Raw genomic sequence first — 55959 nt, 5'->3', positions numbered from 1 at the left:
CGCCGCACCCGGGCGCTCGATAAAGAAATCATTAAAGCCGATTCGCTGCCAAGCCGCAACCGCACGTCATTTGCGCCCGTTCAACCAAGGCGCCGAGCGCGCACAAAGCTTGAGTTTTACCGGTCGATTGCGCATAGTTCGGCCTTTTTTCGGGAAGCCTGCCGCGATGTCCACTGCCGTCGAACTCCGCATCGTCCAGAAAATCGCCGAGGAAATCGGCTGCCGCGCCCCGCAGGCCGCCGCCGCGGTCGCTCTGCTCGACGAAGGCGCCACCGTGCCCTTCGTCGCCCGCTACCGCAAGGAAGTCACGGGCGGCCTCGACGACACGCAGCTGCGCACACTCGAAGAACGCCTCGGCTACCTGCGCGAGCTCGAAGACCGCCGCGCGGCGATCCTGGCCTCGATTGACGAGCAGGGCAAACTCACCCCCGAACTCGCCGGCCAGATCGCCGGCGCCGAAACCAAGCAGACGCTCGAAGACCTCTATCTCCCGTACAAGCCCAAGCGCCGCACCAAGGCCCAGATCGCCCGCGAAGCCGGCCTCGCGCCGCTCGCCGAAGCCCTGCTCGCCGACCCGACGCTGACGCCGGAAAATGAAGCCGAGCAGTACCTCAACGCCGAGGCGGGTTTTGCCGACGTCAAAGCCGTGCTCGACGGCGCGCGCCAGATCCTGATGGAGCAGTTCTCCGAAGACGCCGCACTGCTCGGCGCGCTGCGCGAATACCTGAACGACCACGGCGTCGTCAAATCGACCGTCGTTGAGGGCAAGGAAACCGAGGGCGCCAAGTTCCGCGACTACTTCGACTACAGCGAACCGCTCGCCGACATCCCCTCGCACCGGGCGCTGGCCCTCTTCCGCGGGCGCAACGAAGGCATGCTGCAGGTCGCGCTGGTGCTCGACTCCGAACTCGACCCGAACAACAAGCCCGTCGGCCCCAACCCTTGCGAAGGGCGCATCGCCAAGCACGCCGGCATCACCGACCAGGGCCGCCCGGCCGACAGGTGGCTGGCCGACACGGTGCGCTGGACCTGGCGCGTCAAGGTGTTCATGCACCTTGAGCTCGACCTGATGAACGCCCTGCGCGAACGCGCCGAGGAAGAAGCGATCCGCGTCTTCGCCAGCAACCTGCACGACCTCCTGCTCGCCGCGCCGGCCGGCCCACGCGCCACGATGGGCCTCGATCCCGGCCTGCGCACCGGGGTCAAGGTCGCCGTCGTCGATGCCACCGGCAAGCTGCTCGACACGGCCACCATCTACCCACACGAACCGCGCCGCGACTGGGACGGCGCGCTACACACCCTGGCCGTGCTGGCCAAGAAACATGCGGTCGATCTCGTCAGCATCGGCAACGGCACCGCCTCGCGCGAGACCGACAAGCTCGCCGGCGACCTGATCAAGCAGCTTCCCGAACTGCGCCTGACCAAGATCGTCGTCTCCGAAGCCGGTGCTTCGGTGTACTCGGCCTCCGAATACGCGGCGCGCGAATTCCCCGAACTCGACGTGAGCCTGCGCGGCGCGGTGTCGATCGCTCGCCGCCTGCAGGACCCGCTCGCCGAGCTGGTCAAAATCGACCCCAAGAGCATCGGCGTCGGCCAGTACCAGCACGACGTCAGCCAGAGCAAACTCGCGCGTGCGCTCGACGCCGTCGTCGAGGACTGCGTGAACGCCGTCGGCGTCGACGTGAATACCGCCTCGGCACCATTGCTGACACGTATTTCCGGCCTCAACAGCACCCTCGCCGCCAACATCGTCGCGCACCGCGACAAGCACGGCGCCTTCAAGAGCCGCAAGGCGCTGCTCGACGTGCCGCGCCTCGGCGAGAAGACCTTCGAGCAGGCCGCCGGCTTCCTGCGCATCAACGCCGGCGATGACCCGCTCGACGCCTCGGCCGTGCACCCGGAAGCCTACCCGCTCGTCGAGCGCATCCTGGCCGACATCAAGAAGGGCATCAAGGACGTGATCGGCGACGCGCGCCTCGTGAAATCGCTGCAGCCGGGCAAATACACCGACGACCAATTCGGCCTGCCGACCGTGCAGGACATCCTCAAGGAACTGGAAAAGCCCGGCCGCGATCCGCGCCCCGAATTCAAGACCGCCGCCTTCAAGGACGGCGTCGAGAACGTCAAGGACCTGCAACCGGGCATGCTGCTCGAAGGCGTGGTCACCAACGTCGCCAACTTCGGCGCCTTCGTCGACATTGGCGTCCATCAGGACGGCCTGGTGCACATCTCGGCGCTCTCCAACAAGTTCGTCAAGGACCCGCGCGAAGTCGTCAAGGCCGGCGACGTGGTCAAGGTCAAAGTGCTCGAAGTCGACCTCGCGCGTAGCCGCATCGCCCTCACCATGCGCCTCACCGACGAGCCTCAGGCCGCATCCAGAGGTGCGTCCAGCCATGCCCCGATGAGCGCCAAGGCGCGTCAGCACCTCGGCCAGCAGCAAGCCCGCCAAGCCGAACCCGCCGGCGCGATGGCCGCGGCGTTTGCCAAGCTCAAACGCTGAGGCGCCTGTCGGCCCGTCCATGATCGTCTTCAACTGCTCCCAAGCCTTCGCCGAGTTCATCGAACCGAGGAAAGCCGGGCCGGCGCCGTTCGTGGGCACACCGGCTTCGAAGCATCCCGGCGAGGACGCGCCGCAGCTCATCGACGCCGACGGCCAGCCGCCGCGCCACGTCGAGCAGTGGCTGGTGCATGGCCTGCGGATCCGGCGCAAGACCTGCGTGCTGGTCATGGACATCGACACGCGCTACGCGATGCTCTTTTCCGACCTGCGCCGCGGCGACCCGGAAGGCTTCCTCAACGCCTTCGCCACCCGCCTGATGAACGAGATGGCGCTCGCCGCTTCGGAGATCGGCATGCTCGCCGACTTCGAGGCCATGCTCACCGCCTTCCTTGGGCGGCACGAGCGCTTCCAGTTCGTCAAACGTTCGGAGCGCAGCACGCTGGCGCACCTCACGCAGGCGGCATGGGTCGTCGAGGACTACGCGGCCGACGTCGGTCACCTGCCCGAAACGCACGAAGAATGCGCCGCGATCGATGCACGCATCAACGAAACCCCGCGCCGGGCCAAGGATCGGCCGGGCTGGTTTTACGCGCAACAGGAAATGCTCTGCGCCTGGCTGCGCGCCTACGGCGGCCTCACCGCCGCGGGCGAGGCCAGCGTGCGTGCGCGGATGCAGGCGCAGCGGCGCGCGCACCGACACCCGCCGCAACCCGCCGCGACGGATTGAGCCCCCCGGGGCCGTACCCTCCTCCCCGCCCCCGTTTATACTGCGCAACCGCGCCCGTCACCGGCGCTGCCCGTTTTTTCTCCTCCGGCCATGCCCCGCAAGCCCTCCAAACCTATCGGTCGCGCCCAGGCTGTATCTTCGCCTGCCATCCCGCCTTCGGCCACTCGCCCCGTTAGGCAGCGCGCGGCGCCCGCGCCGACCGAAATCCGCCCAGAGCCGCCGCGCCCCGCCGCGCCGGTCAAGCCGGGCCTGCACCCGCGCAACCGCCACCAGGGCCGCTACGATTTTTCCGCGCTGATCGCCGTCCACCCCGAGCTGGCGCGCTTCGTCGCGCCCAATGCCTACGGCGACACGTCGATCGACTTTGCCGATCCGGCCGCCGTACGCGCGCTCAATGCCGCCCTGCTCGCCTGGCAGTACGGCATCCGCGGCTGGCGGTTGCCAGCGCCCTACCTGTGCCCGCCAATCCCCGGCCGCGCCGATTACTTGCACCACCTCGCCGATTTACTGGCAGAGAGCCTCGGCGACGTCCCGCGTGGGGCGGCGGTTCGCGTGCTCGACGTCGGTGTCGGCGCCAATTGCATCTACCCCTTGATCGGCCACAGCGAATACGGCTGGTCCTTCGTCGGCAGCGACGTCGAACGCGGCGCGCTGGCCAACGCGCAACAAATCCTCGACGCCAACCCGGGCCACCGCGCGGCGGTCGAGCTGCGCCTGCAATCCCGGCGCGATGCGCTCTTCGCGGGCCTCGTTCGCCCCGGCGAACGTTTCGCCCTCACCCTCTGCAACCCGCCTTTCCACGCCTCTGCGGCCGAGGCGAGCGCCGGCAGCGCGCGCAAGTGGGCCCAGCTCGGCAAGGCTGAAGCCAGCCCGCGCGGCCACGCCGTCCCTCGCCTCAACTTCGGCGGCCAGGACGCCGAACTCTTCTGCGCCGGAGGGGAGGCGGGCTTTCTCACCCGAATGATCGCCGAGAGCGCGGCCCGGCCTGAAGCGGCGCTGTGGTTCACCGCCCTCGTTTCCAAGGCCGCCAACCTGCCGGCGCTCGAACGCGCGCTACAAACTGCGGGCGTTCGCCAGCGACGTACCGTGGCCATGGCGCAGGGCCAGAAGCAAAGCCGTTTCATCGCCTGGAGCTTCCTCGCTCCGGCACAATTACGCGACGCACTTCGCGCCACCTGCCTCCGCAGCACGCCCTGAAAGCGGCCACGCGCGCTCGAAAACGCGCCCAACGCTCGCCTCGCATTCGCCTCGCCGACGAAGCCAAATAACAAACCGTCACAGACGGCGCCTGGGCTTCGCTTTACCATGCACGGCTTTGTTTCATGAGAGGATCGGCGCCTTTACCGCCCCCCTCGACCACCTTACGTCATGCCGTCCAAACCGCCGCCCCTTCGCTCGCTGCCCGATCGCATCCGCCAGGTCGCCCTCTTCGAGGTCGGCGGGCTGCTGCTGATCACGCCGCCCTTCGTCTGGCTGAGCGGCGTTCCGGCCACCGACTCGCTGGGCCTGCTGGCGCTCATCGCGCTCATCGCCGCACTCTGGAACACCAGCTACAACACCGCCTTCGACTGGATCGAAGGCCGCCTCACCGGCCGCACCGCCGACCGCCGCCCGATGCTCGGGCGCTGCCTGCACGCCCTCGGTTTCGAAAGCGGGCTGCTGCTCGTCAGCCTGCCGATCATCATGTGGTGGACCGGCATGAACTGGCTCGAAGCGCTGATCGCCGACATCGGCCTGGCGCTGGCCTACGTCGCCTATGCCTTCGTCTTCAACCTGATCTACGACCGCGCGTTCCCGATCGAATCCGCCGAAAGCGTGTCCAACCCGTCGTCCGGCGAAAACGTTTAACCAGCCGCACAGTCTTCGGGCCCGACCGTCTGGTCGTCCCGCCCACTCCCCGCGCAACGCAACTTCCCAGAATAAAAGAGCAACCCTGCCCATGCACGCGCCACGCCTGAACACCGTTCCAGCCCCCGCCGCCAAACCCGGCACCGAGCCCCGCCCCTTGATCCTGGCGCTGCGCGCCCTGGCCGCCCTGGTCATCCTCTGGCACCACTTCGCCTCCTACCCGCCGCTCAGCGCCTGGGCCGCACCGCTGCTCGGGCCGGTGCTCGAGTGGCTGGCCGCGCATGCCCGCGCCACCCAGGTTTTCTTTGTCGTCGGCGGCTACGTCATGGCCCTGAGCATGGCGCACCGCGACTGGCGCCTGCCAACCGCCCTTGGCCGCTACACGCTGCAACGCTATCTTCGCCTGGGGCTGCCTTACCTCGCGGCCATGGCCCTCGTCTGCCTCGCCTACCTGTACGGCGAAGACTGGCTGCCCGAGGAAGTCGCCGGCACCCCGGTCAATCTGCCGCAACTGCTGGCGCACCTCTTTTTCCTGCAGGCCATCCTCGGCTACGAGCAGCTCTCTGCCGGCTTCTGGTTCGTGTGCATCAACTTCCAGCTGTCGCTGGTCTACGCGCTCACCCTCTGGCTGCGCGACGGCCCGGCGCGCAGCCGCTGGAACGTCCCCTTGATCCTCGGCACGCTGCTCTCCGCCCTGGCCCTCTTCCACACCAACCTGGAAGCGAGCTGGGACAGCTGGTGGCTGTATTTCTTCCCCTACTTCTTCATGGGCGTCGTCATTCACCACGCCGTGCATCACGCGCGCTCGCCCTGGGCTTTCGTCCTCTACGCCCTGCTGTTCGTTGCGGCGATGGCCTTCGAATGGCGCTGGCGCCTCTTGAGCGCGCTGCTCGTCGGCGTCCTGCTCTGGCACGCCGAATGGCGCGGCTGGGGCGCGCGCTGGCCGCGCCAGCCACTCCTGCTCGGACTGGGCAAGATCGCCTACAGCCTGTTCCTGGTGCATTTCCCGGTGCTGGTCTTCGTCGCCGCCTTGTGGACGCGCATGGGCTTCAATTCGCCCGAGATGGCCGCCGCCGGGCTGGCCTTCGCCTTCGCCGGCAGCCTCGCGCTCGCCCACTTCTTCCACCGCTGGATCGAACAGCCTGCGGCCACGCTGGCCCGTCGCCTCCACCGCCCGGCCGCCGCGCACGGTGCAGCGGGCTACGAGACGCCACTCTGGCAGGGCCGTTAAGCAGATTCAAGCCGGCCGGGAAGCCGCCTCTGGATGCGCCTTCCCGCCTATCGCGTCTTGCGTCAAAATTCGTCTTGCTGCCGGCCCGTGACCCGGCCTTCACGTAATCCAACCGTTCCAATCGCTCCGCCCGCCCATGCCTTTCGCCCGCATCGACCCCGCCGACTACGCCGCGCAGCTCACGGCCAAGCTCGAACGCTTCAAAGCCGACTTCGCGCCCTACGCGCTGCCCGAACCCGCCGTGCACCCGTCCGCGCCGCAACACTACCGGCTGCGCGCCGAATTCCGCATCTGGCATCAGGACGGCCGCCTCGATTACGCGATGTTCGACCCGGAGGCGCCGAAGCGCCCGGTCATCCTCGACGATTTTCCCGTCGCTGCGGCGCCGATTCGCGCCGCGATGCCGCGCCTGCGCGCCCTGCTCATGGCCAGCGAAGCCCTCAAACGCAAGCTGTTTCGCGTCGACTTCCTGTCGACGCTGAGTGGCGAGCTGCTGATCACCCTGGTTTACCACCGCCCGCTCGACGACGCCTGGGAAGTCGCCGCGCAGGCCCTGGCCGCCGAGTTGCAGGCGCAGGTGATCGGGCGCAGCCGCGGGCAGAAGGTCGTCCTCGAACGCGACTGGGTGCTGGAAGAATTTGAACTCGACGTTGAACCCGCGCCCCGTCGCCTGCGCTATCAGCAGTTCGAAGGCGCCTTCACCCAGCCCAACGGCGGGGTCAACCGGCAGATGCTCGGCTGGGCCTGCCGACAAGCGGCCGGCCTGGGCGGCGACCTGCTCGAACTGTACTGCGGCAACGGCAACTTCACGATCGCGCTGGCGCCCGCGTTCGAGCGCGTGCTGGCCACCGAGATCAGCAAAACCTCGGTCCAGGCCGCGAACTACAACCTCGTCGCCAACGGCATCGACAACGTCACCCTGGCGCGCATGTCGAGCGAAGAATTCAGCGCCGCGCGGGCCGGCGAGCGCGAGTTCCGGCGCCTGCAGGGCATCGACCTTGACGCCTACCGCTTCTCGACCCTCTTCGTCGATCCGCCGCGCAGCGGTCTCGACGCACAGACCCTTGAACTCGCGCGCGGCTTCGAGCACATCCTGTACATCTCGTGCAACCCGCAGACCCTGCTGGAGAACGTCGCCGCACTGCACGACACGCACGCCATCGCCGCCGCCGCCGTCTTCGACCAGTTCCCCTACACCCACCACCTCGAATGCGGGCTGCTGCTCAGCCGACGCTAGCTCGCCCCCGCTAAACGCCACTCACCGCCCGCGCTCCGGGCGGCCTGCAGGGCGCATCCAGCGGTCGTTTCAGGCCGGCAGTCCTGGACGCGAGCAGCCATGCGCCCTGGAGGCCGGCATTTCGCGCGTCGTTACCGGCCCGTCTGATCACGCCTTCGAGGCCGTCCGCAGGAGCGCCGCTTCATCGACCGCGTCGATCTGCTCCGGGCTGAGGAAGCGTTCGGCATAGCGCCGGTAGACGCCCGCCTCGACGAACAGCGCGAAGAGTTCGGGGTCGATGTGCCCTTCGTCGCGCATCAAAACCATGATGCGCAAGGCTTCCGCGAGGGTCTTTCCTTTCTTGTAGGGGCGATCTTCAGCGGTCAGGGCTTCGAAAACATCGGCAATCGCCATCATCCGGGCTTGCGGGCTCATCTCCTGCTGCTTCAGGCCGCGCGGATAGCCCGCGCCGTCCGCCCGTTCGTGGTGCCCGCCGGCCAGCTCGGGCACGCTGCGCAGGTGCCGCGGAAACGGCAGGGCCGTCAGCATGACGATGGTCTGGACGATGTGATCGTTGATGATGTAGCGGTCTTCGTCGCTCAGGGTACCGCGCGCCACCCGCAGGTTGTGCAGTTCGCCCCGGTTGAACTTCCATTGCGGCACGCGCAGCTTGAAGCCCCAGGGGTTGTCAGGCGGCAGCAGGTCGCGCGCGTCGCGCTCCACCAGGTGCTCGGGCTTGTCGGCCAGGAGCGTTTCACTGACCGGCAGGGTCGGCGCCGGACAGCGTTGCTGGCGACGGGCTTCATCGCGGGACACACCAAGACGGTCGTCGAGCGTGCGCAACCAGGTGCGCGCGCCGATCTCCTGCAGGCGCGCCACTTTCTCGGCCGCCATGAATTCGCCGCCCTGATTGCACGCGGCGACAAAAGCGAACTCCTCGTCGAGCACCCGCCACTGGGCCTCGAGCGCGGCGCGCAATTTCGCCGAATCGCCGCCGGCCGCCACGGCCCGCCAGAATTCGACTTCGGCATCGCGCTTGAGTACCTCGAAGCGCATCCGCACTTCGTGGATACGGTCGTAGAGGGTTTCCAGCTTGGTCGCCTTGTCGACGACATACTCGGGCGTCGTCACCTTGCCGCAATCGTGCAGCCACCCGGCGATGTGCAGGGCCTCCCATTCGTCTTCGCTCAGTTGGAAATCGGCATACGGGCCCGACGTGCTCTCGCAGGCCGCGCGGGCCAGCATCTTGGTCAGTTCGGGCACACGCTGGCAATGGCCGCCGGTATAAGGGCTCTTGGCATCGATGGCGCCGGCCACCAGCTGAATCAAGCTCTCCAGCAAGGCTTTCTGGGACTGGATCAGCCGCTGGTTATCGATCGCCACCGCCGATGCGCCGGACAAGGCCTCGATGAACGAAATCCGTTCGATGGGCGGCGCCCCGGCGTCGCCGGGCAGGAACAGCACGAGCAGTCCAACCATGTCCTGATTGCGATTCTTCAGCGGCATGGCGACCTGCAGCACGGGCTTTCCAGCCAGCGGGCTGTCGACGGCGTCGAGATACGCCATGCCCGCCGGACGGTCCACCGGGATTTCCTGGGCCAGGGCTTTGCCGTGCCGTATCGAGCGCAACACCGGGTGCTCGCTGGTTTCGACAGCCGCCAGCGGCAGCGGCGGCAGGTCGAGGATGGCCGCGGGCTCGCCCCCGCCATCCCCTTCGGCAACTTGCCAACGCAAGGCGGCCGGCAACAGGCGCTGACCGTCGTCGGCGACGAGATAGACGACACCGCCGCTGGCTTCGGCGCTGGACAGCGTTTCCAGCAGCACCCGGTCGAGCAGGCGCTCGAAATTGCGCTCGGCGCTGAGCGTGGCGGTGATGTCGAGGAACTTGCGGATCGTCCCCTTCATCTGGTGCATGGACTGGGCCAATTGGTCGATTTCCCAGATCGGCGAGCCTTTGGCTTGCGGGCCGTCGAAACGGAAACGGCGGATCTCGCGCGATTCGCCCAGGAGGTCGTTCAGTTCGCTGGCCACGCGGCGCGCCAGCCACCACGTTCCGGGAATCGCCAGACCGATCATGAGCAGGGTGATCCACAAGGTCATGCTGCGGATATGCACCGCCTGGGCCAGCAGCTCGTCCTCCGGCGCGGCCATCAGCAGACGGTTGTTATCGCCCAGCGACAACGCCCGCCCGTGCCAGGTCCGCCGGTGCGCATCGACAATCGGGATCGGCCGGTCGGAGTGGTCCCAGGCCAGGCGGTCGAGCGCCGGCACGGCAAAGTCGGCCAGAGCGGGCAAGCGCCCGTCTCCCGCGGCGGTCAGTTGCGCCAGCCGCACACGGTCGCGCGAGGCCAGAACACCGCCCCGTTCATCCACCAGCACGAGCTGGCTCCCCGCGGTGACCTTGGCCTCCGCCAGCGACGAGGAGATGTCGGCCAAGGTCAGGTCGGCCGCAACCACGGCCCCGGTCGCCGAGGCACGGGCGAAGGTCTTACCGATCTCGCGGGTCGTGAAAAAGACATAAGGCTCAGTCCGGATCAGATCGGGGGCCGCAGTCGCCTCGACGAACCAGGGGCGGACGCGCGGATCGAAATCGTAATTTTCCGGGTGCAGCCTCAGCGTTTCGTAGAGCCACTTGTCGTAATAAACGTAGGTCGGGCGGCGCTGACCGCCCGGGCCGCGCTCCATGCTCTGGAGCAGATACCGGCTCTCTTTGGGCACCTCCGGGAACTCGGCGCTGGGCATCGCCGGCAAACGGCGAAACAGGAAAAAATCGCCATTGTCGTAGCCGACGTAGACCGCCGAAAGCTGCCGGTTCTTCTCCAGGAACTCCAGCAGCATGGGCAGGTATTGCGCACGTCGATCGAGGCTGGTGGCGCCGACGATGGGGTGATACACCAGCAACTCGACCAGGGTTTCGAGAGGACGGTAAAGCCGCTCCAGATCGTCGGAGACTTTCACCGCCACGCTCTCGAAAACGTCGCTGGCGGCCGAAAGGATGATGCGGCGCGACTGGTAGTAGTTGAACCAGCTGATCACCGAACAGGCCACGAAGATCAGCAAGGTAAACAGGTAGGCGATGTGGATGTGCAGGGGATAGTGACGCCCCCGCTGCCGATAGGGAAAAGCCAATCTGGACACACCGGATGCGGCCATTTCAACCCCCAAAAATGCCTTTGGTCTACAACGTAAAGAACCTCTCGGTCGGTGCGAAAAAGCTTAAAACGGATCAGGTGCTGCTTTATCCATCCAGGGGCAACGCGATGCGAAACTCAAGCGCTTGCCGCCGCCCGCGTGCCCCCTTTACTCCCGCTTCGCCGGGGCCGCGTACCAGTTTTCCGGCGGAACGACCTTTTCCACCGCCGGATCGGCCATGTAATGCGGCGACATGATCTGCACGCCGTGTTCGTTGAACACGTCCTGGATGTTCTGGTGCAGATGCGAGAGCACCTCGGCGCGCGGCCGAGGCCGCTCGGGGATCGCCTGGGCGACGAGGCGGTATTCCGGGTAATAGTCTGAGAGCGCGGTCTGGAAGACCTGCGGCGCAGGCGCCATCAGGATGCCCGGCGTACGGCGCGCGGCCTCGACGAGCATCGCCTCCACCTGCCGCCAGGGCGTGTCATAGCCGATGGTCACCGTGGTATCGACGATGTAGCCGCGCCCCTGCACGCTGCGCGAGTAGTTCTTGGTCACCGCGCCGGTGATCATCGAGTTGGGCAGCGTCAGCTCCTCGCCCAGACCGGTGCGGATGCGGGTGGTGAACATCCCCATCTCGGTGACCGTCCCTTCATGCTCGCCGATGCGCACGTACTCGCCCGGACGGATGGTGCGCGTGTAGGTGAGGATCAGCCCGGCGGCCCCCTGCCCGACGACGCTCGACGCCCCGAGCGAAACCATCAGGCCGAGCAACACCGAGAGTCCCTTGAAGGCCTCGGTCTGCGCCCCCGGCAGGTAGGGGTAGGCCATCGCCAGGGCGAACAGCCAGATGGCGATCGAGACCAGGCGCCGCGTGGTCGGCAGGGTTTCTTGGGTCAGCCAGCCGCCGTCCATGCGCCCACCGGCCAAGCGCGCCAGCAGGCGACCGGCGAAGTTGGCAAAGAAGCGAGCGATCAGGAAGATCGTCGCCGCCAGGATCAAGCCCGGCAGGGCATCGACCATCGCCTCGGCGACGGTGGCGAAGAGGTCATACAGGTAGGCGTTGAGCTGTTCGCTCCACGGCCGGGTATAGGGGAAGCAGGAGAGGACAAAACTCACCCATTCGTAGGTGAGCAAGGCCACGATAAACCAGCGCAGGAGGTCGATCACCTGCTGCAGGCGCGGCAACAGGGCGTGCGTCTCGAGCACGCTCTGCCCGGCGATGGTCAGCGCCTGTGCTTTGCGCTCGGCGATGGCGACGAGGCGCCGCTCGACCCAGCGGCGCAGGCGACCGACGCCCAGCAGCAACAACACGTAGATCACGCTGGCGACGCCGGCGATCGCCAGCGCGCGCAACAGCTTGCCCATGTCGCGCGACTCCTGGGTTTCGCCGATGACCTGCTCGAGCCGGCGGACGGCCTGCTGCGTCGCCATTTCAAGGTTTTCGCCGGTGAGCACATCCACGTCGTCGGAGGTGATGATGAAAACGAGGTTGGGGCCCAGCATCACCATCTTCCCGACCGGGTTTTCCTTCACGCTCACCTTATGCTCGCCGCCCTGGCGCAGGTAGTCGGTCAGCGCACTTTTGCTGCGAGCGGCGCGCACGGCCGGGGTCTGGCCAAGGAAGGCACCGCGGAAGGTGATGATGTCGCGATTAAAGACCCGCAGGGTCGCGCTCTCGACGCTGCGCGCCGCGTCGGGCTTTTCTGCGTCCGCCCAGGCCGGAACGGCCATGCAAACCATCATCAGGACGCCCAGCACGCCCCGGAAAAACCACCGCCCCACGTCGAACATTCCCATCTCCCGCTTTTTTCGCTTTTCGTCGCCGACGCGCACCGAATCGTCCGGCGCACCGCCAAATTTCCCATCGGCATTTTAGCCGCGAAGCCGCTTCCGCGCTGCATGGCAATCGACGTAAACTAGCGGCTTTTCGCCTTCAACCCTCGCCCCTGACGCCCATGACTGCACCGAAACTCGTCTGCTACGGCATCAAAAACTGCGACACCATGAAAAAAGCGAGGCTGTGGCTGGAGAGCCACAAAATCGCCTACGAATTCGTCGACTACAAGCAGCCCGGCCTCGTCGAGGCTCACCTTGCCGACTGGAACCGCCGCGCCGGCTGGCAGGCGCTGCTCAACACCCGCGGTCTGATGTGGAAGAAGCTCAGCCCGGAGGAGCGCGCCGACGTCGACGAAAACAAGGCGCTCGCCCTGCTCGCCCGCTATCCTGCAATGATCAAGCGTCCCGTACTCGACACCGGAACCACGCTGCTCGTCGGCTTCGACGCCGACCGCTACACCAAGGAACTCCTGAAATGACCGACAACCTCGTCCAACGCTTCCTGCTTGACGACCTCGACATCCGCGGCGCCGTTGTCCGCATCGGGCCCGTCTGGCAGAACCTGCTCGCCGGACGCGACTACCCGCCCGCAGTGACCCAACTGCTGGGCGAGATGAGCATCACCACCCTGCTCCTCTCCGACAACCTCAAGCAGCCTGGACGGCTGACCATCCAACTGCGCGGTCAGGGCCCGGTGTCGCTGCTGGTCATCGACTGCGACGAGGCGCTCAACCTACGCTGCATGGCGCAGCACGCGCAGAGCGTCGCCCCCGACCGCCCGGCGGCGCTGCTCGGGCGCGGGCAACTGCTGATGTCGCTCGACGCCCCGACGATGAAGGAACCTTACCAAAGCATCGTGCCGCTCGTCGGCGACAGCATCGCGGCGATCTTCGAACATTACCTCGCGCAGTCGGAACAGCTCGCCTCGCGTTTTTTCCTCGCTGCCAACGCCCAAGGCGCCGCCGGCCTGTTTCTGCAAAAGCTGCCCAGCGCCGACAGCCGCGACCCCGACGGCTGGGCGCGCATCGAAACCCTGGCCTCGACCGTCAAACCCGAGGAATTGCTGGGTCTGGCGCCGGAAGCGCTGCTCGGCCGTCTGTTCGTCGAAGAAACGGTGCGCGTCTTTGCCCCGCGCGCGGTGACGGCCGAGAGCCCTGAGGATTGGGAAAAGGTCGGCAACATGCTGCGCGCGCTGGGCCGCGAAGAAGTCTATGCGGCGCTCTCCGAACGCGGCGAGATTGTCATTCGCGACGACCTCGCCAACCACGAGTACCGTTTCGACAAGGCGGCGATCGACACCTTATTCAGCAGCACCCCAGCCACGCCGCCGAGCGTGCACTGAGGCGTCGGCGCTTGCGGAGGGGCTTCCCCTCCGCAAGCATGGCAATATTCACAACAAAAATGCCACCGTGGCGCCATAAAACACCCAAAACCCCACAAAAAATAATTTTTTGTTTTTCTTGACAGACCCAAAAACGTGGTCTAGCAAGAAAGGGCCGCCTCGCCGCCCCCCCCAACCCCGGGGCTCCTGGCACGAGGCCGGGCCGAACGCACACCGTCGCGCGGCCAGAACAGCTACGAATCTCCCCCTTTCAGCGCCCCCTTTTGCCGGCGTGCCTCTCCCCAGCATTGCCGACACACGCACCGCGTGCGCCGGTTGGGCGCGTTTCGCCGTCGCCGTCCAGGCCACGGCGCTCCGACGCCGAACAATAAACGTCGATCGTCACGGCGATCGCCATAACGCAGTTCGGAGGTTATCGTGGAGGATACCGTCATCGCTGAACGGGTGTCGTCGCGCCCGGCCAACTACCTGATCGTCGGCCAACGTAACTTGCAAAACACCCTGTTGGCCTCGCTGCTGGCCAAACGTCTGGAGGCGCGCTGCACCGTTGCCTCGACATCCGAAACCTTGCGTCAGCGCCAGTCCGGGCGCACCCTGGCGCTGATCGACTGCGACTCGCTCGCCACCGAGGACCTGGAGAACACCCTGTCCGCGTTGTGCGAATGCGCCGAAGTCGTCGCGCTCTTCAACGCCTGCGACACGACGCCCTATGAGTGGCTGCTCGGTCTGCCCAGACTCAAAGGCCTGTTCTACCGCGACACCTCGGAAAACCAGTTCCTGCATGGGCTGAAAGCCTTGGCCAACAACGAACACTGGTTGCCGCGCAAGTTGCTCGCCGCACACCTCGAACGCACCCGCCAACTCGGCCCGCGCGTCCCGGCCGAGCCGATCCGGCTGACCGGCAAGGAACAAGCCATCCTGCGCTGTCTTGCCTCGGGCGCCAGCAATGCCGAGATTGCGCGCCTCCTGCACAACAGCCCGCACACCGTCAAAACCCACATCCATCATCTCTTCCGCAAACTCAAGGTAAGCAATCGGGTCCAGGCGGTGTCCTGGGCGCACGGCAACGTCGCACTCCTGGCCAGGAGCGGCGCGTGAACGCCCGGACGTGGCGCCCTGTGCACTCCGCCCTGGCCCTCGCATTCGCGCTCCTGTGCCCGGCGGCCGCAGCCCAGGCACTCGACGACGAAACCGCCTTCGACCAACCTCAGCCGCTCGAAGCGGCCTTCGGCAGCCTCGAACGCGATGCCGGCTTTCTCGTCGACCGCACGATGACCAACTTCGGTGCCGCCTTCGTCCGCGAGTTCGCCCACGCCTGGCGCGCGCGCACGCTCGTTGAACCGGTCGACCTGACCATTACCGAGAAGCCTTCGGCGCGCTGGGGCAGCCTGATCGTCGTCGAGCACCGCAACCGTCCCGTCGCCCGGCTGTTTCTGCTCGCCGGACGCAGCGCCACGATCGCGCCGCTGGCGGCGGAAACGGCCAATTACCTCTCCCGCCGCCTGGCCGACAACGCCTTGCTCGACAAGCTGTTCAAAAACCCAGACCTCGCCCCGGAAGAATTGCCCTGATCGCCGTTTCATCCTTTTCCAGGAGTACGTCATGCCCAGGACATCCCACAGTTTCATGCTCGCTCTACTGACGCTCATCGCCTGCACAACGGTCGGTGCCACCGAAATCGTCTACACGCCGATCAACCCCTCGTTTGGCGGCAACCCGCTCTATGGCCCGGTGCTGCTCAACAGCGCCAATGCGCAGAACCGGCATACCGCCTCGTCCGACAGCGGCTCGTATGCCGGCTACAAAGCGCCCTCGGCGCTCGACTCCTTCAATCAGCGCCTGCAGTCGATGATTCTTGACCGCATGGCCTCCAAGATCACCGGCAGCATTTTCGATGCCAACGGCAACCTGCAACCCGGCATCGTCGAAACCTCGACCTTCAAGATCGCCATCGTCGACCTCGGCAACGGCCTGCTCCAGATCACCACCACCGACAAGACGACCGGCGCCTCGACGACCTTCCAGATCAGCAACCAGCCTTAGGAGAGCTGGCATGGCACACCCACGCACCCATCCCGCCCGCGCAGGCTTCGCGACGCTGACGCTGCCCATCCTGACACTGCTGGCGCTGCTGGGCGGCTGCACGGTCTTTGACCAGGAACGCGACAAGGCCCTGGCCACCGCCTCTCAGCCGGCCACTTTGACCAGCGTCTCGGCGCTGCATGCCGACCTCGTCAACCTGCCGCCGCCGCGCGGCAAGATCGTCGCCGCGGTCTACGGTTTCCGCGACCAGACCGGTCAATACAAGCCGTCACCCGACAGTTCGTTCTCCACCGCCGTCACCCAGGGGGCCGGCGCGATGCTGATCAAGTCGATGACCGACTCCAAGTGGTTCATTCCGGTCGAGCGCGAAGGCCTGCAGAACATCCTCACCGAACGGCGCATCGTGCGCGCCCTCGACAACACCCCGAACGGCAGCAACCTCGCCGGCCTGCTCCCGGCCAGCATCCTGCTCGAAGGCGGAATCATCAGCTTCGAGAGCAACGTCCGCACCGGCGGGGCCGGCGCGCGCTACCTCGGCGTCGGCGCCTCCGAGCAGTACCGCACCGACCAGGTGACGATCAACCTGCGCGCGGTGGACATCCGCAGCGGGCGCATCCTGGTCAGCACCTCGACGACCAAGGGCATCTACTCGTACAAGCTCGGCGCCGACATCTTCCGCTTCGTCTCCTACCAGCGCCTGCTCGAAGTCGAAGTCGGCTACACACGCAACGAACCGGCACAGCTCTGCGTCCAGGAGGCCATCGACGCTGCGCTCGTGCATCTGATCGCCCAAGGGATCAAGGACAACCACTGGGCGCTCCAGAACCCGCAGGACATCGACTCCCCTCGCCTGCAGACCTACCTTCAGCTTCAGGCGCAACGCCACCGCCTGAGCCCCGAAGAAGCCCTCTCGGCCAAGGCCGCGAACAGCACCGACCCCGCCATGTAATCCCCCTGCCAACGGCGGCAGACAGCCCCGGCCGTCTGCCGCCGTTGGCTTGCCCGTCCACACCTCGCGACCGGATTTCCCCCTACACCGTTTTTCTGATCCGCCCCCCCAAAAATACACCGAACGGGGGAGTCTCCGGAGGCAAAAAAAGAGCCTTTCCGCCGATTGAGGCCGGCCCGTGCAAGGCCTAGCCTCAAGTCACTGAAAAAGACACGGGGGAAAGTTCATGCACCAGCGCTCGTCCCGGTGCGCGCAAGCCCTGCTGGCCGGCGTGCTCAACCTCTTCGCGTTGAGCGCCGCGACTGACGCCTTCGCCGAGGATTTCCGTGCCGACCTCGCGCCGGACACCGAACTCTTGTCCTTCGCCGAAAGGCAGGCGCTGGCCGTTCTGCCCGTTGGCGCGATCCGCAGCCAGAACCAGGCGCGACTCACCCAGAACGGCGAGAACAACCGCATCGTCGCCGTCCAGGCCGGCCAACGCAACGTCATCGAAGCGCAGCAGCAGGGACAGCACAACGTCGCCGCGCTCGTCCAGGGCGGTTACGACAATTTCATCGCCGTGCAGCAGATGGGTCTCGGCAACCTCGCCAGCATCGTCCAAGGCGGCGCCGGCAACCGCGCGCAGGTCGCGCAAAACGGGAATTACAACCGGGTCGAAGTGCTCCAGCTCGGCCAGGGGATGTGGACGAGCATCGTCCAGAACGGCAACCACAACACGACGCGCGTCATCCAGCAATAGCTTGCGCACGTCTCACCGATGGCCTGCACGCTGCGGCGCGCGGGTTCAGGAACGGCTCATCGCCGCCCGCGGCAGGGCCACTTTAGCAGTTGCACGACATAGGAGGTCATCATGAAGAAGCGCATCATCGCCCTCGCCATCCTTTCGGCCTTCTCCGTCTCGGCCTACGCCGCGTCGGAGGCCCTCGTCGTCCAGGACGGCAGCCTGAATAACGCCCAGGTCACCCAGACCGACAACATCACCCCGACCTACGCTTCGGTTCACCAGACCGGAACGAGCAACCAGGCCGACGTTAGCCAGGAGCAGGGCAACGACACCACGGCTTTGGTCAACAGCATCGGCAACGGCAACCAGGCGAGCGTCGTCCAGGACAACGCTTGGTGGGTCGACGCAACCATCCAGCAGAACGGCAACCAGAACAACGCCCGCATCGTGCAGGACGAGATGCCGCCGCTGTACGCGGACCGCAGCGCCGCCGTCATCGAGCAAGGGGGTAACCTCAACACGGCAACGATCAACCAGATCGGGACACTCCCCTTCCCGAGCACCCCGGGTACCGGCGTTCAGGCCAGCGTACTGCAACAGGGCAGCTCGAACACCGCGCTGATCAACCAGACCGGCAACTCGCCCAACGCCACCGCGCGCATCGAGCAGGTCAACGGTGAACTCGGCAGTTCGGCCGAAATCGGCCAGACCGGCCCGGACAACCACGCCTACATCCTGCAAGAAGGCGGCTGGGGCAACCAAGCCAAAGCCTTCCAACAAGGCACCGGAAATAGCGCCAGCATCCGCCAGACCGGCTGGACCTGGTTCGCCAACGCACTGATCAACCAGAACGGCACCACCAACACCGCCAGCGTTGTGCAGTCGGACATCGCCGATTCTTCGCACGCCACCGTCAACCAGAACGGAACGTCCAACAGCGCCGAAGTCACCCAGACCCTCCTCAACTTCGGTGGCGTGGTTCAGGTCGACCAGAACGGGCTGGGCAACACCGCCGGTGTCATGCAGACCTCGTCGAGCGGGGCCTTCGCGGGCGTCAATCAGGTCGGTGAGCTCAACTCCGCGACCATCGGTCAGACGAACTCGCCGTACAGCTGGGCGCTGATCGAGCAATTCGCCAACGACAACACCGCGACCATCAGTCAGAACGGGGCGGTCTCCGCACAAGCCCGGGTGACGCAGCTGAGCGACAACAACACCGCGCTCATCCAGCAAGGCGCGTCGCTCATGGTCAAGGCCTTGATCCGCCAGGAGGGCGGCACGGGGAACAACGGCACCGTGACGCAGACGGGTGAATACAACGACGCCAGCATCCTGCAGAACGGGACCAACAACGTCGCGACGATCACCCAGAGCGGCGTCGGCACGGCCGCCCTGCCGAACGTGGCGATCGCCGATCAAGGCGGCACCGGCCACCTCGCCAACATCGTCCAGAGCGGCGGCGCCGGCAATTACGCCAAGGTGCTCCAGCGCTAGGCTCGCGCCCCCACGCGGAGGGCATGACGGCGGCAACAGCCACCAGGTGCCCTCCACGCGTTCTGTTTAAGCGGATTTGATGGTGAACACCCCACCCCCCTCAGCGCCGGCGCGCTCCAGACGCGTCGGCCTGCGCACCCTTTTCGCGCTGTGTTGCTGCGCCGTCGTCCCGGGGGTCGGAGTCGGCGTTGAATTCGGAGCCGGAGGCTCGCCCGTGAATGCCAGCGAAACCCGAGAACGCGCGCCCCGCCTGTGGGCCGAACTGCATCAGGACGCCGAACTGTGGACCGTCAAACCGCAGTTTGTCGCCCCGGCCGACGGCGCGACGACTCACTTCGATTACCTCCTCACGGCGCACAAGAACGGCCGGAGCGGCCGATCCGAAACCCGTCAGAGCGGCCGCATCCACCTCGACCTCGGGCAGCAGGCCACGCTCGGCAGCCTGCGCATCGCCTTGCACGACGGCGACCGCTGCCAGGTGCGGATCAGCGTCTCTCAGGCGCTCCAGCCCGTTAGCGAATTGACCCTGGAATTGCCACCAGCGAGTCAATAAAACCGGGAGTGCTTGAGTCACTCCGGACCGCGCCGACCTTTATTAGCTGCCCATGCCGTGGAAGCCGGTCCCCGGCTTGCCGCGCATCAGGTGAATCTTGGCCAGGCCGCCGACCGCCGTTTCGCGGTAGTCAGAATGCATGTCGCGCCCGGTTTCGTACATGGTGCGCACCACCTCGTCGAAGGAAATGATGTGCTGACCGTCGGAGAGCAGCGCGTAGGCGGCGCAATCGACGGCGCGCACCGCGGCGATGGCGTTGCGTTCGATGCACGGAATCTGCACGTAACCGCCGATCGGATCGCAGGTCAGCCCGAGGTGGTGCTCGAGGCCCATCTCGGCGGCGTATTCGATCTGCCGGATCGAGCCGCCGAGCAATTGCGCCGCGGCGCCGGCAGCCATCGCGCAGGCGGTGCCAACCTCGCCCTGGCAGCCGACCTCGGCACCCGAGATCGAGGCATTGCGCTTGACGAGGTTGCCGATCAAGCCGGCGGTCGCCAGCGCGCGCACGATCTTGTCGTCGGAGAGGTTGGCCTGCTGCTGCAGGAAGAACAGCACCGCCGGCAGCACGCCGCAGGCGCCGCAGGTCGGCGCGGTGACGATCTCACCGCCGCCGGCGTTCTCTTCCGAAACGGCCAGTGCATAGGAAAAGAGCCGCGCGGTCTGGCCGAAATGGCCGCTCAGCGCCTGGCCGCGGATGTTGTACGACGAGGCCTTGCGCGCCACGTTGAGTGTTCCCGGCAGCCGCCCTTCGGCTTCGAGGCCGCGCTCGATGGCACGGCGCATGGCCTGCCAGATGCCGGAGAGAAAGGTCCACACCGTCGCGCCCTCGTGCTGGCCGACGACCTCCCAGAACTGCAGGTTGCCCGCCTCACAATGCGTCAGCACCTCCTGCATCGAGACATAGGGATAGACGTCGGAAACGCCAACGCTCTCGCCGTTTTCGTCGAGCAGCGCACCGCCGCCCACCGAGTAGACGACGCGTTCGGCGAGCACCGTATGGTCTTCGGCCAACGCCTCAAGGCGCAGCCCGTTGGGGTGACGCGGCAGGTTTTCCTGCGGACGCCAGAGGATTTCGACGGGCAGCGGCGCGAACGGCTCGCCGACCGCGACGTCGGTCAGGTGACCGCGCCCGGTGGCCGCCAGGCTGCCGTAAAGGGTGATCCGCACCCGGCTGGCGCCGGCGGTGAGGGGTTTGAACGCCAGAGCGGCGAAACGCGGCCCCATGGTGTGGCTGCTCGACGGCCCGAGGCCGATCCGGTACAGCTCGCGCAGCGATTTCATTTCCTTCCTCCCCGCAGTGACGCACCGCGAAGCGCCGCGCTGTCGTACTGGCCTAGCATCGTTAAGGTAAACCCCGTAGACGCCGCGGAAAACGACGTCCGGAACAAGCGCGGAATTGTGGACGAATGCAGGCCCAAGGTCCAGCGCCATCCTGCATTTAAGCACTCAAAAAAACATCCGCCAGCCCCGCGATGCTCTGGACTCCAGGAATAACGCGGCGGCCAGCGCCGCTCCGCGCGCCTACTCGGCGTCGGCACGCAGCCTCAGCGCCTCGGCAAGCGCCGCTTCGCGCCGCGCCTCGGACAACATCGGCAAGGCCGACGCCAGCCATTCAAGGCTGGCATTCGGAACCAGCTCCGCCGCTTCGACGAGGTCACAGGCCAGGGCCTGGGTGGCCGTCTCCGAATCGTCGAGGAGATGGCGTGCGGTGTTCGAGCAGGTCCGGGTCAGGCGCGCGCGCAAGGTGTCGGCGCCGCGCAGCAGCTGGATCAGCAGCGCCGGCAGGTGCCAGCGCTCGGCGCAAAGCAGGGTCAGCTCCTTGAAGGTGAAACCGCACGCTTGCTGCTGCGCCTGCGCGCTGCGCCGGGCACGCCCGGAGTGCAATTCGGCCTCGGCGCGCGCCGGGATTTCGGGCGCGTAGGCCCAGAGGAGGAGGTCGCCAGTGCCGCCGAGCAGTGCCGCGACGGCGACCTCGTCGGGGTTGATGTCCATGCGCCCGGTCGACCAGGCGCGGGCAATGCGCGACGCCAGGCTGGCGCGCATCTCGACCTTGATCAGCCCAGCATTGCCCTCGTCGATCTCCGGGCTGGAGAGCAGCAGCCGGCTGAACTGGCGCACCCCCAGCTGCAGGATCGCCGCCAGCGCCGTCGTCGTCTCGCGCCCGAGTCGGCTGCTCTTGCGGCGCTCGGCCTCGCGCAGTAACAAGAGGCAGAGCATCGGGTCCTGCAGCACGATGTCCGACAGGTCCTTGGGAGAAAGCAGCTCGCCCGCCGAAGCTTCAAGCTCGGCCAGCAATTGTTTTGAACGCGGCAGGACGGGCAGGGCCTGGTGCTCGAAATAGGCCGCCCATTGCGCGGCGCCCCAACGCGATTTCCAGGCGTCCATGGCTAACGCCCCGGGGCCGGCCCCGGCCTTGGCGCGAGCCGCCAGAGCGAGGTCAGCTCGGCCGCACGGGCCGCATGCAGCGGGTCGTCCGGGTCGCTGGCGCGCGGATGCAGCGGCCGCGCGGTGAGCCGACCGACGACCTGCAGCCCAGCCGCCTCGATCAGCCGCGCCAGTTCGTCGGGCGCGCGCAGTTTGAGGTGTTCGGCCAGATCGGACAGGATCAGCCAGCCCTCGCCGCCCGGCAAGAGGTGCGCGGAGAGCCCGGCGAGAAAGCCCTTGAGCATGCGGCTGTCCGGGTCATAGACGGCGTACTCGAGGCCCGAGCTGGGCTTGCCCGGCAGCCAGGGCGGGTTGCACACCACCAGCGCCGCGCGTCCGGGCGGATACAGGTCGACGGCCGAAAGCTCGACCTGCCCGCCGATCCCGAGACGGTCGACGTTATCGCGGGCGCAAGCCAGCGCCCGCGCCTCCTGATCGGTGGCGATGATGCGGGCGACGCCGCGCCGGGCGAGCACCGCGGCGAGTACCCCGGTGCCGCAACCGATGTCGAAAGCCAGGTTGGTCTCGGCCAGCGCCGCAGGCAGCGGCGCCTGGGCGACGAGATCGACGTATTCGCCGCGCACCGGCGAGAACACGCCGTAGTGCGGATGGATGCGGGCGCCGAGGGCCGCGATCTCGACCCCGTTCTTGCGCCACTCGTGCGCACCGATGACGCCCTGCAGCTCGCGCAGCGACAGTACGTAGGCCGCATTGGCCGGACCATAGGCTTCCGTCGCAGCCTGGACGATGTCGGGCGCCCGGCGCAACGGGATGCGATGCCCGGCTTCGCAGGGAATGAGCAGTTGCCCGAGTACGCGCGCCCGCTGCGCCTGGCGCATGCGGTGCAGGTTGAACGCCTCGGGAAAAACCGGCGCGGCGCGTACCGCCTTGCCGCGCGCTTTGTCGCCCGCTTTACCCCCCATTTCGTCGCAGCGGCGGGCGATGGCCTGAAGCAACTGGCGCGCGTTGTGAAAGTCGCCGCGCCAGAGCATTGCCGTGCCCGAGCAGGCCAGGCGGTAAGCGACATCGGCCTTGAGCGTGGCATCGACCACCTCGACCCGGCGCGGCGGCGGCAGGCCAGCCTCCGAGCGCCAACGGGCGACGTGCTCGACGCCGCCTTCCTGCCAGCGCAGCAGCGGTTCGTCGGCCGAAGTCGGCAGGCTCGGTTCGGCCTGCGGACTCGTTGGGCGCGGCGCGGGGTTCATCAACGGCATTCTCCTTGCGTCGAGGCCGCGCGCCGCCAAGCGCCACGGCCGGTTTCCGCGCACGCCACACCCCCACCGCGGGGACGTCGGCGCACGGCCCGGATTGCAGCCTGAATCCTACCCGCTTTTCGGCCCGAAAAGCGCACCGGACGGGCATTTCAGCGCCGTCAATGCGGACGGAAAAAAGCGCGCGCCAGGGCGATCTGCTCCGGCGCGATGAAGGTCGGCGCATGCCCGACGCCGGCGATCTCGACGCACTTCGGGCGTGGCCCGCAGGCGGCCATGCGGCGCACCGTGGCGCGGCTCAGGAGGTCGGATTCGGCGCCGCGCACGAGCAAGGTCGGGCAGACGATCTGCTCGTAGCAAGGCCACAGGTCAATCTCGCCCGTGCTCGCTGCGCGACGGAAAGACTCGGCAATCGCTGGATCGAAGTTGAGTTCGTAGCCACCGTCGAGCGTCCGGCGCAGGACGACCCGGGTGAGGTGCTGCCAGTCGGCATCGGCGAGTGCGCCGAACGGGGCACTGACGCGACGTACGTAGCGCTCCGCCTCGGCCTCGTCGGCAAAACTCGGCGCACGCCCGAGGTAGTCGCCGATGCGGCGTAACGCGGCGGCTTCGAGGCGCGGCCCGATGTCGTTGAGCAACAGCCGTTCGATCGGTGTCTCGGGCAAGCCGGCGAGCAGCATCCCGACCAGCCCGCCGAGCGACGTCCCGAGCCAGCAAACGCGCTCGACGTCGAGCCGGGCGATCAGCGTCACCATGTCGGCAACGTACTGCCCGAGGCCGTAACTGTCGGCGTCCGCGAGCCAGTCGCTGCGTCCGCGCCCCGGCAGGTCCGGGCAGACCACGCGAAACTCGTCGCCGAGCGCGGCCCCGAGGGCGTCAAAATCGCGCCCGTTGCGCGTCAAGCCGTGCAGGCAGACGAGCACCGGTTTATCGCGCGCCCCCTCGCCGCCACCCCACTCGCGATAGGCCACACGGTGCAGGCCGCCCGGCGAGGCGCAGAGGACGCTACGGTCGACGTGCGGAGTGTCCATGATGCCCTTTCGAGTCTCCTGCCCTGAGTGTAGGCGAGGCCCGGCGGCGCGACCATGCATGCCGCCCCGACAGCGACCGCTCAACGTCCATGCCAGTAGCGGGCACGCGTCTGCCGCCAGGCGCTGACCGAGGCCGCATCGGCGAGGCGCAGCCGCAAGGCGCCGTCGCGGTCGGTACGCCAGACCTGGCTCGCCGCATAACGCGCGAGCGCTTCGCGATGCGGATGACCAAAGGGATTGCGGTAACCGGCCGAAACGAGGGTGTGCGCCGGCGCGACGGCAGCGACGAAGGCCGCGCCCGAAGCGCCGCGACCGCCATGATGCGGCGCCAGCACGGCGTCGGCGCGCAAGGCCTCGGGACGGTCGGCATAACGCCGCAGCAAGGCGAGTTCGCCCGCCCCTTCGAGGTCGCCGGTCAACAGCAGCGACGCCCCGCCTCGGCTTTCGACGCGCAGCACGCAGCTCAAGGCATTGCTCGAACGACGCGGCGCGCCGTAATCGTCGGCTGCCGGATGCAGGATCGAGAAGCGCACGCCGTCGAACGTCCATTCCGCCCCGGCGACGCAGGCCGTCTGCGCAGGCATTCCGAACGAGGCCAAGGTTTCAACGACCGGAAATTCGGCGCGCACACTGTCGGCACCGCCGGTGTGATCCTGATCGCGGTGCGAAAGCAGCAGCCGGTCGATCCGGCGCACGCCAAGGGCCTGCAGGTGCGGCACCACCACCCGCTGCCCGGCGTCGGCCTGCGGTCCGTAGCGCGGCCCGGCGTCGTAAAGCACGGCATGCCGCGCCGTCCGCAGCACCACCGCCAAGCCTTGCCCCACGTCCAGCACCTCGACCCAGGCCTCGCCGTCGCTGGGCTGATGTGGTGCCAGGCTCAGGGCCGGAAGCATCAACACGACGCCGACGGGGCGCCCGGGAAAGCCCCGCGGCAGCAGACACCAGAGCACGCCCAGAACGGCCAGCGCAACAGCCCAGGCAGGCGGCGCCGGCTGTTGCCAGACCGGCCATTCGGCAAGGCGGGTGAGCACGGCCATCAACAGGGCGAACAGCCCGTGATCGGCCTGCAGCAAAGGCGGCCAGGGAACGGCCGCAAAAAGGAGGGCGAGCGGCGTGACGACGAAGCTGACGACGGGGATCGCCAGCGCGTTGGCGAGCGGCGAGACGAGCGAGAACTGGTGGAAGAAGAAAAGCAGCAGAGGCACGCTGCCCAGGGTCACCGCCCACTGCGCCGCACCCCAGCCGGAGAGCTGCGCGCGCAGCCGGACCCAGCCACCCGCCTCGGCCGACCGGACGTTCGCCCCACGCTCGCCACCAACGTAAAACAGCACCGCAACGGCACCGAAGGAAAGCCAGAAGCCCGTCGACAAAACGGCCCAGGGATCGATTACGAGGACGACGAACAGGGCACACAGGAGGGTGCGCGAGACGCCGTAGTGACGGCCCGAGCAGAGGCTCCAGACGACCACGCCGAGCATGTACAGGGTCCGCTGCGCCGGCACCTCGAAGCCGGCCAGCAGGCTGTAGGCCAGGGCCGCCATGAGGCCGGCAAGCACGCCGGCACGCTGCGCCGGAACGGCCAGAGTCAGGCGTTCGCTGCTGCGCCATAGCCAGCCGACGAGCGCCGCGACCAGCGCGGCGAGCATCGTCACGTGCAAGCCCGAGATCGAGACGAGGTGCGTCACCCCGGTACGGTTGAAGATTTGCCATTGTTCGGGCGGAATCGCGCGCTGATCGCCGATCGCCAGCGCGATCAGAACTCCGGCGTAAGGCGCGCCGGGCACGGCGGAAAGAAAGCGCTCGCGCACGCCGTCGCGCAGGCGCTCGACCACCGTTTCCGGCCGCCAGACGAAAGCGTCCAGGCGCGCTGCCTCGGCCCGCGTGCGGATCGTTCCCGTGGCACGCAGACCGCGTTCGAGCAGCCAGGCTTCGTGATCGTGGCCGTAGGGGTTGGCGTTTCCGTGCGGGCGCTTGAGGCGGACCGTGAAGCGCCAGCGTTCGCCGGGGCGCAAGGCGCGGGCATAGCGCCCCACATCGGAATCGACGCCCTCCGCTTCATCATCCGTCGCGCCAAGTTCGGCTTCGGGTTCGTTCCAGCCGTGGTACCAGGAGAGCAGCAGGCGCGAAGGCACCGTCGCCCCCGGAGTACGCACCGTTTCAACCAGAAATTCGAAGCGTTCGCCGCGCTCGAAACGCTGCGGTAGTGCCGCGACGACGCCGACCAGTTCGATGTCGCGCCCTTCCCAGGCGTCCGGCAAAGCTTCGGCCAGGCGCCACTGGGCCAGAAGCCCCGCCCAGGCGAAGCCGATCGCCAGTCCGGCCAACGTCAGCCCGGTACGCTCCAATCCACGCCGTTCGCCCGCAAAGCGGTTCGCGCCGGCAAAGAACAGGCCGCCGACGACAGCCAAAGCCGCCAGCACGCCCCAATCGGGCAGTTCGCCGCGCGTCTGAAGCAACAAGACGCCGAGCGAGAAGGCGAGGATGAACACGCGCATGCGTCGCAAGCCGCGAAAAGGTCGAAGAACTAAAAGTCGAAGGACGAAATCCCGAACCCGACGGCAGCCCGCCGGTCGGCGCCATCCTACGCGAGCGCGTGCGCCGCCTCAACGGCTGGAAGCCCAACGAAAACTGCGGGAACACGCGCCCCAAGCGGGGCAAAGCGGGCGGAACAAACAGGTCGAGTCCGTAGTTTCCGCTGAATCCTCGAGACCACGCGGCAGAGAATACGGATGCCCACATGCCGGCTTGGCGGGCATCATGGAAGCACTCGCCGGGCCAGCCCCACCTCGCTGCGTCCGGACTTCCAGTCCCGCAGGCGTTCCCCATTAGAAAGTGAAAGGAGTCTTCCCATGCCCGGCCGACGCATCCCGACCTACGCAGAAATCGCGTCCTTCAGGGAGTCGCTGATCAAAACCAGGAAGCAGCTGGAACTGGACGAGCTGGAGAAGTTGCACGGCACGCTGGTGCGGATGGAGTTCGACTGCCTGCGCGCAATCCCGTCGCTCAACCACCGCTCCGACCAGGACCTCATGGAACGGGCGCGCGAGCGCGCCCGCCTCGAACACCGCCAGTTCGACCCCGACAAACTCTTCCGGCGCGGGCTCGAAATGGCTTGAAGTGGCCGGAAGTGAGGCGAGCGCCGGCTTGAAACGGCCTCCCGGTCCCTCGGCCGCTCGCCCCCTTCCCTCGCACCGCCGCCCCATCCGATCCACGATAAAACAACGCCCGAAGTCGCCGGCAAATTGCCGGCCGCTTCGGGCGTTGTGCTTGGTGCGGCGCAGCCGCGCCGAACGGTCTTCGAATCCGCGCGTCAGGCTTCGAGTTCGGCGAGACGCTTGGCGAGCAGGGTTTCGAGCGTTTCCAGCGCTTTGGTGAAGCCGTTGATGCCTTCCTCCAGCTTTTCGGAAGCCATGCGGTCGGCGGCGTGCAGGCGCGCAAAAATCTCTTGGTCCATGGCCATGCGTTCGACCGACTGCTCTGCACAGGCGGTGGCGTCGAGCTTGCGCGGCAAGTCGCCGGTGGCAGCCTGCAGTTCGGCGAGCAGCGAGGGGGCGATGGTCAGCAGGTCGCAACCAGCCAGCTCAGTGATCTCACCGACGTTGCGGAAGCTGGCGCCCATCACCTCGGTGCGGTAGCCGAACTTCTTGTAGTAGGTGTAGATCTGGGTCACCGAGACAACGCCGGGATCTTCGGCCGGCGCGTACTCGGCGCGGCCCGTTTCCTTCTTGAACCAGTCGAGGATGCGGCCGACGAAGGGCGAGATCAGGGTCACGCCGGCTTCGGCGCAGGCCACGGCCTGGTGCATGCCGAAGAGCAGCGTCAGGTTGCAGTGGATGCCTTCCTTTTCCAGCTCCGCGGCGGCCTGAATGCCTTCCCAGGTCGAAGCGATCTTGATCAGGATGCGTTCGCGCGAGACGCCGTTGGCCTCGTACTGGGCGATCAGCTCGCGCCCCTTGGCGACCGTAGCGGCCGTGTCATAGGAGAGACGCGCGTCGACTTCGGTCGACACCCGGCCGGGGATGATCTGCAGAATCTTCAGGCCGAAGGAAACCGCCAGACGGTCAAAGGCGAGGCCGACGACCTTGGCCGCGGGCGCGTCGGCGCCGGCATCCTGGCGGGCGCCGCGCAGTGTCGCATCGACAATGTCCTGATACTGCGGCATCTGCGCCGCGGCGGTGATCAGCGAGGGGTTGGTCGTCGCATCGCGCGGGGTAAAGGTTTCGATCGCCTGAATGTCGCCGGTATCGGCAACTACGACGGTCATTTCGCGCAACTGGTCGAGCAGGGGACGGCTCATGGCGGGCATCGCTCCGAAGGTTGAAATTGAATTCTGAATGCAGTGTGCAGAAAGCCGAATTCTAACAAAGCTAACCAAGCTTGAGGGCCGCGCGCGAACCGATCCTCGCGCAAAAGCCAGGCACCGCGCCCCGCGATGCTGCGGCCCTGGGCCTTGGATGCGATGAAAGCCGGGCAAGCACGCTCAAGCGTATCCCGGTCGAATGCAGGGTTTATGCCGGTGAATTGCCTGCACCCTCCCCCGGGTGTATCCTCATGCGAATGGATTTGTCGCCAACCGGCCAGTGGCAAGTCCCCATTCACAAAACAAAAAACACGCCGGAGGAGGATTCATTCATGCGTCTCAAGACTCGCGTCCTGATCATCGTTCTCGCTTCGCTGCTCGGTCTCGTCGTGATGGGCATCTTCGGCCTGCTCACGACCAAGAAGACGATGATGGTGGAACGGCAGGCCCAGATCACGCTGCTGCTCGACTTTGCCGATGCCCAGCTGCGCTACTACCACAGCCAGGAAGTCGCCGGCCGCTACAGCCGCGAGGAAGCCCAGGCGCGCGCCAAGGAAGCGCTCAGCGCCCAGCGCAAGGGCAGCGACTACTTCATCGTGCGCTCGATCGCCGACAACGTACTGCTGGTCCACGCCACCGCCTCGCGCGTCGGCAAGGTCGACCCGGGCGGCAAGGCGCTCGACGGGCGCCCGGTCATGGAAGCCTACATGGAGGCCATCGCCAAGAGCGGTACCGGCCAAGGCTTCGTCGAACTCGCCGCGGTCCGCCCCAACTCCGGCGACAAGAACCTCTACAAGAAGCTCTCCGGCGCCGACAAGTTCGACCCGTGGAACTGGATCGTCGTCATCGGCTTCTTCGTCGACGACATCGAAGACCGCTTCTGGGAACAGGCCACCCTCTACCTGGGGGTCGGCGGCGTGTTGCTGGCGTTGCTCTCGACCCTGATCTTCCGCATGCGCAGCGTCATTCTCGGCCAGCTCGGCGGCGAGCCGCAGGACGCGCAGGAGAGCATGAAGAAAATCGCCAACGGCGACCTCGGGATCGAGATCGAGCTGGCCAAGAACGACGACACCAGCCTGATGGCCTCGCTCAAGCTGATGCAGATGAAGCTCAAGAACATGACCGGCTCGATCCAGGAGAACGCCACCACCCTGGCCGAACAGGTGAAGAGCTTCGATGACAGCGCCCGGGTGTATGCGGAAACCAAGTCGGAGGAAGAATTCGCCGCGCTGATGCGCACGGTGAAGAAGCTCGGCAAGACCGCCGACATCCTTGGCAAGTCGGTCAGCCGTTTCAGGTTGTGATCGCCTCCCATCCTGCGCACTCATGGAAAGGAGGTGAAGCGTGGATTCGAACACCAGCCTGGCCCTAACCGCCAAAGGCGTCGAAGAGGTCAAGCACCGCACCTGCAAGCTGAGCATCCGTAAACGCAGCGTCCTCTTGCTGCTCGAGACGCCGCACCGCGTCGATCACCTGCTGCAGAAAACCGTGCTGCAGCCGGAGGAGTTCGCGGTCGAAATCGAGGGCATGATCCAGGACGGTTTCATCCAGGTCGTCGGCGGCGCCCCGGCGCCGACGCCTGCACCGGCCGTAGCCCCCGTCCCCAGCGCAGCGCCCAAGCCCGAGCAACCGCAGTACAGTTCCGACCCCTTCGCCGCCCTCGCCCCGCCGCTCCCCAAGGCTGCGTCCACCGCGGCAGCCCCGGCGGCGAACGTCGACCAGTCGGCGTTCAGCCTGCTTGAGGACATCATCCTCTCCGAAGCCAAGTACTTGCTGGTCGACTTCTGCGTCGACAGCTTCGGCACGCGCTCGCAGGCCTTCGCCGACGAGATCGGCGGCTGCCGCTCGGCCGACAGCTTTGCCGTTTGCCTGAACAAAGTGGTCACCGAGACGCGCAACCACTGCCCGGACCGCCTCGCCGCCCTCACCGGCGTCGTCAAGGCGATCAACGAAACGGCGTAAACCGAGCCAGAAAGCCCCCTGCCCGACCTCCCGCCGGCCTCTGCGGCCGGCGGAGACGCCCCGGAGACGCCTCACCAGGCGGCGCGGTCCGCGGCACCATGCCACGAACGGAAAACGCGCAACGGGGCGCACCAAGGCTCGAAAAACGCCGGGAATCCCGGACGAAGCAAAACCGTCCCGCGCCGGGCACTCGGCGCGGGCTTTGCGTGCTTCGCGGGTTAAGGCTTTTCAGGTGCTGCCCGCGCCGTCACCTTCAATCCGGCAGGAACGCGCCGTCGCGCAGGGTCAGCGTGCGTTCGGCGCGCGCCGCGAGGCCGGGATCGTGGGTGACGATGACGAAGCTCGTGCGTCGGGCGCGGTTAAGCTCAAGCATCAATTCGAAAACCCCTTCGGCGGTCTGCCGGTCGAGGTTGCCGGTCGGCTCGTCGGCCAGCACGCAAGCCGGTTCGGTGACCAGCGCCCGGGCGATCGCCGCGCGCTGGCGCTCGCCGCCCGAAAGCTCCGACGGCGTATGGTCGAGACGATGTCCGAGACCGACTTCGACCAGCATCGCCCGCGCCCGCGCCTCGGCCTCGTCGCGTGCCATGCGCCGGATGAAGAGTGGCATGGCGACGTTCTCGAGCGCGGTAAACTCGGGCAGGAGGTGGTGGAACTGGTAGACAAAACCCAGATGCCGGTTGCGCAACACGCCGCGCTCGGCGTCGCCGATCGTCGACAGGTCGCGCCCCATCAGCTCGACCCGGCCGGCGCTCGGCGCATCAAGCCCGCCAAGCAGGTGCAGCAGGGTGCTCTTGCCCGAACCCGAAGCGCCGACGATGGCCAGCCGCTCGCCGGCCCACACCGTCAGGTCCACACCCAGCAGCACCGGCACCTCGGCCGCTTCGCTGCTCCCCTGGCGGTAGATCTTGCTCAGCCCCTGACAGGCCAGCACGGGCTCGCCCATCAGCGCGAAATCCATCGTCTCATTCATAGCGCAAGGCCTCCGCCGGATTGACGCGCGAAGCGCGCCAGCTCGGGTACAGCGTCGCCACCAGCGACAGGACGAAGGAAAGCACGGTGATCGTGCTCACGTCCGACCATTGCAGTTCCGACGGCAGGCTGGAAATGTAATAGACCTCCTTGGCCAGAATCTGGGTGCCGAGGAGGCGCTCGATGAAGGGCACAACAACGTCGATGTTGTGCGCCAGCAGGACGCCGCCGAGGACGCCCAGCGCCAGGCCGACGACGCCGATCAGCGCGCCCTGCACCATGAACACCGCCATGATGCTGCGCGGGCTGGCGCCCAGGGTGCGCAGGATGGCGATGTCGGCCTGCTTGTCGGTGACCGCCATGACCAGCGTCGAGACGATGTTGAAGGCGGCGACGGCGACGATCAGCGAGAGGATGATGAACATCATGTTCTTCTCGATCTGCACCGCGCGGAAGAAGTTGGCGTGGCTGCGCGTCCAGTCGCTGATGTAGGCCGGCACGTCAAGGATCAGTGCCAGCCGGCGCGCCATCTGCGGCGCCTTGAAGAGGTCGTCGATTTTGAGGCGCACGCCCGAGACGCGGTCGTCCATGCGGTAGAGGCGCTGCGCGTCCTCCATGCGGATCAGCGCGAGGCCGCTGTCGTACTCGAACATGCCGACCTCGAAGATGCCCGAGACGGTGAAGGTCTTCATCCGCGGCACGACGCCCGCCGGCGTGACCACGCCCTGCGGCGCGATCAGCGTCACCTTGTCGCCGACCAGAACGCCGAGCAGACGCGCGAGGTCGCTGCCGAGGACGACGTTGAAGCTGTCCGGCTGCAGCGAGTCGAACTGCCCTTCCTTCATGTGTCCGCGGAAGGCGGCGACGTTCTCCTCGTAGTCGGGCAGGATGCCGCGCACCATCGCCCCGCGCACCGCCTGGCCGTGCGAGAGCATGCCCTGCGCCTGCACGAAGGGCGCCGCGGCGAGCACGCCCGGCTGGCGCCCGGCCTGCGCGGCGACGCGCTCCCAGCCGCCCATCTCGCCGTTGGCGCCGCTGATCTGGATGTGCGAGACGACGCCGAGGATGCGCGAGCGCAGCTCGGTCTGAAAGCCGTTCATCACCGAGAGAACGACGATCAGCGCGGCGACACCGAGCCCGATGCCCAGCATCGAGATCAGCGAAATGAAGGAAATGAAATGATTGCGCCGCTTGGCACGCGTGTAGCGCAGGCCGATCAGCAGTTCGTAGGGCAAGGCCATTGCGGAGCCTGTCGAGAAATAAGGGACTTGGCACCGGAAATCGGGACTCAGGAACCCGGCCGGCACGGCAAAGTCGCTATGGTACACTCAAACGCCCGGTCGACGGCGCCCTGGCCCCGCCTCAACCCGATGCCATATCCCTCCGGCGTAGCCGTGAGCCCTCGCCGCCCCAATCTCAACGCATGCCGCTCACTCTCCTCATTCCCGAACTCCTCTGGCCCGAGCCCGAAGACCGCGCCACCCAGGACGACCTCGCCTGCCCCGCGCTGGAAACCCTGCTCGCCCGGGCCGGTCGCGGCCCCGCCCGCAGCGCCGCGACGTCCTACGAAGCCGCGCTGTGCGACGCCGCCGGACTGCCGGAAAACGCCCCCTACGCCGCCCTGCGCCGACTCGGTGAATCCGGCGGACCCGAGGGCGCCAACGAGGCTAGCGGGGCCAACACTGCGGGCGACTGGCTCGCCGTCGACCCGGTGCATTTGCGCTTCCTGCAGGAACGCCTGGTGCTCGCCGACCCCACGCAGCTCGAACTCGCCGACGACGAAGCGCAGGCGCTGATCGCCGGCTTCAACCGTGAACTGGCCGCCTACGGCCGCTTTCATCTCGGCGCCGCCGGCCGCTGGTACCTCGAACCGGCCGACCCGGCGCTGTCCGGCGAACACCGCGCGCCGCCGCTCTCGGCGGTCGCCGGGCGCAGCGTCGAACGCCTGCTGCCCTCACTCGGCGAAGCGCAGGCCCAACGCCGGCTGCAAAACGCGGCCCAGATGCTGCTGCACGAACACCCGGTCAACCGCGCCCGCGAAGCCACCGGGCGGATGACCGTCAACGCCCTCTGGCTGTGGGGCGGCGGCCCTTTGCCCAGCGACTTGACGCTGCCCTTCGACGCCATTCTGAGCGACGACCCGCTGGCGCGCGGGCTGGCGCACGCAGCGGGCGTGCCCGCCCGGGCGCGCCCCGCCAATGCTGCGGCGCTGCTCAGCCAGCGATCCCAGCTCGCCGCCGAGGCCAGGACCGCGCACCCGCTCGTCGTCCTGGACGACCTCGCCACCGCCGTGCAGTACGAAAGCGGCGAAGCCTACCGCGCCGCGCTCGCCCGCCTCGACGCCGACTGGTTCGCACCGCTCCTTGCCGCCCTGCGCGACGGCACCTTGCGCGGCGAACTCACCCTGCTTGCCCCGACCGTCTACGGACGCCTCGAATGGCGGCTTGCACGCCCCGCCAGCTGGGCCTTCTGGCGCCGCCCCAAACCGCTCGCCACCTGGGCCCGCGAGCTGGCCGAACTCGCCCCTCCATCGCATCAATCGATTTCCGCACCATGACCCGACTCCAAGCCCGCCACGTCCCGCCCCGCCTGCAATGGCAACTCGAACAGCAGGGCGTGCATCCGCTGCTCGCCCGCCTCTACGCTGCGCGCGGGGTGACGACCAAGAGCGAACTCGACTACGAACTCAAGGGCTTGCTGCCGCCAGCGCTCCTCACCCACGCCGACGACGCCGCGCGCCTGCTGGCTGACGCGATCGAAGCCGAAGCGCGCATCCTGATCGTCGCCGACTACGACTGCGACGGCGCCACCGCCTGCGCGGTCGGCATCCGCGCCCTGCGCCAGATGGCCGCGGGGCCGGAGAGCGATCCGGCCGAACTGGCCGAGCGCATCGGCTACCTCGTGCCCAACCGCTTCACCTACGGCTACGGCCTCACCCCGGCGATCGTCGACCTCGCCGCCGAGCGCAGCCCCGACCTCATCGTCACCGTCGACAACGGCATCGCCAGCATTGACGGCGTCGCGCGCGCGACCGAACTCGGCATCGCCACGCTGATCACCGACCACCACCTGCCCGGCGACTCGCTCCCCGAGGCCGAATGCATCGTCAATCCCAGCCAGCCCGGCTGCGAGTTCCCGAGCAAGAGCCTGGCCGGCGTCGGGGTGATGTTCTACGTCATGCTCGCGCTGCGCGCCGAACTGCGCGCGCGCGGCTGGTTCGCCGAAGACAGCGGCCGGCGCGAGCCCAACCTCGCCAACCTGCTCGACCTCGTGGCGCTGGGCACGGTCGCCGACGTCGTGCGCCTCGATCGCAACAACCGCATCCTCGTCAGCCAGGGCTTGAAGCGCATGCGCGCCGGCCAGCTCTCGCCGGGCGTGCGCGCCCTGTTCCGCGCGGCCGGACGCGACCCGGCCAAGGCGGTGAGCCTCGACCTCGGCTTCATCGTCGGCCCGCGCCTCAACGCCGCCGGCCGCCTCGCCGACATGGCGCTGGGCATCGAATGCCTGCTCGCCGAGGACGAAGGCCGCGCGCTGGCCATCGCCCAGCAGCTCGACGCCCTGAACCGCGAACGCAAGGAAATCGAGAGCGGCATGCAGGACAGCGCGCTCGCCAGCCTCGACGCGATCGACGTCGGCGAACGCCCGGGCGTCGCTCTCTTCCACCCCGAATGGCACCAGGGCGTGATCGGCATCCTCGCCTCGCGCCTCAAGGACAAACTGCACCGCCCGGTGTTCGCCTTCGCCCAAGGCGACCATGACGAGCTCAAGGGCTCGGGCCGCTCGATCCCCGGCCTGCACCTGCGCGACGCACTCGACCTCGTCTCCAAGCGCGCGCCCGGCTTGCTGCTGCGCTTCGGCGGCCACGCCATGGCCGCCGGCGCGACGCTGCGTGCGGGCGATTTCGACCGTTTTGCAACGCTCTTCGCCGAAGTCGTCGACGAACTCGTCGCCCCCGAAGACCTCACGCGCACGCTGGAAACCGACGGCGGCCTCGAATCGGGCTATTTCTCGATCGACACCGTGCGCCTCTTGGAAGAGGAAATCTGGGGCCAGGGCTTTCCACCACCGCTCTTTGAGGACGAATTCGTCGTCGAAAGCCAGCGCGTGCTCAAGGAAAAACACCTCAAGCTGCGCCTGCGCCGCGGCGAACAGCGCCTCGACGCGATCTGGTTCAACTTCAGCGCCGCGCCGTCGGGCAACACGGTGCGCGCCGCCTATCGCCTGGCGATCAACGACTACAACGGGGTGCAGACGCCGCAGCTGATGATCGAGCACCTCGCGTAAGCCCCGGACAAACGCTCACGCCCTCTCGGGCAGGCCAGAAACCAAGGCAGGACGCGGCCTGCAGGGCAATCCTTGATTGCCGTCGGCATAACCTCCGGCTACACTGCGGACCGTGCCGTCGCGCCCGAAACGGCGCCCCTCCGCCCCGGGAAACCGCCATCCATGTCCGCCCGCCGCCCGAGTCGTCCGTCCGCGCTGTCGTCCGGCCTGCTGCTCCCGCTGCTCGCCGGCACGGCGCTGGCGCAGGCCGAACCCCTGGTCCTCAAGACCGAGTACCAGGACACCCAGCCCAAGTACATCCGCCACGCGGACGGCAGTTTTTCGGGCTTGTGCGTCGAGCTGCTGGAGCGCATCGGCCAGGTTGCCGACATCCGCTTCGAACAGCCCGGCGATTTCGTGCCCCGTCGGCGCATCGAGCACAACCTCGGCACCGGCCAGATCGACCTGCACTGCGGACTGCGCAAGCCGCCGCGGATCACGCCCGGCAGCGGCCCCGGCTTCAGCGAACCCTTGTACCGCGTCGCGCACATGGTCGTCGGGCGTCAGGACGACTCGCTGCACATCGACTCGATCGGCGAGTTGCGCGCGCTCAAAGACGATCCCGCCGTACTCGCGGTTTTCGGCACGTCCACCGCGCACGCCCTCAAGCGCCAACTGGAGCGGGTGGACGACACGGCCCGCACCGTCGAGGTCAATTTCCGCAAGCTGATTTCGGGCCGCGGCCGCGTTTTCGTCCATTACGACCTGGCCCTGGCCTACGCGCTGCGGCAGTCGCCGCTGGCCGCGCAGCTGCGCGTCGTCGGCAGCGACCTCCAGCCCTACAACCATTACCTCGTTTATTCGCCGCACGTGCCCACCGCCACGCGGACGCGCATCGACAACGCCATCCACAGCCTGAAAGCCAATGGCGAGTGGGCAGCCATCCTGGCGCGCTATCAGGTCAAACTGCCCTAGCCCCTCCTGCGCCCCGGCCTGCGTCGCACATCGCGCGCGGCCTTCAGCGTGCCTGCAGCCCGCGCCCTTGCTTGCAGGCAGGGCATTGGATTCAAAGCTCGCGTTCCAAAACCGGGGCATCCGAACTCGTCCGCACGCGCAACGCCTTGCCGTTGAGCAGCGCGTCGGCGATCTTGCGGTGCGCGCGCGCCAGCAGGTTGCCCACCGTCTGGCGCGAGACGCCCATGCGCGCGGCGACCTCGGCGTGCTGCAGGCCTTCGAGGTCGACGCCGCGCACGGCCTCCAGCTCATCGAGCGCGAGCGCGACTTCTTCCAGCTCGCGCAGCGGAATCCCGAGCGGCTTGAAGTAATCCGCAGCCGGAGCGCAGCCCAGACAACGCGGCTTGAGCGGGCGGGCCATCGGCGTCAGTGCGCGTGATGACCGTGATGACCGTGCTCGCCGTGGCAACCGCCACCACCGCAGCCCCCCCCGCCGCCGCAGCCTCCACCCGCACGGGTTTCAGGCGCGGGCATTTCGCCGGCCAGGAAGGCTGCGACCGCCGCATCAGGGTCGTCGATGGCGGTGATCCGCGGCGCGATCCCGCGCGCGCGCAGCTTGGCCTGCATGCCGCCGCCCATGCTGGCGGCGATCAGCACGTGCACGCCGTCGAGCGGATGCGGCGCCTCGCCCGGCGTCGAATGCAACGCCTGTTCGAGCGGCAGCTCGAACAGTTCGCGCTCGCCGAGCACGCCGTCGGTCAGCGTGTAGATCCAGAACTTGCGGCATTTGCCGGCGTGCTCGGTCACCGTCTTGCGGTTCTGGCTGCACACCGCGATACGCACCACGCCCTGCGTCGGCAAAGGCGCCTCATCGACCGCTGCGTGGGCCTCATCCCCCGTTTCGGCGCGATGGCCGCCGCAACCGCAGCCGCCGCCCGAACCGCACCCCCCTTGCCGGCCCGAGGCGGATTTTTCCGCATGCTCCGCCTCATCCTCCGCATGCCCGCCGCAACCGCCCCCCGACGCTTCGCCGTGTGCGTGGCCATGACCGTGACCGCCGCAGCCGCCGGATTTGCCACAGCCGCCGCCACCACAGCCCGATCCGGAGCCTGATTCCGATTCGGACTCGCCCTCGACCGCGACGAGTTCGCCGCGCTCGAACTGGCCGATGGCGTCGAGCAGGGTTTCGGCATCGGTACCATAGACGCGGATGCCGCGCTGCAGCAGCTGGCGCAGGGTCATCCGGTCGAGGCTGGTGCACAGCAGCGCCTCAATGCGGAAGCTCTCCGTCTGCCCGAGCTGGCTGAGGTCGAGGGTACGGCCGCTGCGGGCCTCGGTATCGTAAAGATGAAGGTAGCGCGCTCGCGGCAGATGCGGCTCGACGGGCGCATCGCGCTCGCCGTCGGCGAGCGGGGCGTGCAGGGGAATACAGACGATCATGACGGGCCTTTCGGGGGGAAAACCGGAAACGCCCTTGCGCGGACGCCCGGAAACGAAAGCCCGGAGTATAGGTCAATTATTGGCGTACGCCAATAATTGACCTCATTCGCCCGGTCGGACGCCTAGAGTTTGAACTTCGCCGCGGCCTCTTGCAGGTCGCGCGCCAAGATGTCGAGCTCGCGCACCTGGGCGTGCGCCTGCTGCACCGAGGCGTCGGAGCGCTCGACCATCTGGGCGATGCGCTCGACGTTGCCGGCGATGTTGTTACTTGCCTCGCTTTGCTCACGCGCCGCGTCGGCCACCTCGCGGGTCTTCGCCAACGTCGCCCGCGCCCCTTCGTTGATGTCGCGCAGCGCCTGGGCGGCCTTCTCGGCCCGGTCGACGCCGACCGAAACCTGCCCGCTCACCCCGTCCATGCGCGCCGCGGCGGTGTCGGTGTCGCCCTGCACCGCGCGGATGGTGCGGGTGATGTCCTCGGTCGCGCGCGCCGTGCGCTCGGCGAGCTTCCTGACTTCGTCGGCCACGACCGCGAAGCCGCGCCCCTGCTCCCCGGCGCGCGCCGCCTCGATCGCCGCGTTGAGCGCCAGAAGGTTGGTCTGTTCAGCGATTTCCTTGATCACGCTGCTCATCGTGTCGATCTCACGCGAGCGCTCGACAAGGCCGCGAATCAGCTCGGCAGCGGCGCCGATGTCGGCAGCGATGCGGCGGATCTCGTCGGCGGCGTCGTTGGCCAAGCGCTCGCCCTGCACCGCGAGTTCGGCGGCCTGGCGGGAGTTGCTTTCGGTCTCGCGCGCGTTGTCCGAGATGTGATTGATGCTGACCGTCATTTCCTCGATCGCCGCCGCGGTGGACGCCGTCGCTTCCGAAATCTGCTGGCTGCCTTCGCTGATCTGACTGGTTTCGTTGCTCAGCTTCTCCGAGGCGCCGGAAAGCGTCCGCGAGGCGCCGTTGAAGTGTTCGACCATGGTGTGCAGGCTCTCGCGCATGCGCCGCATCGAACCAAGCAGGCTGTCGTCGCGCCCCCGGGTCTCGATCGTGCGCGAAAGGTCACCGGCCGCAATTGTCTGCACGATCTCGGCCGCGTAGCGCGGTTCGCCGCCCAGGTCGCCGAGAATGCTGCGCAGGGTGCTGAAGGCGAGCAAGCCGACCACGGTGAGGCCCACGCCACCGAGGATCAGGAGCAGGATCGCGTCCTCCCAGAAGGCGCCCTCGATGTCGTCGACGAAAAAGCCGATCACCAGCATCCAGTCCCAGGGTTTGAACACCACCGCGCCGTTGAGCTTGCGGTAGAGCGTCTTGTCCTCGCTGCTCGGGCGGATCGAGCGGTTCTCGACGAAGCCCTTGCCATCCTTGCTGCGTGCGATCGCATCCTTGTAGTGCTCGACGATGCTGCGCCCGTCGGCCATCTTGGTGCCGGCATCGACCTTGCCGATGCGCTCGGCGGTGGCATGCACCAGCATCACGTTGTCCGACACCCGCCGGGCGACGAAGTAATCGTCCTTGTGACGCAGGGCGCGCAAGGCTTCCTGCGCGCGGGCCTGAGCCTCGTCGCGCGTCAGCTTACCGCTGGTTTCCAGCGCATGGAAATACGCCAGCTGCGAATGGGCCAGATCAAGCAAGACCCTGATCTGGTGCTCACGCTCGTCCATCATCGAGCTGCGCAATTGCAACACCCCGACGAGGCCGAGAACGATCATGCCCAGCAAGGAGCTGGCGATGATCATGAGCAGGCGGGTACGGAACTTCATCGTGACATCTCCTCCAAACAAAGCCGGCGGATACTAACTTCATTGCACGAAAAACATCGCCCAACGATCACACTTTATACACTTTGTTACTTTTTTTCTCCGCCAGCGTTCCACTCTGGACTATGCTCATCTCATGTTCCCGCACTTGTCTTCCCGACCGCTGCGCTGGCAGACCGTCCTGCGGCACTTCGGCTGCGCACTGCTGGCGCTGACGCTCGGAGGCGGAGCGGCCCTGGCGGCGTCCGGCGAACGCCCGCGGGAATACCTGCTGGTCACCGATTTCTGGCCACCCTTCCGCATCGAAGGCGAAAACGGCGCCATGCAGGGCATCGACATCGAACTGATCGCCAAGCTCGAAACGCGCCTGAAGATCAAGATCCGCGTGCAGCGCGTGCCCTGGGTGCGCGCGCTGGGGATGATGCGCGACGGCACGGCCGACCTGATGAGCGGCCTGGCGCGCACCCAAGAACGCGAAACCTTCATCCTCTATCAAGCGCCGGCCTACGCCGAAATCCGCCCGGCCTTCTACCAGCTCGCCACCAACGCGCAGCCGATCAAGCGTTACGAGGATCTGGCCGGCACGCGCATCGGATTCACGCGCGGCAGCGTTTATTTCGAGCCCTTCGACAGCGACAACGCGCTCAACAAGCTGTCGGCGACCGACGAAACCCAGCTGCTCCGGATGCTGCTCGGCCGGCGTTTCGACGTCATCGTCGGCAGCGACCTGCAGGTCGACTACGAGTTGCGCCTGCGCGGCTTCGCCAGCGAGGTCGTCAAGGCGGCCTACCGCCCGGCCAAGACCACCCCGCTCTATTTCGGCATTTCGCGCAAATCGCCCTTGGCCGCGGAGGCCAGCGAACTCGGCCGCGCCCTCGCCGAACTGCAGGCCGACGGCACCATCGCCGCGATCCTCGCCCGTTACAGCCTGGGTGGCAAAGCCGGGGAGCGCCCGGCGACACCCTGAAGCCGCGTCGCGGCCGCCCGGCTCACGCTCCGGTTTTTGCGGAAAAATCCGCCCAGCCCTGCGCCGCCAAGGCTGCGGCGATGCCCTGCAGCGCCGGCAAGGCGTTCTCGGGCAGGGCCACGCCCCGCGCCCCTTCAAGCTGCGGCTCATCCGGGTTGATGCGAATCAACAACCCGCCGAGCGAAGCGCCGAAACGACGTACCGTCGGCACTGCGGTGCCGGCGCCGAGTTCGATCACCAGGAGACGCTCAACCCGGCGCCGCCAGACTGCGAGGCGCGTGTGCTGGGCTTCGCTGCGCGCCTCGCACCAGTTCCAGTCGCCGAACATCAGGATGTTCGGCCGCGCCAGTGCGCCACACCGCGGGCAGGTCGGCAGCGCAGAGCGCAGGCGGCAGGCGTCGGCATCGACGTCGGGGAGGAGATCGTCGGCCGCCCAGATCGCTTCGCCGCACGGCTCGCTGCATTGCAGGTGATGGATCGAGCCGTGGCATTCGACGATCTGCTCCGCCGCAAAACCGGCCTTCTGGAACTGCCCGTCGACGTTGCTGGTGAACACGAACGCGCCGTCCGGCACACGTTCGGCGATGCGGCGCAGGATCGCGAACCCGGCGTGCGGCACGGTCGCCCGGTAGAGGTTCAGACGATGGCCGTAGAAGCCCCAGACCTGGCGCGGGTCGCGCACAAAGGCTGCCGGATTGGCGATCGCTTCGAAGGGAATGCGCGCCCGGCCGAGCGCCGGATAGGCACGCCAGAAGCCCTGCGTGCCGCGAAAATCGGGCAGCCCGGAGTCGACGCCGAAGCCCGCGCCGGCGGTGATCAGCAGGCCATCGGCCTGGACGATCAGCTCGGCGCAGCGCCGGTAGGCGTCGTCCGCCGGCAAGCACTCAGGCATGCGCCGCTGCGTAGTCGGCCAATTCGGCCTGCCAGGCCGCTTTTTCCTCGGCCGCGACAAACGACGCCGCGAAGCTGTGGGCGGCGAGCTGCACGAGCTCGGCGCGCGAAAGTTCGAGCGCCTCGGCGACGGTGAGGTAGTTGGCGGCGACGTAGCCGCCGAAATACGCGGGGTCGTCGGAATTGACCGTCACGCACAGCCCGGCGCGCAGGAGGCGGGCGAGGTTGTGCTGGCGCAGGTCGCTCACCACGCGCAATTTGAGGTTGGAGAGCGGGCAGACGGTGAGCGGCACCTGTTCGCGCATGAGGCGCTCGATCAGCGCCGCGTCTTCCTCGGCGCGCACGCCGTGGTCGATGCGTTCGACTTCAAGCACGTCGAGCGCCGCGCTCACGTACGCCGCTGGCCCTTCCTCGCCGGCGTGGGCGACGACGCGCAGCCCGGCGGCCCGCGCCTCGGAAAAGACGCGTGCGAATTTCTCCGGCGGGTTGCCGCGCTCGGACGAATCGAGGCCGACCCCGACCCACAGGTCGGCATACGCCGCGCGCAGCGGCAGCGCGGCGCTGAGCGTCGCCATGGCCTCGTCTTCGGAAAGGTGGCGCAGGAAGCAGAGGATCAGGCGCGAGGAAAACCCGTGCTGCTCGCGCGCCTCGCGCAGGGCTCGAGCGAGCCCCGCGAACACGGCCTCGATCGGCACGCCGCGCTCAGTGTGCGTCTGCGGGTCGAACATCAGCTCGGCGTGGCGCACCCCGTCGGCGCGGGCGCGTTCGATGTAGGCGGCGGCGAGGGCGTGAAAATCGTCGGCCGTGCGCAGCGCGGCGGCGCCCGCGTAGTAGAGGTCGAGGAAGGACTGCAGGTCGTCGAAGGCGTAGGCGGCGCGCGCCGCCTCGACGTTCGGATAGGGCAGCGCGACGCCGTTGCGCTGCGCGAGTTCGAACATGAGTTCGGGTTCGAGCGTGCCTTCGATGTGCAGGTGCAGCTCTGCCTTGGGCAGGCCGCGGATGAAAGTGGAAAGCTCGGCGGCTCGATCGGCGCACATGAAAGAAGACTCCGGGGGTTCTGGAAATGCGCGCATTGTGCCGCAAATCGCCCGCAGCGGACACCGCCGCGCCGCAGCCGGAAGGCCGTGCCGCAAGCCAATCCAGATGCGCCTTCCGGCGCCGCGCCAGCGCCCGTGGAATAAGGCTTTCAGACAGTCATCCCTGCGTCTTTCAAAGTCCTGAAAACGCCCGCCCAGGCGCCGCCGCGCTATGCGTTTGGTGCTAGAATGACCCGCATCGCGCCGGGGTCGAATCAAGAACAAATGCCCGGACCAGCTCATGCAGCAGGATGCGCAGACCGCTTTCAATACCCTCGCAAGTTTTCCAACCTTCGAAACTGAAAGAAAGACTGCAATGACGGCCATCAAACAGGAAGACCTGATCCAAAGCATCGCCGATGCGTTCCAGTTCATCAGCTATTACCACCCGCTCGACTTCGTCAAGGCGCTCGGTGAGGCCTACGAACGCGAAGAGGCGCCGGCGGCCAAGGACGCCATCGCCCAGATCCTGACCAACTCGCGCCTCTGCGCCGAAGGCCACCGCCCCATCTGCCAGGACACCGGCATCGGCATGGTCTTCCTCAAGGTGGGCATGAACGTGCAGTGGCCCGACGCCACGCTGAGCCTGCAGGAGATGGTGAACGAAGGCGTGCGCCGCGCTTACACCAACCCGGCCAACCCGCTGCGCGCCTCGGTGCTCGCCGACCCGGCGGGCGCACGCAAGAACACCAAGGACAACACCCCGGCGGTCGTGCATTACGAAATCGTCCCCGGCCATCACGTCGAAGTCATCTGCGCGGCCAAGGGCGGCGGCTCGGAAGCCAAGGCCAAGCTGGCGATGCTCAACCCGTCCGACGACGTCGTCGACTGGGTGCTGAAGACCATCCCGACCATGGGCGCCGGCTGGTGCCCGCCGGGCATCCTCGGCATCGGCATCGGCGGCACGCCGGAAAAAGCAATGCTGATGGCCAAGGAATCGCTGATGGGCCCGGTCGACATCCACGAACTGAAGGACAAGGCCAAGGGCGGCGCCGCGCTCACCCGCGCCGAGCAGCTGCGCCTCGAACTGCACGAGAAGATCAACGCGCTGGGCATCGGCGCGCAGGGCATGGGCGGCCTGACCACCGTGCTCGACGTGAAGGTGCTCGACTACCCCTGCCACGCCGCCAACCTGCCGGTGGCGATGATCCCCAACTGCGCCGCGACGCGCCACATCCACTTCCACCTCGACGGCTCCGGCCCGGCCAAGCTCGAGCCGCCCAAGGTCGAAGACTGGCCGGCCGTCACCTGGACCGCCGACACCAAGGCCGCCAAGCGCGTCAATCTCGACGCGCTGACCAAGGCGGAAGTCGCCTCGTGGAAATCCGGCGACAAGCTGCTGCTCAACGGCAAGCTGCTCACCGGCCGCGACGCCGCGCACAAGCGCATCCAGGACATGCTGGCCAAGGGCGAGAAGCTGCCGGTGGACTTCACCAACCGCGTCATCTACTACGTCGGCCCGGTCGATCCGGTGGGCGACGAAGTGGTCGGCCCGGCCGGCCCGACGACCTCGACGCGGATGGACAAATTCACCCGCATGATGCTTGAGAAGACCGGCCTCATCGGCATGGTCGGCAAATCCGAGCGCGGCGCGATCGCCATCGAGGCGATCAAGGACAACCAGTCGGCCTACCTGATGGCCGTCGGCGGTGCCGCCTACCTCGTCGCCAAGGCGATCAAGTCGTCCAAGGTCCTCGGCTTCGCCGACCTCGGCATGGAAGCGATCTACGAGTTCGAGGTCCAGGACATGCCGGTCACCGTCGCCGTCGATTCGACCGGCAGCGCGGTGCATTCGACCGGACCGAAGGAGTGGCAGATCAAGATCGGCAAGATCCCGGTCGCCGGCTGAGCGTCTTCGCCTTCAATCCGCGAAGCCGGCCGCGCGCCGGCTTCGCCGTTTCAATGCCGCACCCTCAGGACACCCGCATGGACATCGAACGCCTCGGCACGACGCGCCGCTATTCCGACATCGTCATCCACGGCGACACCCTCTACCTCGTCGAAGTGCCGCACACCGCCGACGCCGACATCACCACCCAGACGCGCGAAGTCCTCGCCGGGATCGACGCCTCGCTGGCCAAGGCCGGCAGCGACAAGACGCGCCTCCTGCACGTCACCCTCTACCTGCCCTCGATGGCCGACTACGACGGCATGAACGCCGTCTGGGACGCCTGGGTGCCCGAAGGCACGGCCCCCTCGCGCGCCTGCGTCCAGGCGGGCCTCGCACATCCTGGCTGGCGGATCGAAGCCGTAATCACCGCCGCGCGCGGCTGATTTCCGCAGCCGTCCGCAAGCGCCCCACTGCGGCCCGTTGCCGCCCGCCCCTGCTGCGCCGGCCGCAACGGAAAGAGGACGCTCAAGGACGGTCCGGCGGGACGCTCAATCGAAGATATCGCTGAGCCAGGACTTCGGCTTTTTGCCGTAGTGCTTGCCGTACTGCGCCTGGCCGTGGCCGCCCGGATGATGGGAATGGCCGAAACCCTGCGGCGGCGGCTCTTGGCGCGGAGCGGCCGCCGGTGCCGGCTCGGCCGAAGCCTGGGCACGTTCGAGCAGCTTGTCGAGTTCACCGCGGTCGAGCCAGACCCCGCGGCACTGCGGGCAATAGTCGATCTCGATCCCCTGCCGTTCGCTCATGGTCAGGGTCACGTCCTTGCATACCGGGCATTTCATCGCACACTCCTTGCGTAATCCAAAAATGAACGCTCGCCGCCTCCGGCGCAACGCCGCGTCCGCAAGGCCTCAGGAGGAAAGAAGGAGAAGGGAAAACCCGGGAGCCCCGGGGCGGACGCAACGGCGGGCGCCGTCGATTCCTGTCCCTGTGCCTTCATTCCGCGCCAAGACGCCTTCGTACACGGTCGATCACTCACGTTAACGGCCTTCGACGAAAGTCTCGCCGCGACCCTGATACTCCGACAGGTCGCCTGCCCGACCGGAAGGTTTCCCCCCGGAATGACGGTCGTGACAGCGGACGGCTACTCCCTTTCGGCCCCATTGAACCATGAAAACCCGCGTTCGGGGCAAGCGGGCGATTTAGCACCGCAAGGCATCGCAAGTCCGCGTCAGGCGCCGCCTTCCTGCCGCTGGCGCAAAGCCTCGGCGCTGTCGCGCAGGTAGGCTAAGAATTCGCTGGCGATCGGCGAGAGGCGCTTGCCGCGCGGGTAGAGGATCGACCAGTTGGAGTGGATGGGAAAGCCTTCGACGTCGAGCACGGTCAACTGCTCGTCTTCGAGGTGCGCGCCCAGAGTGTGGCTGGAGATCACCGACAGCCCCATGCCGCCGGCCACCGACTGCTTGATCGCGACGTTGCTGCCGAGTTCGAGGCGCACCGAGGGCACGAAACCGCAGGCGGCGAAATACTCGTCGCACGCGAGGCGCGTGCCCGAGCCGCGTTCGCGCAGGATGAAGCGCTCGCCAGCCAGTTCGGCCAGCGCGATGCCGCGCCGCCCGGCCAGCCGATGCCCTTCGGCGGCGATCAGCACCAGCGGGTTGGAGAGGAAGGGCTGCTGCACGATCTCGATGTCGGCCGGCGGACGCGACATGATGTACAGGTCGTGGCGGTTGTCGCGCAGCGCGGTGACAACGCCGTCGCGGTTCTGCACGTCGAGGATGACGTCGATCTCCGGGTAACGGCTGCAAAAGCCGCCCAGGATGCGCGGCACGAAATACTTTGCCGTGCTCACCACGCCCACGCGCAGGCGCCCGCGCGCCAAGCCCTTCATGGCGTCGATCCGCTGCTCGAAGTCGGCCCATTCCTCGACCATCGCCCGCGCCGAGACGGCCAGCGCCTCACCGGCCGGGGTCAGGTCGAGGCGCTTGCCGACCACCTCGTAGAGCGGCAGGCCGACCGAATCGGCCAGTTCCTTGAGCTGCATCGACACCGTCGGCTGGGTCACGTGACAGGCGCGCGCGGCGGCGGTGATGCTGCGCAACTCGGCGACGGCGAGGAAAAGCTGCAATTGGCGGAAGCTGACATGCATAGATTTTTCCCTATCTTCACAATAGATATTATCGATTTTACTCGATCTAAAAGAAGCCCTATCATCCGCCCCATCCCTCTGGAGCCCCTCCTTGCCCGTGTTTCCGCAGTGCGTTCGGCCCTTCTTTTTCGTCTTCGGCCCCGCCGCGGGATACGTCCGCTCCACGCTCGAAATCCCCCACACCGCCCGCGCCCCGGCGCCCGGCCCCGCTTTTCCTCAACCCCCGGCCGGCCTCCTCGTGGATGCCGAGCCCGCCCATCGGGCGCCCCCTTCCTGACGGAGTTTCACCATGCAAGAGCACACCCCCACCGCCACCGTGAAGATCGGCGTGGTCATGGGTTCGGATTCGGACTGGCCGACGCTGCAAGCCGCCGCCAAACTGCTTGAGGAATTCGGCGTCGCCTATGAAGCGCGCGTCGTTTCCGCGCACCGCACCCCCAAGCTCCTCTGCGAGTACGCCGAAACGGCCCGCGCGCGCGGCCTCAAGGCCATCATCGCTGGCGCCGGCGGCGCTGCCCACCTGCCCGGCATGATCGCCGCGATGACCCCGGTGCCGGTGCTCGGCGTGCCGGTGCAGTCGCGCGCCCTCTCGGGCCTCGACTCGCTGCTCTCCATCGTCCAGATGCCGCGCGGCATCCCGGTCGCCACCTTCGCCATCGGCGAGGCCGGCGCCGCCAACGCGGCGCTGCTCGCCGTCGCCCTGCTGGCCAACGAAGACGCCGAGCTTGCCGCCCGCCTCGACGCCTTCCGCGCCCGCCAGACCGAGAAAGTCCTCGCCATGCAGCTCGAGGCGCCGCGATGATCGCCGCCCCCGCCACCCTCGGCCTGCTCGGCGGCGGCCAGCTCGGCCGCTACTTCGTGCTCGCCGCGCAGCAGCTCGGTTACCGCGTCGTCGTCGTCGATCCGCAGCCCGACTGCCCGGCGGCCAGCGTCGCCGACGTTCACCTCGTCGCCGCCTACGACGACCCCGCCGCGCTCGTTCGCCTCGTCGCCGAATGCGCCGCTGTCACCACCGAATTCGAGAACGTCCCCGCCGACGCCCTGCGCTGGCTCGCCGCGCACCGTCCGGTGCGCCCCTCGGCCGAAGCGGTCGGGGTGTGCCAGAACCGCCTCGTGGAAAAACGGTTCCTCGTCGAACATGGTTTTCCGCTCGCGCCCTTCGCCGCCATCGCCCGCGCCACCGACCTCGAAGCCGCGGGCGACGAACTCTTCCCCGGCATCCTCAAGGTGATCCGCCACGGCTACGACGGCAAGGGCCAGGTGCGCGTCGCCACCCGCACCGAAGCGCTGACCGCCTTCGCCGAGCTGGGCGGCGAAGCCTGCGTGCTCGAAGCACTGCTGCCGCTCGAGGGCGAGGTTTCGGTGGTGCTCGCGCGCGGCGCCGACGGCGAAGTCCAGGCCTACACCCCGAGCGAGAACGAACACCGCCACGGCATCCTCGACGTTTCCATCGTCCCTGCGCGCCTGCCCGCCGAACGGCTCGCCGAGGCACAGGCCATCGCCCGCGCCATCGCCGAAAAGCTCGACTACGTGGGCACGCTGGCGGTCGAATTCTTCCTCGTCGGCGGCGCGCTCAAGGTCAACGAACTGGCGCCGCGCCCGCACAACTCCGGCCACTGGACGCTCGACGCCTGCGCCGTCAGCCAGTTCGAGCAACAGGTGCGCGCCCTCTGCGGCCTGCCGCTCGGAAATCCTGGGGCCAAGCAGGCCGCGGTGATGGTCAACCTGCTCGGCGACCTGTGGTTCGACGCCCAGGGCACGGCCCGCGAGCCCGACTGGGCGGCCATCGCCGCCCCCGACCTGACGCTCCACCTCTACGGCAAAAGCGACGCCCGCCCCGGCCGCAAGATGGGGCACTACACCGTGCTCGGCGATGCCGTGGCGCCGCTGCGCGAACGCGCCGAAGCCTGCCGCGCCGCCCTCGCGCCCGAATCGGCGACACCTGCAGCACAGGTACAGCGCGCCGCGTAAACGACGAAACGGGAACAGAGGGGAGGCGCGCCGCCGGCGTTGCCCTCCCCTTTTTTACGCGCTCAGCGCTCGCTCAGTGCAAGGTGCGCGCCGAGGCCGGCGAAGCTGGCGGCGAAAGTCCGGCGCAGGACGTCCTGCACGCGCGGCGAATCGATGACGCAGACGCGGAAGGCGTGCGCCAGCAGCCCGTAGGCGACGAAGACCACGAAAGTCATGAGCATGAACACCGCGCTCAGGCCCAGCATCTGCTGCATCGGCGCGCCAGCGCCGGCATCGACGAACTGCGGCAGGAAAGCGAGGAAGAAGATCGTCAGTTTGGGGTTAAGCACGTTGAGCAGCACCGCCTTGACCACGATGTTCCAACCCGAGGCCCCCGAAGCGCCGGGGCCGCCCGCCGTGGCGTCGACAGCCAGCGCCGAACGGTCGCGCCAGGTCGCCCAGGCGATGTAGAAGAGGTAGAGCGCGCCCGCGTACTTGAGCGCCTGCCAGGCCAGGGCGCTGGTGTGCAGCACTGCGGCGAGGCCGAGGATGGTGGCCAGCAGGTGCGGCACGATCCCGGCCACGCCGCCGAGCGCCGCGAAGATGGCGGCCCGCCGCCCCTGGATGAGGCCGGTGGACACCGCGTACACCACGCCCGTCCCGGGCACCAGAACCACCACGAACGACGTCACGAGAAACTCAAGGCTGAACATGTCCTCTCCCCAAAAAAGTGGCGCGGTTCCAGCCTACTCGGCCCCGCCGCGCGCTCCGTATGGCTCGATCCTACCTGCCGCGCAGGCCGCCGGGCAAGCGGCGCAAGGCGCGGTCGTGCCCGCGCGCGAACAGGAGCAAGGTCGACAGCGCGCCGAGCAGCGCGCAGAACATGTCGCTCTGGGTGTCCCACGGATCGCCCTGGGTGCCGAGGAATTCGTCCGCGCCCTGGCCGAGGGCCAGCGCCGCGCCCCACTCGATCAGCTCGTAGCTGGCGCTCACCGCCAGCACCACGCAGACGACGAGGAAGGCAAGCATGCCGCGCCCGCGCACATAATCGCCGCGCAGCAGGATCTCGCGCGCGAGCAGCGCCGGCACCAGCCCCTGGAAGTAATGCCCGATGCGGTCGTAAGGGTTGCGCGCCAGATCCAGCCATTCGGCCAGCTCGAAGCCCAGCGGCACACGCGCGTAGGTGTAGGCGCCGCCGACGATCAGCACCAGCCCGTGCAGGAAAAGCAGGACGTAAAGCAGTGGCGTCAGCGGGTAGCGCCGGCGCGTGAGGTAAAGCACGGGCAAGGCGATCAGCACCGGCATCACCTCCAGCCACCAGGTGGTGCGGTCGTACGGGGCGATGCCGGACCAGATCAGCGCGGCCACAGTCAGGGCCACGGCCGCGCGCAACATCACGGGAGAAGCGAGGGACATGAGAACACTCGAGACAGATGAAAAGGCGAAAAGGCGCGGCCTTCGCCAGCGATGACACCGCCATCCGCCGCTACTCGGTGATCTTGATCACCCGGCCGCCGCACGCACTGTAGCACTGTCGGTAGTCGTCATCGCAGCGCCAGCTCGAATCGCTCACCCAGCACGAACGCAGGTGGCGTTCGCAGGCCCAGGCTTCGCGCCGGGTAAAGGCGCCCATCGTGCAGAAGCGGTAGTTCCACCAGTTGCGCCGCTCGCAGGCTTCGCGCGCCCATTCGGCGCGGCGGAACTCGTCCTCGCGGCAGGAATCGCGCGTTTCGGCGCAGCGCGCGATGCACTGCGCCCCGGCCTCGCCGGCGGGCGGAACGTATTCGTAGCGCGTCATCGCGCAGCCCGCGAGCAGGAGCAGCAGCGCTGGCGCACACAGGCCGAACACGGCGGACAAACGGGAAAGACAGGAAGGCATGGACGGGGTACCGCGCGTGGAAAGGTGTTTCTGCCGCGTTCAACGCGCCAGCTCGGCCCGGCGATGACAGCCGCCGGAAGGCGGCGTCGAAGGGCGCTTCAAATGCGCTGCCCCCTGAGCCCTGAGCACACCCCGGAAGAAGAACGCCAAGCCCACGAAGAACGGCGTTTTCAGCCCACCGCAGGCCGGCCCGCAGTCAGGCCGGCACTCGCGTGTTATTTCTGCGTGCGCTGCGCGTCCTGGGTGCCCTGGGCGCTTAAGCAGTTCGCCGCCTCCCTCAAGGCTGTGGCACGGCCTCCTGCGCCCGCTGCTTCGGGTCAGCCTGCCAGACCACCGCATCATCAACCGCGTAGAGCGCACAGCGCTGCTTCTCCGGGCAGGCCGCGAGCACCTGGCGGATGGCGTCGGCGCTGTCGCCGCTGGCGTAGCCCGCGCCCGCCGCGCTAAGCGCGAAAGCGCGCGGCTTGGGCAAATTGAGGAAGCGGGCATAGCGTTCACGCGCCTGCTCGCCCCCGGGCACCGCGGCGACGTCGGCGAGCGCCGCGAAATCGCTGACCGGCGGCACGCGGAAGGCATGGGTGCCGAAGCGTTCGCTGGACGTGAGGCGTAGCGGGCGCTCCAGGCGCGCCGCGAGGTAGTCGAACAGGCGCTCGCGCGAGGCCGCGCGCGCTGCCGGCGTGCCGCCGACCATCGCCGTTCCCGAGCGGCTGTTGCCGACGCCGCCGCGGCGACGCAGTTCGGCCGTGCCGTCGAAGCCGTGGTAGCTGTCCGGGTAGGCGGCAAACTCGACCGGCGCCGCCGTCGTCGTCATCGTTGTTGCTCCGAGACGCGCCACGAGTTCCCGGCAGGGCGCGGCCGGCGTCCAGTCGTCGTTCTCGCCGACCATCAGCAGCAAGGGCGTGGCCAGGGCGTAGTCGTTTTGTTTGAGGATCGCGCTGCAACCCGGGTAATAGGCGACCGCCGCGCGGAACGGCAGCGGTCGCGACGCGACGAAAGGTGCGCTGCGGTCGATCGTGTGCAGCACCGTCTGCGCCCCGTGCGACCAGCCGAGCACCGCCAGCCGGCTGGCATCGACGTCGGCGCGCGCCTTGAGCCAGGCCGCCGCGGCGTAGACGTCGGCGCGGCGGTCGGCCTCGTGCACCGTGCGCTCGCGGTTAGGTGTTTCGCAGATCGATTTCAAGCCGCGCGAGGCAAAGCTTTCGGGAAAGAGGACGTGGTAGCCCTCGCGGTTGAGCCATTCGGCCAGCTCGTGGTAACGCCCGGCCAGGCGGTGGCGGCTGTCGAGCGCGCCGCTGCAACCGTGCAGGCCGACCACCACCGGCGCCGGTTTGCCGCCGGTGACGCGCACCGGGGCCGGGAACCAGTAGGCCTCGACCGCCGGCTGGCCCGGCTGGTCGGTGAGCGGCGAAATCGTCAGCCGCTCCTGGGCGAGCGGCAAGGCGCTCCACGCGGCGAGGCCCAGGGCCAGCGCCAAACCGAACCGATCGCCCCTGCCTCGCATCGCGGCCTCCCGGGTTTATTTGGTCGCGTTGCTGGCCTTGCCAGCGCTGCAGTAGGCGGCGAAGACCTTCGGGTCGCGCGCCAGGCCCTTGGCATCGAGCAGCTCCCACGGGCGGGCGCAGACCGCGTCGCGCGCGCACCAGGCGTAGCCGGCCGAAGCGATGCAGCCTTGCGCATCGCGGTCCGAGCCCGGCGCCGGCGTCGGCTGCGGGTTCGCCCCAGCTGCGCGGCGGCCCGCCTTGACGAGCAGCAGCTTCAGTTCGCCCGGATCGCGCCCGGCTTCGACCGGATACTGCCGGTCGGTGGTAAACAGCAGCCGGTCACCATGCAACAGCTTGGCCTGTACGCTGTAGCGATGCCCGGCCTGCAAGCGGTCGGCGGCGTAGGGCAGCTCGAAGCGGTACGGCGGCAGGCCGGCATCGGGGATCGTCACTTCGGCCAGCGTCTGCGCCGGCGCGTCGGCGCGCGAAACGTCGAGCAGGCGGACTTCGAGCCGCACATCGGGGCGCACCGCGATGCGCTCGCGGTAGGCGGCAACGCCGCGCAGCGTCGACATTTTTTCATCGGCAGCAACGGCCGGGCCGGACAGCGCGGCGGCGAACGCGAACGCGCCCAGCGCGGCAAGCACGCCACGGCGCAGGCCTGAGAACGAGAAAACCATGAGAAGGCTCCTTTCGGACAAAGACGGAAATCAGAGGCTGTCGCGGTCGTCGAAGACGGGCAGCGTGGACCGCGCTTCCGGCGCCAGCAGGCGGCGCGCCAGCAACGGAAAAATCACCACCGAGAGCACCCCGGCGAGGACCAGCGCCGTCACTTCGCGCGGTGACATCAGGCCGGTGCGCCCCGCCATCTCGGTCAGCGCCACGATCAGCGACAGCGTGGTCGCCGAATAGAGCGCCGCGGCGGCAGCCGGGCGCGGCCCGAGGGTGAAGCGCAGGCACAGCGCGACCGGCAGGTGCACCAGCAAGAGCGCGATCAGGAAGGCGAGGCACAGCCCGAAGCCCGCGAAACTGCCGAAGACGGCGCCGACCTCGAGCTTCATCCCGCTGTTGATGAAGAACACCGGCACCAGAAAGCCGAAGCCGATGCCCTCGAGCTTGTGGTGCAACAGCTCGCTGCTCTTGCCCTGCAAGGCGAGTTTGATCACCAGCCCGGCGGCCAGCGCGCCGAGCGCCAGGTCGAGGCCGAAGGTTTCGGCAAGCACGGCAAAGAAGGCCAACACCAGCATCGCCACGCGCACCGGCAACTGGCTCGTCTGCGTCAGCGTGCGTTCGAGCACGCGCAGGTAACGCGGCACCCCGGCGCCGCGCAGCAGCGCCCAGCCGGTGAGCACCACGATGACGGCGAAGGCCAGCACCAGCAAGGTCTGCTGCGTGCTGTCGCCCTGCTGCGAGAGAAGCAGCGCCATCAGCAGGATGGGGCCGAATTCGCCGACCACCCCGAGCGCAACGACCACCCGCCCGAAAAAGCTGTCGATCTGCCCCGAGTCGCGCAGCATCGGCATCAGGATGCCCAGCGCCGTGGTCGACAACGCGATCGCCAGCACCTGCCAGGCGTCGACCAGCCCGAGCCAGTGAAAGCCTTGCGCGCACAGCCAGGAGGCGCCGAAAACCAGGCCCCAGGAGAGCGTGGCGAGCACGATGGGCTTGCCGCGCAGGCCGGCGAGGTCGATCTCCATCCCGGCGAGGAAAAAGAGGAAAGCCATGCCGATCCCGGCCACCGCGCCCACCGCCTCGCTGCTGTGCGCGATGCCTAGCAGCGACGGACCGATCAGCACGCCCAGCGCCAGCTCAAGCATGATGATCGAGAGGCCGAAACGGCGCGTCAGTTCGCCGATCACCGGCGCCGCAACGGCCGCAGCCAGAACCACCAAGAGGGGAGGAATGTGCATGACGGTCGCGCCACTCACGAAAATGATGCCCGATTATCGCCGATTTGCCCTGCCGGCGCCCAGCGCAGAAGTCGCAGCGCCCCTTTTCGCTGAACGCCCTAAACTACGGGCGCTACAACCGGCCTGGAAGGGGCGTGGAATGGCGGTTCTGGCGGGAGGTTTTGGGAAGGCGCATCTGGATGCGGGTTGGGGGCCAATCCAAGACTGTAACCCATGACAGCGAATCGAATGGACACCGACAAGCTCTGCTCGTAAGCTACCATGTCAAATGCGTATAACCACCTCCATCCGGGACAATGGAACGCGGGAATAATTGTCGTCAGCCCCCAATTTTTGCCAGTATATTTTTCACCCCCCCCAATACATCAAAGAACAACGCCTCTTGTTTTTGGAGGAACGATATGCTCTCAGCTTATCTTGAATGGGTGAGCGATCTTGCAATGATGATTTCTCAGGCCATCGGGCAGTACATTTCTGAGCGTATGCGCAGCGATACCGCCCATTGGCCGAAAATAGCCACCAAATTCTGTGTTTTTGCAGTAATTTACCTACTCCTCACCGTAGGAGTATTTACGGTCAGCCTTTCGCTTGCGTGGCTTGTTTTCAAGGTCACTTTCTAGCGCTTCAGACTGAGGCGGATCAGCGACTGTCACGACAATGCGGTGACGAGAAAAAACAGGGGATGCCCCCGACTCTCCCGCACCTACCCAGTCAGTCTGACTACACGCCTCCCTCCACCCGTAGAATTGCGCCCAGCAAGCGTTCCGCATCAACCACTCCCGGCAGGTAATGGATCGACTCCACCGGCCGCAGGGTGTGGGCGATGAAGACGGCGAGCGCTTCTTTGTCGGCGGTGTCGACGCCGAGGTCGGCGAGGGTGCGCGGCAACTGCAACGGCCGGTAGGCGGCGGCGAGTTCGTGCAGTTCGTCGTCGCGGCCTTCGAGCGCGAGCTGGACGAGGATGCCGTAGGCGACCTTGGCGCCGTGCAGCACGTTCGCGGTCTGCGGCAGCACGGTGAGGCCGTTGTGCACCGAGTGCGCGGCGGCCAGCCGCGTGTAGCGCTCGCCCAAACCGCCGACCAAGCCGCCGCCGGCGATCACCGCGTCGATCACGTCAACAAACGCCGCCGAGAGGCGCCCTGCCGCAGCGTCGGCGAGCGCGGTCGGGCCGGACTCGAGCAGCACGTCGCGCACCTGACGCGCGGTTTCGAGGCCCAGGCGGGCGGTGAGCGGCAAGCTCGCCCCCATTGCAGCCTCGCGTGCGCAGAGGACGCGCGCTTCGTACCACTTGGCCAGCGTGTCGCCGATGCCGGCGCGCAGGTATTCGGCCGGCGCAGCGATGAGCAGGCGCGGTTCGACCAGCACTTGATGGCTGCCGAGGGCGAAGAGTTCGAAGGAGAGCGCCCGCCCGGCATCGTCGTACCACACCGAGAGTGGCGTCCACGCGGCGCAGGTGGCGGCGATGGTCGGGATCGCCACGAAGGGGCGGTTGAGGCGCGCGGCGACGGCTTTGGCGGTGTCGAGTGCCGAACCGCCGCCGACGCCGACGATGACTTCCGCCGCGCCCGCCTGGGCGCTGAGCGCGGCAACCTTACTTTCGCTGCAATGGCCGCGGAAGACGGCGTGCGTCGAGCGCGCTTCGCGGTAGCACGCGGGCAGGTAAGGCGCGGCCGCGGCCGTGGCACGTTCGCCGCCGATCCAGAACAGGCGCTGCTGCGGGAAGGCCCGCGCCAGCGCGTCGAGCGCGCCGGGGTGCGAGTAGTAGTTGGCCGCGCCGGGCTGGACGCGAATGGGCTGGCGGGCGGCGAGGCCGTCCGGGGCGGTGGCAAGGGAAGTCATGATCGGCATCTGAATGAAATGGAAAACGCGGCGCCCCGAATCAACGGAAGCGCCGCGCTGCGTACACCTTGCTCAGAGCGCCGCCAAGCCGC

At 67.6% G+C, this 55959-nt stretch carries 51 protein-coding genes; 27 read left to right on the top strand and 24 right to left on the bottom strand.

The window, feature by feature from the left end; translation table 11 throughout:
* Positions 1–166: 166 nt before the first annotated feature.
* From QMB55_RS10365 to trmA, 6 genes are all read left to right on the top strand, one after another.
* On the top strand, positions 167–2500 hold the full coding sequence (locus QMB55_RS10365; RefSeq protein WP_497588628.1) for a Tex family protein: 2334 nt from the start codon (positions 167–169) through the stop codon (positions 2498–2500).
* 19 nt (positions 2501–2519) lie between these two features.
* Positions 2520–3227 (top strand): DUF6933 domain-containing protein, encoded by a 708-nt coding sequence (locus QMB55_RS10360; RefSeq protein WP_497588627.1) that lies wholly within the window; start codon positions 2520–2522, stop codon positions 3225–3227.
* A 90-nt stretch (positions 3228–3317) separates the two neighbouring features.
* Positions 3318–4424 carry a 23S rRNA (adenine(1618)-N(6))-methyltransferase RlmF gene (rlmF, locus tag QMB55_RS10355; protein WP_497588626.1) on the top strand — a complete coding sequence of 369 codons (1107 nt, stop codon included), beginning with the start codon at positions 3318–3320 and terminating at the stop codon, positions 4422–4424.
* Positions 4425–4595: 171 nt separating this feature from the next.
* Positions 4596–5075 (top strand): PACE efflux transporter, encoded by a 480-nt coding sequence (locus QMB55_RS10350; RefSeq protein ID WP_497588625.1) that lies wholly within the window; start codon positions 4596–4598, stop codon positions 5073–5075.
* A 91-nt stretch (positions 5076–5166) separates the two neighbouring features.
* The gene (locus tag QMB55_RS10345; RefSeq protein ID WP_497588624.1) at positions 5167–6306 is read left to right on the top strand and encodes an acyltransferase family protein; all 1140 of its coding nucleotides are present in this window, start codon (positions 5167–5169) and stop codon (positions 6304–6306) included.
* A 136-nt stretch (positions 6307–6442) separates the two neighbouring features.
* Complete coding sequence (trmA, locus tag QMB55_RS10340) at positions 6443–7543, top strand: tRNA (uridine(54)-C5)-methyltransferase TrmA (protein ID WP_497588623.1); 1101 nt, start codon at positions 6443–6445, stop codon at positions 7541–7543.
* 147 nt (positions 7544–7690) lie between these two features.
* Here the strand turns inward: trmA and QMB55_RS10335 are convergent, their stop codons facing one another.
* A complete protein-coding gene (locus QMB55_RS10335) occupies positions 7691–10675 on the bottom strand; it encodes an HD domain-containing phosphohydrolase (protein WP_497588622.1) in 2985 nt (994 codons plus the stop codon).
* A 147-nt stretch (positions 10676–10822) separates the two neighbouring features.
* Positions 10823–12448, bottom strand: a complete 1626-nt coding sequence (locus QMB55_RS10330; RefSeq protein ID WP_497588621.1) for a mechanosensitive ion channel family protein — start codon at positions 12446–12448, stop codon at positions 10823–10825.
* A 164-nt stretch (positions 12449–12612) separates the two neighbouring features.
* Here QMB55_RS10330 and QMB55_RS10325 point away from each other — a divergent pair, with 164 nt between their 5' ends.
* The 9 genes from QMB55_RS10325 (at position 12613) to csgH (ending at position 19598) form a co-directional block, all read left to right on the top strand.
* Positions 12613–12972, top strand: coding sequence for an ArsC family reductase (locus QMB55_RS10325; RefSeq protein ID WP_497588620.1), 360 nt, complete (start codon positions 12613–12615; stop codon positions 12970–12972).
* Positions 12969–13835 (top strand): Hsp33 family molecular chaperone HslO, encoded by an 867-nt coding sequence (gene hslO, locus QMB55_RS10320; RefSeq protein ID WP_497588619.1) that lies wholly within the window; start codon positions 12969–12971, stop codon positions 13833–13835. Before QMB55_RS10325 ends, hslO begins: the two co-directional genes overlap by 4 nt.
* Before the next feature lie 417 nt (positions 13836–14252).
* On the top strand, positions 14253–14933 hold the full coding sequence (locus QMB55_RS10315; RefSeq protein ID WP_497588618.1) for a LuxR C-terminal-related transcriptional regulator: 681 nt from the start codon (positions 14253–14255) through the stop codon (positions 14931–14933).
* On the top strand, positions 14930–15406 hold the full coding sequence (locus QMB55_RS10310) for a CsgE family curli-type amyloid fiber assembly protein (RefSeq protein ID WP_497588617.1): 477 nt from the start codon (positions 14930–14932) through the stop codon (positions 15404–15406). Before QMB55_RS10315 ends, QMB55_RS10310 begins: the two co-directional genes overlap by 4 nt.
* A gap of 31 nt (positions 15407–15437) precedes the next feature.
* Entirely contained in the window at positions 15438–15878 is a 441-nt protein-coding gene (locus QMB55_RS10305; protein ID WP_497588616.1) for a curli assembly protein CsgF, read from the top strand.
* A 10-nt stretch (positions 15879–15888) separates the two neighbouring features.
* Complete coding sequence (locus tag QMB55_RS10300; protein WP_497588615.1) at positions 15889–16827, top strand: CsgG/HfaB family protein; 939 nt, start codon at positions 15889–15891, stop codon at positions 16825–16827.
* Positions 16828–17053: 226 nt separating this feature from the next.
* On the top strand, positions 17054–17566 hold the full coding sequence (locus QMB55_RS10295) for a hypothetical protein (RefSeq protein WP_497588614.1): 513 nt from the start codon (positions 17054–17056) through the stop codon (positions 17564–17566).
* A 111-nt stretch (positions 17567–17677) separates the two neighbouring features.
* The gene (locus QMB55_RS10290; protein WP_497588613.1) at positions 17678–19045 is read left to right on the top strand and encodes a hypothetical protein; all 1368 of its coding nucleotides are present in this window, start codon (positions 17678–17680) and stop codon (positions 19043–19045) included.
* Between the two features lie 214 nt (positions 19046–19259).
* Positions 19260–19598, top strand: coding sequence for a curli-like amyloid fiber formation chaperone CsgH (csgH, locus tag QMB55_RS10285; protein WP_497588612.1), 339 nt, complete (start codon positions 19260–19262; stop codon positions 19596–19598).
* A 42-nt stretch (positions 19599–19640) separates the two neighbouring features.
* On the opposite strand, the gene QMB55_RS10280 is transcribed toward csgH, so the two are convergent.
* The 5 genes from QMB55_RS10280 to QMB55_RS10260 form a co-directional block, all read right to left on the bottom strand.
* A complete protein-coding gene (locus QMB55_RS10280; RefSeq protein ID WP_497588611.1) occupies positions 19641–20879 on the bottom strand; it encodes an L-serine ammonia-lyase in 1239 nt (412 codons plus the stop codon).
* Between the two features lie 240 nt (positions 20880–21119).
* Entirely contained in the window at positions 21120–21983 is an 864-nt protein-coding gene (locus QMB55_RS10275; protein WP_497588610.1) for an HDOD domain-containing protein, read from the bottom strand.
* Between the two features lie 2 nt (positions 21984–21985).
* Positions 21986–23227, bottom strand: coding sequence for a methyltransferase (locus QMB55_RS10270; protein ID WP_497588609.1), 1242 nt, complete (start codon positions 23225–23227; stop codon positions 21986–21988).
* Positions 23228–23394: 167 nt separating this feature from the next.
* Positions 23395–24264, bottom strand: coding sequence for an alpha/beta fold hydrolase (locus QMB55_RS10265; protein WP_497588608.1), 870 nt, complete (start codon positions 24262–24264; stop codon positions 23395–23397).
* An 80-nt stretch (positions 24265–24344) separates the two neighbouring features.
* Positions 24345–26759: a DNA internalization-related competence protein ComEC/Rec2 gene (locus QMB55_RS10260; RefSeq protein ID WP_497588607.1), complete on the bottom strand. Its 2415-nt coding sequence runs from the start codon at positions 26757–26759 to the stop codon at positions 24345–24347.
* Positions 26760–27113: 354 nt separating this feature from the next.
* Between QMB55_RS10260 and QMB55_RS10255 the strand changes: the two genes are divergently transcribed.
* Positions 27114–27380: a hypothetical protein gene (locus QMB55_RS10255; RefSeq protein WP_497588606.1), complete on the top strand. Its 267-nt coding sequence runs from the start codon at positions 27114–27116 to the stop codon at positions 27378–27380.
* A gap of 194 nt (positions 27381–27574) precedes the next feature.
* Here QMB55_RS10255 and QMB55_RS10250 read toward each other — a convergent pair whose 3' ends face one another.
* Entirely contained in the window at positions 27575–28561 is a 987-nt protein-coding gene (locus QMB55_RS10250; protein ID WP_497588605.1) for a transaldolase, read from the bottom strand.
* Positions 28562–28896: 335 nt separating this feature from the next.
* Here QMB55_RS10250 and QMB55_RS10245 point away from each other — a divergent pair, with 335 nt between their 5' ends.
* Positions 28897–29868 carry a cache domain-containing protein gene (locus QMB55_RS10245; protein WP_497588604.1) on the top strand — a complete coding sequence of 324 codons (972 nt, stop codon included), beginning with the start codon at positions 28897–28899 and terminating at the stop codon, positions 29866–29868.
* A 40-nt stretch (positions 29869–29908) separates the two neighbouring features.
* On the top strand, positions 29909–30526 hold the full coding sequence (locus QMB55_RS10240; RefSeq protein ID WP_497588603.1) for a hypothetical protein: 618 nt from the start codon (positions 29909–29911) through the stop codon (positions 30524–30526).
* Positions 30527–30779: 253 nt separating this feature from the next.
* Here the strand turns inward: QMB55_RS10240 and lolD are convergent, their stop codons facing one another.
* Positions 30780–31496 carry a lipoprotein-releasing ABC transporter ATP-binding protein LolD gene (lolD, locus tag QMB55_RS10235; RefSeq protein ID WP_497588602.1) on the bottom strand — a complete coding sequence of 239 codons (717 nt, stop codon included), beginning with the start codon at positions 31494–31496 and terminating at the stop codon, positions 30780–30782.
* Entirely contained in the window at positions 31489–32736 is a 1248-nt protein-coding gene (locus QMB55_RS10230; protein ID WP_497588601.1) for a lipoprotein-releasing ABC transporter permease subunit, read from the bottom strand. The genes lolD and QMB55_RS10230 overlap by 8 nt, the downstream gene beginning before the upstream one ends.
* 182 nt (positions 32737–32918) lie before the next feature.
* Between QMB55_RS10230 and QMB55_RS10225 the strand changes: the two genes are divergently transcribed.
* The 3 genes from QMB55_RS10225 (at position 32919) to QMB55_RS10215 (ending at position 36733) form a co-directional block, all read left to right on the top strand.
* Positions 32919–34052: a hypothetical protein gene (locus tag QMB55_RS10225; RefSeq protein WP_497588600.1), complete on the top strand. Its 1134-nt coding sequence runs from the start codon at positions 32919–32921 to the stop codon at positions 34050–34052.
* Entirely contained in the window at positions 34049–35779 is a 1731-nt protein-coding gene (gene recJ / locus QMB55_RS10220) for a single-stranded-DNA-specific exonuclease RecJ (RefSeq protein WP_497588599.1), read from the top strand. Before QMB55_RS10225 ends, recJ begins: the two co-directional genes overlap by 4 nt.
* 162 nt (positions 35780–35941) lie before the next feature.
* Positions 35942–36733 carry a substrate-binding periplasmic protein gene (locus QMB55_RS10215; RefSeq protein ID WP_497588598.1) on the top strand — a complete coding sequence of 264 codons (792 nt, stop codon included), beginning with the start codon at positions 35942–35944 and terminating at the stop codon, positions 36731–36733.
* A 91-nt stretch (positions 36734–36824) separates the two neighbouring features.
* Here the strand turns inward: QMB55_RS10215 and QMB55_RS10210 are convergent, their stop codons facing one another.
* The 3 genes from QMB55_RS10210 to QMB55_RS10200 all read right to left on the bottom strand — a co-directional run bounded on the left by QMB55_RS10210 (position 36825) and on the right by QMB55_RS10200 (position 39900).
* On the bottom strand, positions 36825–37133 hold the full coding sequence (locus QMB55_RS10210; RefSeq protein ID WP_497588597.1) for a DUF134 domain-containing protein: 309 nt from the start codon (positions 37131–37133) through the stop codon (positions 36825–36827).
* 5 nt (positions 37134–37138) lie between these two features.
* Positions 37139–38152, bottom strand: coding sequence for a NifB/NifX family molybdenum-iron cluster-binding protein (locus tag QMB55_RS10205; protein WP_497588596.1), 1014 nt, complete (start codon positions 38150–38152; stop codon positions 37139–37141).
* A 122-nt stretch (positions 38153–38274) separates the two neighbouring features.
* Entirely contained in the window at positions 38275–39900 is a 1626-nt protein-coding gene (locus QMB55_RS10200) for a methyl-accepting chemotaxis protein (protein ID WP_497588595.1), read from the bottom strand.
* A 133-nt stretch (positions 39901–40033) separates the two neighbouring features.
* Here QMB55_RS10200 and QMB55_RS10195 point away from each other — a divergent pair, with 133 nt between their 5' ends.
* The gene (locus QMB55_RS10195; protein WP_497588594.1) at positions 40034–40864 is read left to right on the top strand and encodes a substrate-binding periplasmic protein; all 831 of its coding nucleotides are present in this window, start codon (positions 40034–40036) and stop codon (positions 40862–40864) included.
* Positions 40865–40886: 22 nt separating this feature from the next.
* Here QMB55_RS10195 and QMB55_RS10190 read toward each other — a convergent pair whose 3' ends face one another.
* Together QMB55_RS10190 and QMB55_RS10185 are read right to left on the bottom strand one after the other, a co-directional pair.
* Positions 40887–41756, bottom strand: a complete 870-nt coding sequence (locus QMB55_RS10190) for an SIR2 family NAD-dependent protein deacylase (protein WP_497588593.1) — start codon at positions 41754–41756, stop codon at positions 40887–40889.
* Complete coding sequence (locus QMB55_RS10185) at positions 41749–42792, bottom strand: adenosine deaminase (protein WP_497588592.1); 1044 nt, start codon at positions 42790–42792, stop codon at positions 41749–41751. Before QMB55_RS10185 ends, QMB55_RS10190 begins: the two co-directional genes overlap by 8 nt.
* A 355-nt stretch (positions 42793–43147) precedes the next feature.
* Here QMB55_RS10185 and QMB55_RS10180 point away from each other — a divergent pair, with 355 nt between their 5' ends.
* Positions 43148–44680 carry a fumarate hydratase gene (locus QMB55_RS10180; RefSeq protein WP_497588591.1) on the top strand — a complete coding sequence of 511 codons (1533 nt, stop codon included), beginning with the start codon at positions 43148–43150 and terminating at the stop codon, positions 44678–44680.
* Positions 44681–44757: 77 nt separating this feature from the next.
* Positions 44758–45105 (top strand): RidA family protein, encoded by a 348-nt coding sequence (locus QMB55_RS10175; RefSeq protein WP_497588590.1) that lies wholly within the window; start codon positions 44758–44760, stop codon positions 45103–45105.
* Between the two features lie 105 nt (positions 45106–45210).
* On the opposite strand, the gene QMB55_RS10170 is transcribed toward QMB55_RS10175, so the two are convergent.
* Complete coding sequence (locus tag QMB55_RS10170) at positions 45211–45501, bottom strand: TFIIB-type zinc ribbon-containing protein (RefSeq protein ID WP_497588589.1); 291 nt, start codon at positions 45499–45501, stop codon at positions 45211–45213.
* 389 nt (positions 45502–45890) lie between these two features.
* The gene (locus tag QMB55_RS10165) at positions 45891–46808 is read right to left on the bottom strand and encodes a LysR family transcriptional regulator (RefSeq protein WP_497588588.1); all 918 of its coding nucleotides are present in this window, start codon (positions 46806–46808) and stop codon (positions 45891–45893) included.
* A 289-nt stretch (positions 46809–47097) separates the two neighbouring features.
* Here QMB55_RS10165 and purE point away from each other — a divergent pair, with 289 nt between their 5' ends.
* Complete coding sequence (gene purE / locus QMB55_RS10160; protein ID WP_497588587.1) at positions 47098–47610, top strand: 5-(carboxyamino)imidazole ribonucleotide mutase; 513 nt, start codon at positions 47098–47100, stop codon at positions 47608–47610.
* Positions 47607–48779, top strand: a complete 1173-nt coding sequence (locus QMB55_RS10155) for a 5-(carboxyamino)imidazole ribonucleotide synthase (protein WP_497588586.1) — start codon at positions 47607–47609, stop codon at positions 48777–48779. The genes purE and QMB55_RS10155 overlap by 4 nt, the downstream gene beginning before the upstream one ends.
* A gap of 62 nt (positions 48780–48841) precedes the next feature.
* Here the strand turns inward: QMB55_RS10155 and QMB55_RS10150 are convergent, their stop codons facing one another.
* From QMB55_RS10150 to QMB55_RS10125, 6 genes are all read right to left on the bottom strand, one after another.
* A complete protein-coding gene (locus QMB55_RS10150) occupies positions 48842–49471 on the bottom strand; it encodes a LysE family translocator (RefSeq protein WP_497588585.1) in 630 nt (209 codons plus the stop codon).
* A 70-nt stretch (positions 49472–49541) separates the two neighbouring features.
* A complete protein-coding gene (locus tag QMB55_RS10145; RefSeq protein WP_497588584.1) occupies positions 49542–50174 on the bottom strand; it encodes a DUF2238 domain-containing protein in 633 nt (210 codons plus the stop codon).
* Between the two features lie 70 nt (positions 50175–50244).
* Positions 50245–50637 (bottom strand): Aq_678 family protein, encoded by a 393-nt coding sequence (locus QMB55_RS10140; protein WP_497588583.1) that lies wholly within the window; start codon positions 50635–50637, stop codon positions 50245–50247.
* A gap of 277 nt (positions 50638–50914) precedes the next feature.
* A complete protein-coding gene (locus QMB55_RS10135; protein WP_497588582.1) occupies positions 50915–52111 on the bottom strand; it encodes a dienelactone hydrolase family protein in 1197 nt (398 codons plus the stop codon).
* Positions 52112–52153: 42 nt separating this feature from the next.
* A complete protein-coding gene (locus QMB55_RS10130) occupies positions 52154–52798 on the bottom strand; it encodes a YbaY family lipoprotein (protein ID WP_497588581.1) in 645 nt (214 codons plus the stop codon).
* Positions 52799–52828: 30 nt separating this feature from the next.
* The gene (locus tag QMB55_RS10125) at positions 52829–54028 is read right to left on the bottom strand and encodes a cation:proton antiporter (RefSeq protein ID WP_497588580.1); all 1200 of its coding nucleotides are present in this window, start codon (positions 54026–54028) and stop codon (positions 52829–52831) included.
* Positions 54029–54429: 401 nt separating this feature from the next.
* Here QMB55_RS10125 and QMB55_RS10120 point away from each other — a divergent pair, with 401 nt between their 5' ends.
* Positions 54430–54648, top strand: coding sequence for a hypothetical protein (locus tag QMB55_RS10120; protein WP_497588579.1), 219 nt, complete (start codon positions 54430–54432; stop codon positions 54646–54648).
* A gap of 100 nt (positions 54649–54748) precedes the next feature.
* On the opposite strand, the gene QMB55_RS10115 is transcribed toward QMB55_RS10120, so the two are convergent.
* On the bottom strand, positions 54749–55867 hold the full coding sequence (locus QMB55_RS10115) for an oxidoreductase (RefSeq protein ID WP_497588578.1): 1119 nt from the start codon (positions 55865–55867) through the stop codon (positions 54749–54751).
* Between the last annotated feature and the right edge of the window lie 92 nt (positions 55868–55959).

Source organism: Propionivibrio sp., assembly GCF_041441355.1.
Classification (GTDB): Bacteria; Pseudomonadota; Gammaproteobacteria; order Burkholderiales; family Rhodocyclaceae; genus Propionivibrio.
The sequence above is the reverse complement of the archived record's forward strand: the minus strand, read 5'-3'. Positions and strand labels throughout refer to the sequence as shown.

What these genes read in the sequence shown, in the direction of transcription:
- QMB55_RS10195 (WP_497588594.1), top strand. Translation starts at nt 40,034, where the DNA reads ATGTTCCCGCACTTGTCTTCCCGACCGCTGCGCTGGCAGACCGTCCTG.
- QMB55_RS10150 (WP_497588585.1), bottom strand. Translation starts at nt 49,471, where the DNA reads ATGTTCAGCCTTGAGTTTCTCGTGACGTCGTTCGTGGTGGTTCTGGTG.
- QMB55_RS10330 (WP_497588621.1), bottom strand. Translation starts at nt 12,448, where the DNA reads ATGTTCGACGTGGGGCGGTGGTTTTTCCGGGGCGTGCTGGGCGTCCTG.
- QMB55_RS10305 (WP_497588616.1), top strand. Translation starts at nt 15,438, where the DNA reads ATGCCCAGGACATCCCACAGTTTCATGCTCGCTCTACTGACGCTCATC.
- QMB55_RS10265 (WP_497588608.1), bottom strand. Translation starts at nt 24,264, where the DNA reads ATGGACACTCCGCACGTCGACCGTAGCGTCCTCTGCGCCTCGCCGGGC.
- QMB55_RS10365 (WP_497588628.1), top strand. Translation starts at nt 167, where the DNA reads ATGTCCACTGCCGTCGAACTCCGCATCGTCCAGAAAATCGCCGAGGAA.
- QMB55_RS10170 (WP_497588589.1), bottom strand. Translation starts at nt 45,501, where the DNA reads ATGAAATGCCCGGTATGCAAGGACGTGACCCTGACCATGAGCGAACGG.
- rlmF (WP_497588626.1), top strand. Translation starts at nt 3,318, where the DNA reads ATGCCCCGCAAGCCCTCCAAACCTATCGGTCGCGCCCAGGCTGTATCT.
- QMB55_RS10230 (WP_497588601.1), bottom strand. Translation starts at nt 32,736, where the DNA reads ATGGCCTTGCCCTACGAACTGCTGATCGGCCTGCGCTACACGCGTGCC.
- QMB55_RS10360 (WP_497588627.1), top strand. Translation starts at nt 2,520, where the DNA reads ATGATCGTCTTCAACTGCTCCCAAGCCTTCGCCGAGTTCATCGAACCG.
- trmA (WP_497588623.1), top strand. Translation starts at nt 6,443, where the DNA reads ATGCCTTTCGCCCGCATCGACCCCGCCGACTACGCCGCGCAGCTCACG.
- QMB55_RS10325 (WP_497588620.1), top strand. Translation starts at nt 12,613, where the DNA reads ATGACTGCACCGAAACTCGTCTGCTACGGCATCAAAAACTGCGACACC.
- QMB55_RS10350 (WP_497588625.1), top strand. Translation starts at nt 4,596, where the DNA reads ATGCCGTCCAAACCGCCGCCCCTTCGCTCGCTGCCCGATCGCATCCGC.
- QMB55_RS10180 (WP_497588591.1), top strand. Translation starts at nt 43,148, where the DNA reads ATGACGGCCATCAAACAGGAAGACCTGATCCAAAGCATCGCCGATGCG.
- QMB55_RS10145 (WP_497588584.1), bottom strand. Translation starts at nt 50,174, where the DNA reads ATGTCCCTCGCTTCTCCCGTGATGTTGCGCGCGGCCGTGGCCCTGACT.
- QMB55_RS10155 (WP_497588586.1), top strand. Translation starts at nt 47,607, where the DNA reads ATGATCGCCGCCCCCGCCACCCTCGGCCTGCTCGGCGGCGGCCAGCTC.
- QMB55_RS10280 (WP_497588611.1), bottom strand. Translation starts at nt 20,879, where the DNA reads ATGAAATCGCTGCGCGAGCTGTACCGGATCGGCCTCGGGCCGTCGAGC.
- QMB55_RS10255 (WP_497588606.1), top strand. Translation starts at nt 27,114, where the DNA reads ATGCCCGGCCGACGCATCCCGACCTACGCAGAAATCGCGTCCTTCAGG.
- QMB55_RS10295 (WP_497588614.1), top strand. Translation starts at nt 17,054, where the DNA reads ATGCACCAGCGCTCGTCCCGGTGCGCGCAAGCCCTGCTGGCCGGCGTG.
- recJ (WP_497588599.1), top strand. Translation starts at nt 34,049, where the DNA reads ATGACCCGACTCCAAGCCCGCCACGTCCCGCCCCGCCTGCAATGGCAA.
- QMB55_RS10225 (WP_497588600.1), top strand. Translation starts at nt 32,919, where the DNA reads ATGCCGCTCACTCTCCTCATTCCCGAACTCCTCTGGCCCGAGCCCGAA.
- QMB55_RS10185 (WP_497588592.1), bottom strand. Translation starts at nt 42,792, where the DNA reads ATGTGCGCCGATCGAGCCGCCGAGCTTTCCACTTTCATCCGCGGCCTG.
- QMB55_RS10345 (WP_497588624.1), top strand. Translation starts at nt 5,167, where the DNA reads ATGCACGCGCCACGCCTGAACACCGTTCCAGCCCCCGCCGCCAAACCC.
- QMB55_RS10270 (WP_497588609.1), bottom strand. Translation starts at nt 23,227, where the DNA reads ATGAACCCCGCGCCGCGCCCAACGAGTCCGCAGGCCGAACCGAGCCTG.
- QMB55_RS10275 (WP_497588610.1), bottom strand. Translation starts at nt 21,983, where the DNA reads ATGGACGCCTGGAAATCGCGTTGGGGCGCCGCGCAATGGGCGGCCTAT.
- QMB55_RS10165 (WP_497588588.1), bottom strand. Translation starts at nt 46,808, where the DNA reads ATGCATGTCAGCTTCCGCCAATTGCAGCTTTTCCTCGCCGTCGCCGAG.
- QMB55_RS10210 (WP_497588597.1), bottom strand. Translation starts at nt 37,133, where the DNA reads ATGGCCCGCCCGCTCAAGCCGCGTTGTCTGGGCTGCGCTCCGGCTGCG.
- lolD (WP_497588602.1), bottom strand. Translation starts at nt 31,496, where the DNA reads ATGAATGAGACGATGGATTTCGCGCTGATGGGCGAGCCCGTGCTGGCC.
- QMB55_RS10300 (WP_497588615.1), top strand. Translation starts at nt 15,889, where the DNA reads ATGGCACACCCACGCACCCATCCCGCCCGCGCAGGCTTCGCGACGCTG.
- hslO (WP_497588619.1), top strand. Translation starts at nt 12,969, where the DNA reads ATGACCGACAACCTCGTCCAACGCTTCCTGCTTGACGACCTCGACATC.
- QMB55_RS10250 (WP_497588605.1), bottom strand. Translation starts at nt 28,561, where the DNA reads ATGAGCCGTCCCCTGCTCGACCAGTTGCGCGAAATGACCGTCGTAGTT.
- purE (WP_497588587.1), top strand. Translation starts at nt 47,098, where the DNA reads ATGCAAGAGCACACCCCCACCGCCACCGTGAAGATCGGCGTGGTCATG.
- QMB55_RS10120 (WP_497588579.1), top strand. Translation starts at nt 54,430, where the DNA reads ATGCTCTCAGCTTATCTTGAATGGGTGAGCGATCTTGCAATGATGATT.
- QMB55_RS10245 (WP_497588604.1), top strand. Translation starts at nt 28,897, where the DNA reads ATGCGTCTCAAGACTCGCGTCCTGATCATCGTTCTCGCTTCGCTGCTC.
- QMB55_RS10175 (WP_497588590.1), top strand. Translation starts at nt 44,758, where the DNA reads ATGGACATCGAACGCCTCGGCACGACGCGCCGCTATTCCGACATCGTC.
- QMB55_RS10190 (WP_497588593.1), bottom strand. Translation starts at nt 41,756, where the DNA reads ATGCCTGAGTGCTTGCCGGCGGACGACGCCTACCGGCGCTGCGCCGAG.
- QMB55_RS10215 (WP_497588598.1), top strand. Translation starts at nt 35,942, where the DNA reads ATGTCCGCCCGCCGCCCGAGTCGTCCGTCCGCGCTGTCGTCCGGCCTG.
- QMB55_RS10205 (WP_497588596.1), bottom strand. Translation starts at nt 38,152, where the DNA reads ATGATCGTCTGTATTCCCCTGCACGCCCCGCTCGCCGACGGCGAGCGC.
- QMB55_RS10200 (WP_497588595.1), bottom strand. Translation starts at nt 39,900, where the DNA reads ATGAAGTTCCGTACCCGCCTGCTCATGATCATCGCCAGCTCCTTGCTG.
- QMB55_RS10130 (WP_497588581.1), bottom strand. Translation starts at nt 52,798, where the DNA reads ATGGTTTTCTCGTTCTCAGGCCTGCGCCGTGGCGTGCTTGCCGCGCTG.
- QMB55_RS10125 (WP_497588580.1), bottom strand. Translation starts at nt 54,028, where the DNA reads ATGCACATTCCTCCCCTCTTGGTGGTTCTGGCTGCGGCCGTTGCGGCG.
- QMB55_RS10140 (WP_497588583.1), bottom strand. Translation starts at nt 50,637, where the DNA reads ATGCCTTCCTGTCTTTCCCGTTTGTCCGCCGTGTTCGGCCTGTGTGCG.
- QMB55_RS10335 (WP_497588622.1), bottom strand. Translation starts at nt 10,675, where the DNA reads ATGGCCGCATCCGGTGTGTCCAGATTGGCTTTTCCCTATCGGCAGCGG.
- QMB55_RS10115 (WP_497588578.1), bottom strand. Translation starts at nt 55,867, where the DNA reads ATGACTTCCCTTGCCACCGCCCCGGACGGCCTCGCCGCCCGCCAGCCC.
- QMB55_RS10290 (WP_497588613.1), top strand. Translation starts at nt 17,678, where the DNA reads ATGAAGAAGCGCATCATCGCCCTCGCCATCCTTTCGGCCTTCTCCGTC.
- QMB55_RS10260 (WP_497588607.1), bottom strand. Translation starts at nt 26,759, where the DNA reads ATGCGCGTGTTCATCCTCGCCTTCTCGCTCGGCGTCTTGTTGCTTCAG.